This is a genomic window from Paenibacillus sp. YSY-4.3, assembly GCF_054767475.1.
Window position 1 is genome coordinate 173,014 of sequence record NZ_BAABMC010000007.1, and the last position, 57,671, is coordinate 230,684.

General features: G+C 50.2%; 52 protein-coding genes (2 of these 52 only partly in view). 6 read left to right on the forward strand and 46 right to left on the reverse strand.

The genetic code is table 11. From position 1 onward, the window contains the following. The 11 genes from ACYUJT_RS20465 to metH form a co-directional block, all read right to left on the reverse strand. Positions 1-258: the 5' portion of a hypothetical protein gene (locus ACYUJT_RS20465; RefSeq protein WP_460325723.1), read on the reverse strand. 435 nt of this gene lie to the left of the window's left edge; only the first 258 of its 693 coding nucleotides appear in the window; the start codon lies at positions 256-258; the stop codon falls past the left edge of the window. Between the two features lie 23 nt (positions 259-281). Continuing rightward, positions 282-1,172 (reverse strand): SAF domain-containing protein, encoded by an 891-nt coding sequence (locus ACYUJT_RS20470; RefSeq protein ID WP_460325725.1) that lies wholly within the window; start codon positions 1,170-1,172, stop codon positions 282-284. Next, positions 1,173-2,675: a serine/threonine protein kinase gene (locus tag ACYUJT_RS20475; RefSeq protein WP_460325727.1), complete on the reverse strand. Its 1,503-nt coding sequence runs from the start codon at positions 2,673-2,675 to the stop codon at positions 1,173-1,175. A 180-nt stretch (positions 2,676-2,855) separates the two neighbouring features. Continuing rightward, the gene (locus ACYUJT_RS20480; RefSeq protein ID WP_460325825.1) at positions 2,856-3,896 is read right to left on the reverse strand and encodes an SAM-dependent methyltransferase; all 1,041 of its coding nucleotides are present in this window, start codon (positions 3,894-3,896) and stop codon (positions 2,856-2,858) included. A gap of 97 nt (positions 3,897-3,993) precedes the next feature. Continuing rightward, positions 3,994-4,344 carry a cyclic-phosphate processing receiver domain-containing protein gene (locus tag ACYUJT_RS20485; RefSeq protein ID WP_460325827.1) on the reverse strand — a complete coding sequence of 117 codons (351 nt, stop codon included), beginning with the start codon at positions 4,342-4,344 and terminating at the stop codon, positions 3,994-3,996. A gap of 41 nt (positions 4,345-4,385) precedes the next feature. Further along, positions 4,386-5,237: a deoxyribonuclease IV gene (locus ACYUJT_RS20490; protein WP_460325729.1), complete on the reverse strand. Its 852-nt coding sequence runs from the start codon at positions 5,235-5,237 to the stop codon at positions 4,386-4,388. Next, positions 5,227-6,045 carry an Fpg/Nei family DNA glycosylase gene (locus ACYUJT_RS20495; protein WP_460325829.1) on the reverse strand — a complete coding sequence of 273 codons (819 nt, stop codon included), beginning with the start codon at positions 6,043-6,045 and terminating at the stop codon, positions 5,227-5,229. Before ACYUJT_RS20495 ends, ACYUJT_RS20490 begins: the two co-directional genes overlap by 11 nt. A gap of 25 nt (positions 6,046-6,070) precedes the next feature. Further along, the gene (locus tag ACYUJT_RS20500; protein WP_460325731.1) at positions 6,071-6,883 is read right to left on the reverse strand and encodes a TIGR01457 family HAD-type hydrolase; all 813 of its coding nucleotides are present in this window, start codon (positions 6,881-6,883) and stop codon (positions 6,071-6,073) included. After that, entirely contained in the window at positions 6,880-7,965 is a 1,086-nt protein-coding gene (locus tag ACYUJT_RS20505; protein WP_460325733.1) for a Gfo/Idh/MocA family protein, read from the reverse strand. The genes ACYUJT_RS20500 and ACYUJT_RS20505 overlap by 4 nt, the downstream gene beginning before the upstream one ends. Positions 7,966-8,165: 200 nt before the next feature. Beyond that, entirely contained in the window at positions 8,166-9,101 is a 936-nt protein-coding gene (gene rnz / locus ACYUJT_RS20510; protein WP_460325735.1) for a ribonuclease Z, read from the reverse strand. Positions 9,102-9,187: 86 nt separating this feature from the next. Continuing rightward, positions 9,188-12,628, reverse strand: a complete 3,441-nt coding sequence (metH, locus tag ACYUJT_RS20515; protein ID WP_460325737.1) for a methionine synthase — start codon at positions 12,626-12,628, stop codon at positions 9,188-9,190. A 205-nt stretch (positions 12,629-12,833) separates the two neighbouring features. Here metH and ACYUJT_RS20520 point away from each other — a divergent pair, with 205 nt between their 5' ends. Further along, the gene (locus ACYUJT_RS20520) at positions 12,834-13,376 is read left to right on the forward strand and encodes an acireductone dioxygenase (protein WP_460325739.1); all 543 of its coding nucleotides are present in this window, start codon (positions 12,834-12,836) and stop codon (positions 13,374-13,376) included. An 88-nt stretch (positions 13,377-13,464) separates the two neighbouring features. On the opposite strand, the gene ACYUJT_RS20525 is transcribed toward ACYUJT_RS20520, so the two are convergent. The 5 genes from ACYUJT_RS20525 to ACYUJT_RS20545 all read right to left on the reverse strand — a co-directional run bounded on the left by ACYUJT_RS20525 (position 13,465) and on the right by ACYUJT_RS20545 (position 16,802). Further along, positions 13,465-14,256, reverse strand: a complete 792-nt coding sequence (locus tag ACYUJT_RS20525; protein WP_460325741.1) for an HAD family hydrolase — start codon at positions 14,254-14,256, stop codon at positions 13,465-13,467. Positions 14,257-14,288: 32 nt separating this feature from the next. Beyond that, on the reverse strand, positions 14,289-14,822 hold the full coding sequence (locus ACYUJT_RS20530; protein WP_460325743.1) for a hypothetical protein: 534 nt from the start codon (positions 14,820-14,822) through the stop codon (positions 14,289-14,291). Between the two features lie 20 nt (positions 14,823-14,842). Next, entirely contained in the window at positions 14,843-15,835 is a 993-nt protein-coding gene (locus tag ACYUJT_RS20535; RefSeq protein WP_460325745.1) for an aldo/keto reductase, read from the reverse strand. Between the two features lie 49 nt (positions 15,836-15,884). After that, positions 15,885-16,058 (reverse strand): DUF896 domain-containing protein, encoded by a 174-nt coding sequence (locus ACYUJT_RS20540; RefSeq protein WP_074048641.1) that lies wholly within the window; start codon positions 16,056-16,058, stop codon positions 15,885-15,887. A 63-nt stretch (positions 16,059-16,121) separates the two neighbouring features. After that, a complete protein-coding gene (locus ACYUJT_RS20545) occupies positions 16,122-16,802 on the reverse strand; it encodes a DUF4183 domain-containing protein (RefSeq protein WP_460325748.1) in 681 nt (226 codons plus the stop codon). Positions 16,803-17,181: 379 nt separating this feature from the next. On the opposite strand from ACYUJT_RS20545, the gene ACYUJT_RS20550 reads away from it, so the two are divergent. Beyond that, the gene (locus tag ACYUJT_RS20550) at positions 17,182-17,598 is read left to right on the forward strand and encodes a DUF4183 domain-containing protein (protein ID WP_460325831.1); all 417 of its coding nucleotides are present in this window, start codon (positions 17,182-17,184) and stop codon (positions 17,596-17,598) included. 83 nt (positions 17,599-17,681) lie between these two features. Here ACYUJT_RS20550 and ACYUJT_RS20555 read toward each other — a convergent pair whose 3' ends face one another. Next, positions 17,682-18,083: a LysM peptidoglycan-binding domain-containing protein gene (locus ACYUJT_RS20555; protein WP_460325750.1), complete on the reverse strand. Its 402-nt coding sequence runs from the start codon at positions 18,081-18,083 to the stop codon at positions 17,682-17,684. Positions 18,084-18,336: 253 nt separating this feature from the next. Here ACYUJT_RS20555 and lexA point away from each other — a divergent pair, with 253 nt between their 5' ends. After that, the gene (gene lexA / locus ACYUJT_RS20560; protein WP_460325752.1) at positions 18,337-18,963 is read left to right on the forward strand and encodes a transcriptional repressor LexA; all 627 of its coding nucleotides are present in this window, start codon (positions 18,337-18,339) and stop codon (positions 18,961-18,963) included. Between the two features lie 55 nt (positions 18,964-19,018). Here lexA and ACYUJT_RS20565 read toward each other — a convergent pair whose 3' ends face one another. The 13 genes from ACYUJT_RS20565 to ACYUJT_RS20625 all read right to left on the reverse strand — a co-directional run bounded on the left by ACYUJT_RS20565 (position 19,019) and on the right by ACYUJT_RS20625 (position 36,198). Beyond that, on the reverse strand, positions 19,019-19,831 hold the full coding sequence (locus tag ACYUJT_RS20565; protein WP_460325754.1) for an alpha/beta fold hydrolase: 813 nt from the start codon (positions 19,829-19,831) through the stop codon (positions 19,019-19,021). Positions 19,832-19,902: 71 nt separating this feature from the next. Next, complete coding sequence (locus ACYUJT_RS20570; protein WP_460325756.1) at positions 19,903-20,211, reverse strand: hypothetical protein; 309 nt, start codon at positions 20,209-20,211, stop codon at positions 19,903-19,905. Between the two features lie 221 nt (positions 20,212-20,432). Beyond that, positions 20,433-21,332 carry a YitT family protein gene (locus ACYUJT_RS20575; protein WP_460325758.1) on the reverse strand — a complete coding sequence of 300 codons (900 nt, stop codon included), beginning with the start codon at positions 21,330-21,332 and terminating at the stop codon, positions 20,433-20,435. Between the two features lie 151 nt (positions 21,333-21,483). Beyond that, positions 21,484-22,671, reverse strand: a complete 1,188-nt coding sequence (locus ACYUJT_RS20580) for a sugar ABC transporter permease (protein WP_460325760.1) — start codon at positions 22,669-22,671, stop codon at positions 21,484-21,486. A gap of 2 nt (positions 22,672-22,673) precedes the next feature. Then, on the reverse strand, positions 22,674-24,185 hold the full coding sequence (locus tag ACYUJT_RS20585) for a xylose ABC transporter ATP-binding protein (RefSeq protein ID WP_460325762.1): 1,512 nt from the start codon (positions 24,183-24,185) through the stop codon (positions 22,674-22,676). 123 nt (positions 24,186-24,308) lie between these two features. Next, complete coding sequence (xylF, locus tag ACYUJT_RS20590) at positions 24,309-25,433, reverse strand: D-xylose ABC transporter substrate-binding protein (protein WP_460325764.1); 1,125 nt, start codon at positions 25,431-25,433, stop codon at positions 24,309-24,311. Between the two features lie 183 nt (positions 25,434-25,616). Further along, the gene (locus tag ACYUJT_RS20595; protein ID WP_460325766.1) at positions 25,617-27,197 is read right to left on the reverse strand and encodes a helix-turn-helix domain-containing protein; all 1,581 of its coding nucleotides are present in this window, start codon (positions 27,195-27,197) and stop codon (positions 25,617-25,619) included. 442 nt (positions 27,198-27,639) lie between these two features. Further along, positions 27,640-31,572 (reverse strand): S8 family peptidase, encoded by a 3,933-nt coding sequence (locus tag ACYUJT_RS20600; protein WP_460325768.1) that lies wholly within the window; start codon positions 31,570-31,572, stop codon positions 27,640-27,642. Beyond that, positions 31,569-32,033 carry a hypothetical protein gene (locus ACYUJT_RS20605; RefSeq protein ID WP_460325770.1) on the reverse strand — a complete coding sequence of 155 codons (465 nt, stop codon included), beginning with the start codon at positions 32,031-32,033 and terminating at the stop codon, positions 31,569-31,571. The genes ACYUJT_RS20600 and ACYUJT_RS20605 overlap by 4 nt, the downstream gene beginning before the upstream one ends. 105 nt (positions 32,034-32,138) lie before the next feature. Next, a complete protein-coding gene (locus ACYUJT_RS20610; RefSeq protein WP_460325772.1) occupies positions 32,139-32,549 on the reverse strand; it encodes a hypothetical protein in 411 nt (136 codons plus the stop codon). A 148-nt stretch (positions 32,550-32,697) separates the two neighbouring features. Continuing rightward, on the reverse strand, positions 32,698-33,432 hold the full coding sequence (locus ACYUJT_RS20615) for a helix-turn-helix transcriptional regulator (RefSeq protein ID WP_460325774.1): 735 nt from the start codon (positions 33,430-33,432) through the stop codon (positions 32,698-32,700). Positions 33,433-33,781: 349 nt separating this feature from the next. Continuing rightward, on the reverse strand, positions 33,782-35,218 hold the full coding sequence (locus tag ACYUJT_RS20620) for a sensor histidine kinase (RefSeq protein ID WP_460325776.1): 1,437 nt from the start codon (positions 35,216-35,218) through the stop codon (positions 33,782-33,784). After that, positions 35,215-36,198 (reverse strand): sugar-binding protein, encoded by a 984-nt coding sequence (locus tag ACYUJT_RS20625; protein WP_460325778.1) that lies wholly within the window; start codon positions 36,196-36,198, stop codon positions 35,215-35,217. The genes ACYUJT_RS20620 and ACYUJT_RS20625 overlap by 4 nt, the downstream gene beginning before the upstream one ends. Before the next feature lie 287 nt (positions 36,199-36,485). Between ACYUJT_RS20625 and ACYUJT_RS20630 the strand changes: the two genes are divergently transcribed. The 3 genes from ACYUJT_RS20630 to ACYUJT_RS20640 all read left to right on the forward strand — a co-directional run bounded on the left by ACYUJT_RS20630 (position 36,486) and on the right by ACYUJT_RS20640 (position 37,908). After that, a complete protein-coding gene (locus ACYUJT_RS20630; protein ID WP_283924769.1) occupies positions 36,486-36,746 on the forward strand; it encodes a hypothetical protein in 261 nt (86 codons plus the stop codon). Between the two features lie 29 nt (positions 36,747-36,775). Then, positions 36,776-37,135 carry a hypothetical protein gene (locus ACYUJT_RS20635; RefSeq protein ID WP_460325781.1) on the forward strand — a complete coding sequence of 120 codons (360 nt, stop codon included), beginning with the start codon at positions 36,776-36,778 and terminating at the stop codon, positions 37,133-37,135. Between the two features lie 389 nt (positions 37,136-37,524). After that, on the forward strand, positions 37,525-37,908 hold the full coding sequence (locus tag ACYUJT_RS20640) for a DUF1259 domain-containing protein (RefSeq protein WP_460325783.1): 384 nt from the start codon (positions 37,525-37,527) through the stop codon (positions 37,906-37,908). Positions 37,909-38,488: 580 nt separating this feature from the next. On the opposite strand, the gene ACYUJT_RS20645 is transcribed toward ACYUJT_RS20640, so the two are convergent. The 16 genes from ACYUJT_RS20645 to mutS form a co-directional block, all read right to left on the reverse strand. After that, positions 38,489-38,803, reverse strand: a complete 315-nt coding sequence (locus ACYUJT_RS20645; protein ID WP_460325785.1) for a protease inhibitor I42 family protein — start codon at positions 38,801-38,803, stop codon at positions 38,489-38,491. Positions 38,804-38,825: 22 nt separating this feature from the next. After that, positions 38,826-39,683, reverse strand: coding sequence for a C1 family peptidase (locus ACYUJT_RS20650; RefSeq protein WP_460325786.1), 858 nt, complete (start codon positions 39,681-39,683; stop codon positions 38,826-38,828). A gap of 203 nt (positions 39,684-39,886) precedes the next feature. Then, positions 39,887-41,095, reverse strand: a complete 1,209-nt coding sequence (locus ACYUJT_RS20655) for a fibronectin type III domain-containing protein (protein ID WP_460325787.1) — start codon at positions 41,093-41,095, stop codon at positions 39,887-39,889. A 465-nt stretch (positions 41,096-41,560) separates the two neighbouring features. Further along, positions 41,561-42,889, reverse strand: coding sequence for a type I glutamate--ammonia ligase (gene glnA / locus ACYUJT_RS20660; protein WP_460325788.1), 1,329 nt, complete (start codon positions 42,887-42,889; stop codon positions 41,561-41,563). 23 nt (positions 42,890-42,912) lie between these two features. Further along, positions 42,913-43,323 carry a MerR family transcriptional regulator gene (locus ACYUJT_RS20665; RefSeq protein WP_460325790.1) on the reverse strand — a complete coding sequence of 137 codons (411 nt, stop codon included), beginning with the start codon at positions 43,321-43,323 and terminating at the stop codon, positions 42,913-42,915. 80 nt (positions 43,324-43,403) lie between these two features. Further along, positions 43,404-44,657, reverse strand: a complete 1,254-nt coding sequence (locus ACYUJT_RS20670; protein ID WP_460325792.1) for a methionine gamma-lyase family protein — start codon at positions 44,655-44,657, stop codon at positions 43,404-43,406. Between the two features lie 48 nt (positions 44,658-44,705). Continuing rightward, on the reverse strand, positions 44,706-46,013 hold the full coding sequence (hflX, locus tag ACYUJT_RS20675; protein WP_460325794.1) for a GTPase HflX: 1,308 nt from the start codon (positions 46,011-46,013) through the stop codon (positions 44,706-44,708). Between the two features lie 13 nt (positions 46,014-46,026). Then, positions 46,027-47,019: an AAA family ATPase gene (locus ACYUJT_RS20680; RefSeq protein WP_460325796.1), complete on the reverse strand. Its 993-nt coding sequence runs from the start codon at positions 47,017-47,019 to the stop codon at positions 46,027-46,029. 81 nt (positions 47,020-47,100) lie between these two features. Further along, the gene (locus tag ACYUJT_RS20685; protein ID WP_460325798.1) at positions 47,101-47,781 is read right to left on the reverse strand and encodes a YdcF family protein; all 681 of its coding nucleotides are present in this window, start codon (positions 47,779-47,781) and stop codon (positions 47,101-47,103) included. A gap of 1 nt (position 47,782) precedes the next feature. After that, positions 47,783-48,343 (reverse strand): ribonuclease FAU-1 family protein, encoded by a 561-nt coding sequence (locus ACYUJT_RS20690; protein ID WP_460325800.1) that lies wholly within the window; start codon positions 48,341-48,343, stop codon positions 47,783-47,785. 173 nt (positions 48,344-48,516) lie between these two features. Continuing rightward, the gene (locus ACYUJT_RS20695) at positions 48,517-51,150 is read right to left on the reverse strand and encodes a transglycosylase domain-containing protein (RefSeq protein WP_460325802.1); all 2,634 of its coding nucleotides are present in this window, start codon (positions 51,148-51,150) and stop codon (positions 48,517-48,519) included. A gap of 129 nt (positions 51,151-51,279) precedes the next feature. Next, positions 51,280-51,519 (reverse strand): RNA chaperone Hfq, encoded by a 240-nt coding sequence (gene hfq, locus ACYUJT_RS20700; protein ID WP_213592129.1) that lies wholly within the window; start codon positions 51,517-51,519, stop codon positions 51,280-51,282. A 24-nt stretch (positions 51,520-51,543) separates the two neighbouring features. Continuing rightward, positions 51,544-52,518 carry a tRNA (adenosine(37)-N6)-dimethylallyltransferase MiaA gene (gene miaA / locus ACYUJT_RS20705; protein ID WP_460325805.1) on the reverse strand — a complete coding sequence of 325 codons (975 nt, stop codon included), beginning with the start codon at positions 52,516-52,518 and terminating at the stop codon, positions 51,544-51,546. Next, positions 52,515-53,288: a class I SAM-dependent methyltransferase gene (locus ACYUJT_RS20710; protein WP_460325807.1), complete on the reverse strand. Its 774-nt coding sequence runs from the start codon at positions 53,286-53,288 to the stop codon at positions 52,515-52,517. Before ACYUJT_RS20710 ends, miaA begins: the two co-directional genes overlap by 4 nt. Positions 53,289-53,302: 14 nt before the next feature. After that, on the reverse strand, positions 53,303-55,411 hold the full coding sequence (gene mutL, locus ACYUJT_RS20715; RefSeq protein WP_460325833.1) for a DNA mismatch repair endonuclease MutL: 2,109 nt from the start codon (positions 55,409-55,411) through the stop codon (positions 53,303-53,305). Positions 55,412-55,967: 556 nt separating this feature from the next. Continuing rightward, positions 55,968-57,671 carry the 3' portion of a DNA mismatch repair protein MutS gene (mutS, locus tag ACYUJT_RS20720; RefSeq protein WP_460325809.1) on the reverse strand. The gene runs 1,242 nt beyond the window's last position, so 1,704 of the gene's 2,946 nt are visible here — the last part of the coding sequence; the start codon falls outside the window, past its right edge; the stop codon is at positions 55,968-55,970.

Here is a 57,671-nt window from a genome sequence, read left to right on the forward strand (position 1 = left end):
AACATCGTACAGGCAGTAATCATATGCTTCGAAGCGCTCCGCCTCATCCATTTCCGACCCAACACGAACAACATCAAACCCGTTAAATTCAGTAATTTTTTCTTCTCCCCCTGTGATTCCCCCGATCACATACCGGTATTTCCCTCGATCAGTTGCATCGATCAACAGAACGCGACATCCCGATGAAGCCAACACCTTGCATATATAAAGCAGCAAATCTCGTTTATCCACAGCCCCGGTAAATATCCACCGTTCCACTAAAATCAGCTCCTTATCGCGTATTAGGGATCTATCTCGAAACTGTCGCTGTAAGACGCCGCCTGTGCGTTTCGATCAGCTTGGCGTCCGGCGAACTCCGCCGCATTCTGGGGCGACATGACGGACAAATCAGCTTCTAATAATTGCCGTGTGGAATGGGATAAAGCATGCTCGGCCCGCGAAACAATATTGGGATCTTTCTTAATCAGCTCCAATACGGCCTTGTTGGCCGGGTAGGTTGGGATTGCCTTCGCCTGAAGTTGTGGCTCTACGTAAGCAAGCGCGTATATCGAAGCTTTATGCAAATATGCATCAACGATCGCGCTGGAAAGAGACAATATTTCCACTTCATTTAGCGTTACCGTCACCGAGCCTCCGTTCAATTGCTCAATCTTCTTCTTGGACAGCAGAATATAATCTTGTCCGGTCGGGAATTGAATGCGCACGTCAACGACATCATTGTTCTGAAGCATAGCCGGAAGCTGGACAAAACCCATTTCCCTCCAGCGCAAATCATGAGGCGTAGGCTCGTCCGCGTACAATAAACCAGGCGTTAGCAGCGTCTGAGACGCTAAAGCGATTTTGGTATTTTTGCCAATGATCTCCTCCTTTGACTTCATAAAATTTGCGGGTACGCTGTCTGCCGGAAGCTCCACTCTCCTTAAATCCTCAGAACGGATAGGATGTCCCGCGGAAATATCCCGGGCAAGCATCCATCCGGAAACCGATCGGCGCTCCTTCTCCGCCATGAGCTCCTGAATTTTGTTTTCATATTCCTGAACAAGGTTAGTCCTCATGTGATGTACCTGCCTTGCTTGATATATGGCGTAACCAGCAAACAGGATACCGACTACCCCCGCGCCTGCTAAACTTGCAATCATCAACTGTTTCGTCCGCTGTCTCAGTCTGGACATCTAGCTGCCGCCTCCTTTCCAACGTTTTCTCCTAAAGCTAAAGCCCATCCCTTCAATCCGGGAACTTTTTGCTGCCTGGGGATAGCATATATTCATCACTTCGCCCACAAGCGCCTGATCTGGTTCAAAGGGATCGCTTTCCTCAGCAATCTCATATACCCGATCGGTGCCTAAATGCTTGCGGAGCCGGCGCAGTGCACCCCGTCCCCCTAAAGGGACGAAGCAAACCCATTTGCGCCGGACCGCTTCGCCGACCCGGAATCCGATGTTTACCGCCTCCTCCTCCCGCCATTCAGCTCCGGAAACAACGAGGATCGGTAAATCAGCTCGAGCGAATTCCTCAATCAGCTCCTTCCTGCCCGCGGAACCAAGATCGCAGACCACAAATTCATATCCGTCAGCAAGCAGCTCGATCCACTCAGCCCGTGCCAGATGACGGACATAGTCGACCGCATGAATTCGAAACCGCCGCGGTACGGAAGAATGACCTGCCCTCGTCTTCATCCGGCCCGTAACGGCCAGGGCAAGTTGCGTAAAAGCCCCTGCTCTCGCCTCCATCTCAACGATAGCCACGCGCTTGGAAAAACGGGATAACGCATGAGCGACCATTATAGCTGTATGCGTAACCCCAATCCCGGGACTCGCCCCCATAATTGCAATTACGGTGCAGCGGTTTCCTCGCCCAGCCTCCTTATGTTCTTGCTCCCCAGCAATTATCGTTAACGCCCGGCTTGTCGCTATCGCCGATTGGTACCTGTCCTGAGGCTCGACCTGCAGCAGGCGCTGCAGAACCGGAAGCAACCGCTCATAACCATTACTCTGAATTACGCTTGCCGCCTCCTTGGACCAAACGCTGTGGATCCCGTTGGTTCCGAGATAAAGCAGCACCGCTCCCAAGGAATATAAATCCGTCCGGCAATCGCTTTGTCTGCCCCCATACTGCTCCGGCGCAGCAAAACCGACCGAACCGATTAACACGGTATCCTCCGCCTGATCTTCCTTGTATTTCCGGGCAATGCCAAAATCAATAAACCTGACTTCCCCGCTCTGATCCACCAGCAGATTAGCAGGCTTTAGATCCCGGTGGATGATCGGCGGCTCTTGGCTGTGCAAATAATGGAGACCTTCGCAGATTTGCAGTCCGAAGGATATTAAAGATTGCAGACTCAACTCACTGCCTTGCCTCTCCGCATAGCGGTCTAGATGCTCTCCCTCCACATAGTCCATAATCATATACAAGTGTCCAGTTTCGAATGGTCTGCAGATGTCTATAATCCTCGGTAGTCTGTGATGATCCAAAGCGATTAACAGCGCAGCCTCCTCTTCCAATGAAATATCGAAATGCGGCGCCGCAGCGACTTCTTTCATCGCCCAAGCCTTGCCAGGCAGCTTTAAGTCAGATACTAAATAGACTCGGCTCATGCCGCCTGCTCCAATCAAGCGTTCGATTCTATACCTGCCAGCAATGATTTCGCCGGCAGCCAGCACCTCGACCAACGGCAAGCGGAAACCTCCTTCCACGCACAAAAAAAGGGAACGCATCCATGTTTGATGCCCCGGCCGGACCGGAGCAAAATCATGGGATACTTTCCCTTTGTTGGCTATTGTATAATTTTGGAATCAGTATACGTGATCGAACAGCGTTTTGTAAAGCTCTTTTTGCCGCTAATTTAATTAATGCTATTAATACTTAATCATGTATAACGTAATTTCGTCCCGATTGTGAAACAGTTGTTTCGCCCTTTGCACCTGCAGGCGTGACTCCTGAAACGTGCCAATCACCTCTTGAATAAGTGCCATCGGCTTCTTGCTCAGCAGCTTCACCGTAACGATGGCCGTTCCGCCGGGGGCCAGCGCATACAGCAGTTCGCTAACTAGCTTCGCCGTCAGCTTCGGGCTCCAGCTCATATCGCAGACCAGCAAATCGAACTGATGCTCCCGAAGCTTTACCTCGCCTGCATTTTTTCTAAGTATGGTTAGATTCAGAGCATTTAGTAGCGATGGGTGCATTTTGGCCGGATCCACCGCCGTCACGCTAAGCCCTCGCTCTAGCAGAAACGATGTCCAACCCCCAGGAGCGGCGCCTATATCCAGCGCCTCGCGAAAAGCTGCAAAGTTTATCCCGAAGACAAGCTCCGCCTCAAGCAGCTTGAATTTTGCACGGGATATTTGCCCCTCCTCTCGTTGAAAGCGCACAGCGCCGCCGTTCCAGTCGGAAATGTTGTCAGACGGCCGTGATACTCCTGCATAGATGAACTCTTTCCCTACGAACACTGATAGAATGTATTCGGCATCGCGAACGACGAAATCTGCGCTTAACCCGCTTAATTTACTTTGGATTAGATCTTTCAACTCTGATACCGAACCGCTCCAAAGCGAATGCTCTGATTTTCTAGGTTGTACGGCAATTCTTGCCGCATTTCTCAGCTGCGGATCGGATAGCGCAAATTCCGCCAGTTTCTCCATTCCTTTCGTAAACTCATCTTGCTCAAGCCCATTCCACTCCCAATCGATATGGAATATATGCCGCAGAAAAACAGGCGGCTGAGTCGAAATCGCATCGATCACACGCTCTGCCGGTTCCTGCAGTTTCACGCGCAGCACTTCTCCTGGCATCACGACCGTACTCTTTACCGCACCGAATAATCTGCGAAGCTCCTCTTGCGCATACGGCGCAAAACCGTGATTAGCCGTGCAGATCCAGTGGCTCTCCACGCCTATCATATCGCCTGATCCGCTTATTGCAATATCTTGACTACTCAACTCGCAAAACCCCCAGAAGTAATGGCCATGCCCCAGCACGGCCTCTATTTAAACTTATCTATTTGCGGGCGCTTCCTCTGGTCACGTTCTCGATTTCATCCAGGCGTTCAAATGGAATCGGTCCATTATGCAGAATTACGCTCTCCGGCTTATTCTGGTACAAAATTTCATACATGCTTTTTTTCCCGGCCATGCTTGATGTGTGCAAGAAGATCTCTCTAGGATATAATCCTTCCCGCGCGATGGCCGAAGCTACCTCGGCCCCCGTCTTCTCACCCGGCCCCATATCAAAATCCAGCGACAGGATGTCGACTTCAGATATTCGCAGTAGCGCTATGCATTCATCGACGGTCCTTACCAACGTAAACCCTAAGGGACAACGCCGCAAATCATCCATATACACATGAATCAATGTTCTTCGTCCTTTCCCGCAGAATTTCAGCTCCAGGCTTACACCCACTGCCTCACCCGTTCCATATCTTCTCTATAGGTTCCGTCTTCGCCTTTCTCACTCTCAAAAATACATGGTATTCCCCGTACCTCATCCAGCTGAAGCAGTTTGCGAAAGCCTCCCTCGCCAATATAACCCTCGCCAACCCGGGCGTGCCGGTCTTTACGTGAATGTGCCGGATATTTCGAATCATTAAGATGAATTACGGTTAACCCATTCCAATAATCCAATTCGCCCGCTTTGCGAGCGAAGACATTGTCATCTTCCCCGACCCACATTCCAGAAGCGAAGGCATGGCAGGTGTCAAGGCAATAGCCAATGCGATCCGGCGATTGGCACAGCTTACGGATCTGAACCAGCTCCTCCAAGGTCATCCCCATGTCTCCATGATCACCGGCCTGATTCTCAATGAGCAGTTTAGCTTTGCCATTCCAGCCGGAAAGCACCTTATTTATACATTGTATAATATTTTGATAACCTTGTAAGGGGTTTCCAGTCTTAAATGTGCCAAAATGAACAATAATTCCCAGAGAACCACAAGCCTCAGCAATTTCTAGATCATTCCGCAGCGAATGGACGGTTTTTTCAAACTGTTCAGGAGCTGCATGCATATCCACCGCCAAATTGCTTGGATAAGGAGTATGGGCCACGGACAGTATTCCATGCTGTTCGCAGAGCTTACGGCAACGCTCAGCATCCTGGCGGTCAAAATCTTTAACCGCTAAGCTTCTAGGGTTTTTTGGAAAATACTGAAACGCCCCTGCACCGGACGAAACCGCGGTTTGTGCAGCACCCGCATACCCTCCGCGGATGCTGAGATGTCCGCCTACGATTGGCTGCTTAGCGATCATGCTGGCAGCCCGGGCTGTAGAAAACCTTTTTGCCGGCGATTTCGGTCTTTACGATTTCGTCCCCGCAGCGGTAGCACTTTTCCCCTTCCCGGTCGTACACTTGGCACAGATCATTAAAACCGCCCGTGAGCTTATCATCCTTCGTCAACGGCAGCTCCATATAGCCCCCGGCTTCGGTAGCGTGGATCAGAACGTCGCGGACCGCTTGATACAGCACGGACAGATCATCCTCGCTCATATTCTGCAGCTTGGCAGATGGCCGGAGCCCGGCCGCATACGCGATCTCATCGGCATAGCAGTTGCCGATCCCTGCTACGACTTCCTGATTCACGAGCGCTGTCTTCAAACTGCCCCGGCGCTTGCTAAAAATCGCTTTGAACTTAGCTTCATTCATTTTCCGGTCGAGCAGTTCCGGTCCCAAATCCCCAAGCAGTTCCTCCGCTTCCTTAGCGGTATGCAGATGCAAGTAACCGAGTCTAAGACCGATAAAGTACAGCACCATACCGCCTTCGAACGAGATCTCGACTTGCGTGTTGCGGCTCGGATGATCCTCCGGAGAGCCCAGGTACAAAAGCCCGCCAAGCATCAAATGCAGCAAGAGACGGCGGCCATTGTCCAAATGAAACAGCAGATGCTTGCCCCGCCGTTCAATAAATATAATTTGTCTGCCCAGCAAAGCCTCCGTAAAAGCTTCAGGCTCCAAATTTACCGACTTCTCCCGGTTGATTGTGATTTTTGTTATAGGCAAATCCAAAATATGATTGGATAGTTGAATTCGATAATTATCCATTTCCGGCAGTTCCGGCATTGTCATCTTTCCCTTCTCTATCTCATTAAACCTTTCTCGTGGATTCCAACGAGCTGACGACCAAAAATTGGACATCGATCAAGCTCTCGCATATATGATCCGGCTCCACACCGGTTTTCGCTTTGAGCTCGGATAAATTGTCGCGGTTCGTCACCCCGGTCAACGCCAGAATGGTGCCGCAGTCTGCATGGGCTCCGGCTGAGATGTCCGTATACATATTATCACCAATTACCGCGGTCTCATCAGAACGCACGCCTAAACGGTCCATAGCATGCTTCATCAAAATTCTCGAGGGCTTCCCGATGGTAATCGGATTTACTCCAGAAGCCGCCACGATTGCCGCAGAAATCGTCCCTGCGCCAGGCATCAGCCCATCCTGTCCCGGCAGTAGTAAATCCGGGTTAGTTAGCACGTATTGCGCCCCGCCCGCAATCCATCTAGCAGCCTGGGCCAGCTTCTCATAGGAAAAAGAACGGTCGATACCCTGCACAACATATTCAGGCTGATCCGAATCGATAGTCAATCCAGCCAGCTTCAACGCCTCGATCAATCCATGCTCGCCAATCGGCGCTACTCTCGCCCCGGGCTGCAGGTCTGCGATATACTCCGCGGCAGCCACTGCCGACGTGCATACATCCTCCGCCTCGGCCGGAATGCCCATTTGGCGCAAATGCTCGGCAACGTCATCGGGTGTACGCGAGGAGTTATTGGTTACAAATAAATACGGAATTGAATGATGTTTCATAGCATTAATTAGTTGGTCGGCCCCGGGAATCATACTATTTCCATGATACATCGTGCCATCCAGATCAATCAGATAAGCTTTCCATTTCGTCAACGGTCCCACTCCTTCTTCCGCACTTGATCAACGTATTTCTCTACACGCAGCGCGTCGGCAAGCGTAGGTGCCAGCTCTGCGAATTCATCATCTCCGGTAAGTCTCAGCATGAAATGATGCAGCGCGGCAAAATGAGAATCGACGAATACGCCCATCGTAGCCTTGGCGTCAGGAAGCAGTTTGAGGCTGGCAGGCTCAGGCATGTGCGTCAATGCCCCTCGGAGCAGGTGAACCTGGGGAAAGACGTCTTTTTCCAAATCCATAACGATGCTTCCCTCGGTACCGACGATTTGAACCGCAAAGGCATCGCTTCCCCATGCTATGCGCGACACCTCCACCATACCACGGACACCCGTAACCGTCTCGAAGTTCATAAACGCCCAATCATCGACTTGAATAGCCACTTTGCGCCCGCTCCCGGACTCAGTGCGTCGTTCATTCACGAAAGTCTCGGTCGTGCCGCCAATTCGCGCCAAATCGCCAAACCAATGGCAAATCAGATCAAGCGCATGCACTCCAATATCGGTAATAGCTCCGCCGCCGGACAGTTCGCTGCTGACCCGCCAGCTAAAGGGACGTTCCTGATCCAGATAGCCGGAGCGCAGATAAGATATTTTACACTGCAGCACCTGGCCGATGCTCTGCCGCCGCAGAAGTTCGGCTGTCCGCTGGACTGCCGGATGGTAACGGAACATGAGCGCGACCTGTGCAGTTAAAGGCTCGGGATATTCATCCGCTGCTTGCGCGGATTCATTATAATTATCGGCAATCGGCTTCTCGCAATAAAGTGCCTTGCCTGCCTTGCCGGCAGCACGAATACTCTCAGGATGTAGTGCATTTGGGGTACATACGCTGACCGCAGCCACCGATTCCCGGCTAACAGCTTCCATGATGTTGTCCGTAATGTGTTCAAAACCCATGGCAAGAGCTTGTTCTTTATGTAAATCCGGCTGTCTCGTCACTAATGTGTCCAGCACCGGTACAAATGGAGTTTTTTTAAGAACAGGCAGTGTCCGCAGTGCAACGATATGTGTCTTGGCGATTGTACCAAAGCCATGCAGTACAAAAGGAATTTTTTTCAACTGTCACCCTCCCGTAACGTTTGCTTCTATTTATTCTACATAGAAAAACAAAGCAGAGGCAAATTTTCCGCCCATTTAACCTCATCCAGCAAATTAGAGCCGCATCAAGTCGAATGGCATCGAAGCGGGGTCGTACCTTCGCCATGTCCTTAGCAAACTTTGAAGCGGCCTGTCATTTCCTGCGCTTTCCCGGAAAATATTTATGAACCTGATGTCCGTTCTATCCCGTACAATACATGCTCTCTGGCAATTTCGGCGTCCGGAAATATTTCCTGCGCCTCCCGTTCAAGCTGCATAATTTGATCCTCGTATTTATAACGTGAGCTTAGGTGCGTCAGGAATAAGCGCTTGGCGCCCGATTCACGGGCGGCTTCCGCGGCTTGGCGGGCTGTACTATGGAAATAAGTATGCGCCGTCTCCTTCATCTCATGAAGGAACGTCGACTCGTGTACCAGGACATCGGCATTTCGTGCTAGAGGCAGCACGGAATCGCACGGACGGGTATCTCCTAGAATCGTGACGATTCTTCCTTTCTTCGGCTTGCCCTGCACCTGAGCGGCATGAAGAATCCGTCCGTCCGGGGATTCCACGCTCTCGCCGCGCTTTAACTTGCCATAGAGCGGACCTGGACGAATGCCATAGCTCTCCAGTACAGCGGTGTCGAGCTTGCCCGGCAAATCCTTCTCCGTCACCCGATATCCGTAGCTGGCTACCCGGTGCTCCAGCAGGGAGGCTTCAACACGAAATAATTCATCCTCGAACAGAACTCCACCGTCATGCTCAACAATATCCAGGATGTAGCTGATATGCGACTCACTCAGCTCCAGGCTGGTATGAATATATTGCCTAAGCCCTCGCGGACCGTAAATCGTCAAAGGGTCCTCGCCGCCTTGATAAGCGCGGCTGGAGATGAGCCCCGGCAGACCGAATAAATGGTCCCCGTGCAGATGCGTGATGAAAATCTTCTCCAGCTTGCTGAGTTTGAGAGGAGAACGAAGAATTTGATGCTGCGTTCCTTCTCCGCAATCGAACAGCCAGAAGGACCGGCGCTCTTCAAGCATGCGAAGGGCGACCGAGGTCACATTACGCTCCAAAGAAGGAACGCCTGCATTAGTTCCCAAAAAGTAAAGCTCCATTCTTCTCTCTCCTTCAATCTATAGATGTAGTTGCTTATTCTATGGTCAAAACCCTCCGGGGTACGGAGGGTTTTGCGAAATGTTCACTAGGCTTTGTCAACGTTGAAATACTGCGCCTGCGGATGAGCAAATACCATGGCGGATACCGATGCTTCTGGCTCCATCATAAAGCCTTCCGTCAGCTCGACTCCAATATCCTCCGGCTTCATCAGCTTGAATAGAGGACCTTGATATTCCAGGTCAGGACATGCCGGATAACCGAACGATACCCGAATACCTTGGTAACGGGCACCAAGACGCTGCTTCATCGTCATATCCTGAGGGTCAGGGAAGCCCCACGAGTCGCGCATCATATGGTGTACCCGTTCAGCGAGACCTTCGGCAACTTCCAAGGCAACGGACTGCAGTGCATGGGAGCGGAGGTAATCGCCCCGCTCCTTCAGCTTCTCGGAACGATCCCGGATGCCTTGCCCGGCGCTGACGACGAGGAAGCCTACGTAATCCATGATGCCGCTATCGACGGACTTCAGGAAGTCGGACAGACAGAGGTACGGCTCAACGCGCTGACGCGGGAAGTCGAATCTCTGCAGCACCTTCGAATGATCCTGCGGATCATAAATTATGATCTCATTGCCGGACGATTGTGCCGGGAAGAATTGGTACATCGCCTGCGCCTGAATGATACCGTCTGTAACGGCTTCATACAGAATTTGATCGACGGTTTCCTTCAACTGGACCGCTTTCGGATCTTCTTTAGCTAATAGCTGCTCTACGGAGCCGCGCAGTCCCAGGTGATGCCCCAGCAGCATTTGCATATTAATATAAGGAATGATATGGCTTATCGGATAATTGCGCAGGATATGGCGCTCCAAATCCGGCGGCGTAAATACCGGGGCATCGGTCGAGATGTTGGATCTTTCGACGCGAGTCAGCTGCGGCAGCTCCTTCACCGCCACGGCTACGCTGCCCTCCGCCTCCTGCTCTGCCTCCATTTCCAAGCGCATTTCTTCTCTTTTGACCGGGTCCATAAGTTTGTTCGCTAAATCAAGGCCATCCATCGCATCTTTAGCATAAATGACCATGCCGTCGTACTCCGGACGAATCCGCGTCTTCGTGAATTTGCGCGTCAACGCCGCTCCACCGACGAGAATCGGCACCTCAATCCCTGCATTGCGCAAGTCCTGAGCAGTTAATACCATTTGCTGAGCGGACTTCACAAGCAGTCCGGACAGGCCGATCGCATCCGGCTTCTCTTCGCGATAAGCTTCAATAATACGCTCCGGTGGTACTTTTATACCCAAATTAATGATTTGGTAACCATTGTTGGATAAAATGATCTCGACCAGGTTCTTGCCGATGTCATGCACGTCTCCCTTTACGGTAGCGAGCAGGATTTTGCCCTTGACCGAGGACTCGTTCTTCTCCATGAACGGCTCCAAGAAGGCGACAGAGGCCTTCATGACCTCAGCGCTTTGCAGTACCTCTGCAACGATCAGCTCATTGTTGTTGAACAGACGGCCGACCTCTTCCATGCCCGCCATCAGCGGCCCATTGATGACCTGCAGCGGACTGTATTTCTTCAATGCTTCCTCCAGATCTGGAATCAGCCCTTCCTTGCTGCCTTCCACGACGTAATTGCCAAGACGCTCTTCCAGCGTCAAATTGTCGGCCTTGGCTTTCTTCTCAACCTTCTTGTCCCGGAAAGCGGCCACAAAAGCGGCCAGCGTCTCGTCGCTCGTGTTGTAAATCAACTCCTCCGCCAATTTCCGGTCTTCCTCAGAAATCGAAGCGTAACGTTCAAGCTTCTCCGTATTGACGATCGCATAATCGAGACCGGCTTTCGTACAGTGGTACAAGTAAACGGAGTTGAGCACCTCGCGGCCGGCATCTGGCAAACCAAAGGATATGTTGCTCAGACCAAGGATCGTCTTCGCTCTCGGGAATTTCTCCTTGATCATGCGGATACCTTCGATTGTCTCCACGGCAGAACCGATGTACTGAGGATCTCCCGAGCCTACCGGGAACATGTTCGGGTCAAAAATAATATCTTCCGGCTGCATGCCGTATTTATTCACAAGCAAATCGTAAGAGCGCGAAGCGACTTCCATCTTTGCTTCGCGGGATACGGCCTGTCCGCGCTCGTCAATGAGAATGCAGACGACAGCCGCGCCATACCGGTGAATGAGCGGAACGATCTGCTGGAACTTCGTCTCGCCGTCTTCAAGGTTAATGGAGTTAATTATCGCTTTACCTTGGGAATATTTAAGCGCCAGCTCAATAATATGATCATAAGTGGAATCGATCATGATCGGCGCCTTGATCTTCTTCGTGACCATCGGATAAAAATTCTTCACGGCATAAGCCTCGTCGATATCCGTATCCTGCAGGTTAATATCGATGACCATCGCCCCGCCCTTCACCTGGGAACGGGCAATTTCCGAAGCCTCATCGAACTTCTCTTCCTTGATGAGGCGCTTGAACTTACGAGATCCGGAGATATTCGTCCGTTCGCCGATCATGATCGGCCGATTGTCTTCCTCAAGATACACAGTCTCTACTCCGGACACGGCCGCAGGATGCTTGCCGTTCATCTCCCTTGGAGCATACTGGCTCATCGTCTCCACAAGCGCGGCGATATGATCCGGCGTCGTTCCGCAGCAGCCCCCGGCAATATTCAGCCAGCCCTGCTCCGCGAAGGCGCCCATCTTCATCGCCAGCGAATCCGGCGATTCGTGATATTTGCCGTTCTCATCGGGCAGTCCGGCGTTCGGATAGCAGCTCACCCCGACGCCCGACATATCGGACAGAGTACGGATATGATCCCGCATGAACTCCGGTCCTGTAGCACAGTTGAGTCCGAAGGAAATCGGCTTCAAATGCTCCAGCGAAATATAGAAGGCTTCGATGTTCTGCCCGGCCAACGTCGTGCCCATCGGCTCAATCGTGCCCGAAATCATGAGCGGCAGCTTCTTGCCTGCTGCTTCGTAGGCGCGAGAAATGCCGATGCTTCCCGCCTTCACGTTCAGCGTATCCTGCGACGTCTCGAGCAGCAGAGCATCTACGCCAGCCTCGACGAGCGCAAGCGCCTCCTCCTCATAACTGGCGATCAGTTCGTCGAAGGTAACCCCTCCCGTAACCGACAGCGTCTTCGTCGTCGGCCCGAGTGCTCCTACTACGTATCTCGGATGTTCGGGCGTGCTGTACTTCTCGGCAGCGGCGATTGCGAGGCGAGCGGCCTCCAAATTGATTTCGCGGGCTTTATCTTGTATATCATATTCGGCCAGTACAACAGACGTCGCACCGAACGTATTTGTTGATATTAAATCTGCTCCGGCTTCCAAGTACTTCTCGTGAATCCCCTGGATCACATCAGGACGGGTGAGCACGAGCATTTCATTACAGCCGTCCAGCTCTTCGCCGCCGAAATCGGCCGGCGATAAATCCTCCTGTTGAATCATCGTACCCATGGCACCGTCGAGGATCAATATTCGTTCTTTCATTCTGGACTCAATGCTAGGCTTACTCATGATCTATATCCCTCCCACAAAACATTAACATTTAGTTTAACAGAACAAAGCGCTAAAGAAAAGGTTCAAACCAATTTACTTGAGTGGGCAAACCCTTTTACGGACTAAGTCCGCACAGCTTAGCCCCAATTGAATTTTAGTGTCGACAATCCGGGGACGAATCGGATATAATGCAATCATATCTATAAGAAAGCGGGGTAATCCCATGGCGGAAATCAGAATAAGAAACACGAACGAAATTATTTCTGGAGACGATAATGTTCGGGAATTCCTAAATCAATACGACGTAATATATGAGCATTGGGATGTGAGCAAGTTGGCTGCCGGGCTCCAAAACAATTTCACGTTGTCCGACGACCAAAAAAGCGAAATTCTGAACACTTTTGATGCGGAAATTCAAGATTTGGCCGCACGCCGAGGATACCGGACGTGGGATGTCATCACGCTCAGCGAAGCAACGCCTAACATTGAGGAACTGCTCGCCAAATTCGAACAGGTTCACACGCATACGGAGGACGAAATACGCGTTATCGTTGCTGGCGCTGGAACCTTTATCATTAAAGGCGATGACGAAACAGGCTATTTCGACGTGAACCTTCTGCCTGGAGATCTCATCTCCGTTCCCGAGAATACGGCGCACTTCTTCACCTTGACAGATGAGCGCAAGGTCGTAGCTGTCCGCCTCTTCGTGGAAGAGAACGGCTGGATCGCTCACCCTTATGATGATCCTACATTCAAAAAGGCATAAGCCACTTCTAAAGAACGTAAAAAAAGCTGCTTTCGATCCCATATTTGGGACACCGGAAGCAGCTTTTTCTTATTATTTAAAATAATGGCTAATTTGCAGCAATTATATCATGAAGCTCAGATAAGTGATTAATCTCATAATTCGGAATGATTTCGTCGTTACGCGTATGGCCTACGCGATTGATCCATACTGCCGTCATGCCTACGCCAAGCGAACCAATGATGTCCGTAGTCAGCTTGTCCCCTACCATGATGGCCTCGTTCGCTTCTACACCCAGCCGCTCCAGAGCATGCCGGAATATCGTCGAATCCGGTTTTCCCTTGCCAAACGCGCCGGAAATAATGATTTCGTCAAAGAAAGGCGCAAGCTCCGGAACCCCATCCAGCTTCTCTTGCTGCAGCGCCGGACAGCCGTTAGTCAGCAAGAGCAGCTTGACTTTACCCTTTAGCTCCTTGAGAACCTGAAAAGTCTCCTCGTAAACATGCGGACGGGAGCGGCGCTCCTTACCGAACTGTTCGGCAAGCTCTGCAGCAAGCTCCTCGTTGTCTACGCCTAAAGCAAGCAGACCACGGCGCCACGCTTCCTTGCGATACACCGGAGCCAGCTGCTCCAGTTTGCGGAATTCAGCCTGCTCGCCCGCCGAAAAATGAGCCCATAGCCCTTCGAACGGATTGATCCCGATCATTTTAGTAAACGGAAAAGTCTCATACGATTCATATAGCTCTCTAGCCTCTTTGCGAACGGCCTCCTCCAGCTTCGCCGGATCGATACCGACCGCTGCACGAGCCTTAGAGCAGGTTTCCGAAAAAGCCTCTTTTACGCTACGCTCGTCCCATAGCAAAGTATCATCCAGATCGAAACAAACCGCTTTGATTGTCATTTGTTCTCTTTCCTTTCATCTGCGAAAAATTGTTATTCTTTAACGAAATCGACTTTATGCGTTTTCGCAAAGGTCTCTAGCCGTTCTGCCATAGCTGGCGTATCGAATAAATTGCGCTTGCGGTAGAACACCCAGTTCTGTCCGCCTGCCTTCGGCGTAATCGTGATCTTGTTCGGGGACGCCGAGATTTTGCTAATTTGTCCCGCTTCCAGCATCCGGTCCCGGTTAAACTTGGCCGAGAACAAATAATTTTTATTGACCCGTAAATAGGGTTTGTTGAGAAATAAAGCAATAGCCAAAATGACGTAAAGAACGATCGTTAGCCAAAACATTGTCGTGCTAACTTCTGCACTCCGGCCTGCCAGCGCGACGCCTGCGTACAATCCAGCCAGCAAAATGAGCAGGAGCGGAAGGATGATTTTTCTGCCTTTAAAAATATCCCCGTCTCCCCGTGCTCCAGCCCTGCTTCCCGTGCCGGATCGTCCGCCCTGATTGCCTTGCGAATTCTTTCCTTTCTTGTTTAGTTTCATTTGGTTGCGTTCAACTTTTCTGTCAAATGAAGCCATCGATCTTCCTCCAATATGATTTAAATATTTCTACTAAATTTGTTCAGGAACCGCGCGGGATATTCATCAGGTAACGCGCTTGCTTCATCCAGGCGCTGACGCAGCTCAAGCGGCAATCTCCAGCCGACCGAACCCATATTTTCCTCGAATTGCGCGAATGTACTTGCACCGAAAATCGGAGACGTGATGCATGGCTGCTCCAGTAGCCAATTGAGAGATACCTGCGCCGGGGTTTTGCCCGTTTCTTCAGCTACGGCCAGCACGGCATCCAGAATCGCGAAGTTCTTATCATCCGCGCGGTACTGCCAACTGCTCTCTCCCGACTTGGCGGTTCCCAGGCGGCCTTCGCTCGGCGTTTCGCCCCGGCGGTATTTGCCAGTCAAGAATCCGCCCCCAAGCGGAGCCCAAGGAATGATGCCGACCTTCTCTTCCGCGCATAAGGAGACAAGCTCTCGCTCAGCTTCTCTGCTAACCAGGCTGTACTGCTGCTGCAAAGAAATATAGCGGGAATACCCTCTGAAATCGCTGATGCCCAGACTTTTCATTAGTTGCCACGACAAATAATTCGAACAACCTATGTAACGCACTTTGCCGGAGGTCACCAGATCATCCAACGCTCTAAGTGTCTCTTCGACCGGCGTATCCGCATCCCAGACATGAATTTGATAGAGATCAATGTAGTCCGTGCCCAGCCTTCTCAGGCTTGCCTCCACCCCGTCCATGATCCGTTTGCGCGAGGCTCCGAAGCCATTCACGTCTGGCGATGTGCGCATCCGAACCTTGGTCGCAAGGATAACCTCCGAACGGCGGTCTTTAATGTACTTGCCAACGATCTCCTCAGAGCGTCCTTCGGTATACACATCAGCCGTATCGATAAAATTACCGCCCTGATCCAGAAAGGAAGCGATCATGCGGGCCGATTCCGCTTCGTCGGTCTGTCCGCCGAATGTCATGCTTCCCAAACATAACCGTGATACCGCTAATCCGCTTTTGCCAAGATATGCGTATTCCATAGATGAGAGCCTCCTTATTCATATGTAAAGCCGGACCAAATGGCCGGCCTTATTTATCCACCACTTCGATTGATTCCAGCTGCTGGCGGAAATTTCTTCTTATGTTCTGAAGATATGTCTCCCGGAGCTGGGCGCGTTCCAGCATTTCATCCTCCGTAAGCCCTTCAGCCTTGTTCTTGCGCGCCAATTCATTAATGCGCCGTACCATTGCATCTATATCCATAATATCCTCCTGCACATAAATTCATGAATTCCCTTTTAACATTGACATGACTGATACAGGTTGTCAAGATACCAAACCCTGCGAAGCCGCTACCTGCATACGGGCCACAAACGCAACGTTTTCGATGATAATTGGTGCCCCGGCCAACACGATATCTCCTTCAAGAATAAGTGTTAAATCCGCTGTAGTCAAACGGTACAAACTGCGCTCCTGCATGACCCCATTAATGTATAAATTAGAATATCCGTTAATGCCTATCCCTTTGAACTCCGAAACCGAAACACCGTCATCGTCGGTAAACTCGGCTGCCGAAATATGAACGGTACCCGTTAGGCCCTCCGGAGGAAAGTAAAAATAACGAAAAGCGCTCGGCAGGATCGTAATTCCAGAAACTTCGCCTGCAGGACCTTGTGGACCTTGTGGACCTTGTGGACCCGGTACGCCAGGAGAGCCTGGTGAACCAGGCGGGCCAGGAGGACCTTGACGTCCTTGAGAACCTGATGCACCTCGTTCGCCATGAGGGCCCTGCGCTCCTGCTGGACCCGCTTCGCCCGGTGAGCCCTGTAATCCAGAATCTCCCTGCGGGCCACGCGCTCCCACTGCACCATCTTTTCCTGGCGGACCTGGCGCGCCAATCCCACCCGCTGGCCCTGCTTGACATGGCGAGCAGGATGCCCCCTGTTCTCCTTGCAGCCCCTGCCCGATGATCCACTGGATGATCCTTCTACGTTGCCGTGGACACAATCGCTGATTTCTCCGTATGGAACGCTGTCGGCATTTTTTCTTCTTTCTTATTAAAGTTTTTCGTCTTTTATTGCAACCTTGTCTGATTGATTCCTTCATTCCAGCATTTCTATTAGTCGCTTTGCCATTCTTTTGATGCTTGGCCGCAGCAGTAGACATTATGAACACCTTCCGCGTTTGATAATTATATATCATATGTCTCTTTACATTCAGAGGAATAGACTTCTATCCACCCCATAACGTTTGAGGCCATATTTTTGCGCAGGCGTTAATAGCCGTTTCAACGTGTCGCAAACTTTCATTCTATATAATGGATCGAAAGCAGGTAGCTTCGTTTGATAACCACTTTCGCCGAGTCATGAAAAAAGGAGGTGATCACATGCCTGTCATTAAACCGGTATTTACAGCTACTGCCTCCGCGCCGGTAGCCTCTGGGGGAGCAATCACTACGACCATTAATCCCGTTACGACTCGCTACTTCGCTGCCATTACTGCCGGCATGATCGGAGCCACCGATACGACGATTCCCGCAGACAGCTTTACGAACGACGACGATACTCCTATTACTGATCTGCCAACGATTACAGCGGCTAACGATTATTTCAACGTCTATATCAACGGAGTCCTGCAGCAAAACTCCCTATCTACGCTTACAACAGCAAGCTTAGTGCTTGCCACTACAGATCTCCTGGTCGGAACGCCGGTAACATTGGAGGTCGCCAGCTTTGCCGGAGCTGCATCTGATTTAACGACTCCGCCGACCATTTCTGCGCCTGACATTACAATTAACACTTAACGAACACAAAGAAGGAACCGCAAATTAGACTGCGGCTCCTTCTTTGACTTCATGCATATATCCAGAACATTTATACATATGAATCACTTCGTAGGCAGGACAAGAATATCGCCAGGTTGGATATTGCTTCCGGCCAAATCATTCGCCCGCATAATCGAAGTAACATATATCCTCGTATCCATATTACCAGGCTTATGAGCTGCGGCAATCTTCCATAGAGAATCCCCCTGCCTGACAACAACTGATTCCAACTCTGCAAATTCATGCTCAGCTGATGAGGCTGCTACCGTAACCATTCCCGCCCAAGCAATAACCACGAACAGAATAAACACTAACACCTTAAACAAGGTAATTCCAGCAAGTATATTCGAAATGGAGTAAGCAATTGCTTCATTCAATCTGGCTGCACCCTTACGCAGGGCTCCCACATTGCGCGTATTCGCCTTACGATCATAAATGCTTTGATAGGTACTGTATCTCAACATAATATTATCACTCCAAACAAATGTTCTTATTATTTGAAATCATAATAACACGAACGTTTGTTTGATTCAATAGTTTTTTAGAACAATTGTTCCCCTATTTTTCGACACCGATAATTCAACACGCTGAGATGCATATCCCAATAGCAATACCCGCATTCCAATTCAGCCATTCCATATTTAGAACTTATGTTTGTGCGAACGGAAGTTCTATGTTATAATTTTTCCAAACGTTACTAAATGGGGTTGATGGATTATGTCGAAGGTTTCTAGCCGTCAGCAAGCTATTCTTGAATTTATACGCTCCGAAGTAAGATTGAAAGGTTACCCGCCTTCCGTGCGTGAAATCGGCGAAGCAGTCGGACTAGCTTCCAGTTCAACGGTACACGGCCATTTGGATCGGCTAGAGAAGAAAGGCTTTATCCGGCGTGATCCAACGAAGCCAAGAGCGATCGAATTGCTGGGGCAAGACGAGGCGGAGGGCATCGGCCAGTTTGCCCATTCCGTGGCCCGTGTGCCCGTCATCGGTAAAGTCACTGCCGGCGTTCCTATAACGGCGACCGAGAACATCGAGGATTATTTCCCGCTTCCGCAGCATTATGCCGGAGAAGGCGAGATCTTCATGTTATCCGTTGTCGGCAACAGCATGATCGAAGCGGGAATCCATAGCGGAGACTATGTTATTGTGCGGAAGCAGCAAACGGCCAATAACGGAGAAATCGTTGTTGCGATGACAGAGGATGACGAGGCGACGGTCAAGACATTCTACAAGGAAAAGGATCATATTCGCCTTCAGCCCGAGAATGCGACGATGGAGCCGCTTCGTTTGAAACATGTGACGATCTTGGGCAAAGTAGTCGGCCTATTCCGGGATCTGCACTAGAGTGAAATCAAAGAAAGAGCTACCTTGTCGGTAGGCTCTTTCTTTTTATATATTTTTAAACTCTTAGAAAACGAATATATGCTTCATTAAATGCCTCAAGCTCATCGTAGAACACACCATGCCCGCTCCTTTCAAACCGGTAAAGCTCGGATTGGGGGATTCCCCGGTGCAAAGCCTCTGCAGAAGCAAAAGGGACGATTTGGTCCTGCGCACCATTAAATAATCCTGTCGGAACAACGATGCGGTTGAGGTCCGGTCGCAAATCTTCATCCCGCAACGAGACTAGCCCTTGAATCGTCCCATGGCCGGAAGCAGCCAATCCCATATCTTGAAACCAATCCCGGAATGCAGGAGTAATTTTGCTGAAAAAGAACTTCTCCACAAATTCAGCCAGCATCTGCGGACGATTCGAATAAGTCTGTTGAATAAGCGCATTAATATCATGGACAGGCAATCCGTAAGGATAATTAGGCGATTGGGAGAAGCGAGGGGCAGCCGCCGAAATTAACGCCAGTTTGCATACCCCATACCCTGCATAACGCGCCATGTAGCGAATAGCAATCGCTCCACCGATGGAGAAGCCTGTGAGGATAAAGCGGTTTATACCGAGCGCCGCAACAACGGCACGAACATCGGCGGCCAGCCTATCGTAATTATAGCCTGCCCACGGGCGGTCCGATTTGCCGAAGCCGCGCAAATCGATCCCGATGCAGCGATATCCGTATTTCGGAAGGATGTTCCACTGGTATTCAAACATTTTATGATTGACCGGCCAGCCATGGATAAACAGAATCGGCATGCTGCCAGGGCCAGGATCCACATCTTCCACAAATATTTTAACCCCTTGCTCCACCTCGATATAATACATTGCAGTTACTCCCCTTCCAGCCGCGTTAATTAATTGAACGCATACTAGAAGGTATGCAGCAAATTGATGCATTATATCGGATACAACTCCTGCTTACCCCCGATTTCCTTCCTGCAATCTTTACACAATCCGGCAACATGGCCAAAATCATTCGAATAGAACACCAGCTTCTTCGCCTGGTTGCACCGGGAACATTTCTGATTGCGTGAAGCGGCGATGTCCGAATTCTCATTGGAGGCTCGCTTCTTGGATAAGTAGATGACATTGCTCTTTTGCGCCGAAGTCCTCCTCTTCTTTAAAATCGCAGCCGCTACTCCAAGGGCAGTCAAAATGAGAACAAGCAATATTAAACCAATCATTACAATAACCCATAATTCCATGGAACCTCTCCCCTCAGATCTTCAATTTATATGTATCGTCGCTATTCCTGCTCTAATACAGATGTTGTCTTAGATCTTAACGGAGATATACAGCCGCTGTAAACAGCAATAAGCCCTGGAGCATAAGCCCCAGAGCCGCTTGGTTGACCTCGATGCGTCAACGCAGAATACCCCATGCCCGCTCCCTCTAGAGTAGCATGGCTGCACCCTCCCTTAACGCATCAATGCGCTTTTTCATCCGCAAAGCTGCCGCCTGTTACATCAGACACCGTTTCGACCGCAATGAAGGCCTTAGGGTCAATTTCACGAACGACCGTCTTCAGCATGGACAATTCCAGCCGGCTGACTACGCAGTAAATGACCTGGGTTTCTTCCTTGCTAATCCCGCCTCTCGCATACAGGTAGGTTGTGCTTCTTCCAAGACTATTCATAATGGCTTCGGCCACTTCTTCGTACTGCTTGGTGATAATCGTAACCGATTTCGATTCATCGAGACCCTGTACGATAACATCCATGACCTTGGAGGCGATATAATATGTGAAAATCGAATACATCGCCGAATCCCAGCCGAGCAGGAAGCCGGCTACGATAAAAATAACGATGTTGATAATGAGGATGATCTGACCTACGGAAACATTGACTTTTTTCGAGATTAAGATAGCTACGATTTCCGCCCCATCTGTCGTACCCCCTAGCCTTAACACTAAGCCAACGCCCAGACCGAGTAACAACGCGCCAAATAGAACTGCCAGCAATTTGTCATTCGTAAAAGCCTCCACTTGATGCAAGTAACCCGTTGTTAAGGAAAGTACTGCGATACCGTACAGCGAAGCGAACGCGAACTTCTTCCCAACCTGTCTATAGCCAACAAATATAAAAGGCAGGTTGATCGCGAAGAGGAAAATCCCCAATGGAATTTCCGTAATATTCGTGAGCATAAGCGAGATCCCTGTGATTCCGCCATCAATAATCGCATTCGGTACAAGGAACAGCTCCAGCGCAACTCCGGCTATGATTGCCCCGATGGTGATAAAGAAAATTTTTGAAATAAGTTCTACTGGTTTACTTAAATTCTCCTTTCTTCTGCTTGTCTTTCCGATACTTGGCTTGGTTTCTGCCATCTTTTCAACCCTTTCAGTAAAATTTACATATAAATAATTTAATGAAATTATAAAAGAAAATCAAATGGAGTGATAAAAGACCCCAGATCCCTCCTCACAGGAGAAACCCAAGGTCTTGTCAATCAGCATATTCAATTAGCCTCAATACGGTTTATTTCACGCCCTTGCGGCGGTTAGAAATATCCAGCCAGACGGCGAAGACGAGGATGGAGCCTTTAACGACATACTGCCAGAACGATTCTAGTCCCATCAGCGACATGCCATTGTCCAACGAGGTCATAACCAGAGCGCCGATCAGCGCACCGATGACGGTACCCGCACCACCCATCAGCGAGGTGCCGCCGATGACACAAGCAGCAATGGCGTCCATCTCGGCCATCGTACCCGCGGTAATCGTCGCCGATGCTAGACGGGACGTTAATACGATAGCTGCGATCGAGCTGAGCAAACCGCTGAGCAGGAAGATCAGCATCGTTTTGCGATGGATGTTAATCCCCGATAAGCGGGCCGCCTCCTTGTTTCCGCCAATCGCGTAAATATGGCGTCCAAACGTCGTCTTCGTGGACAGGAAATAAAAGATGACGGCAAGCGCGATGACGAAGATAATTGGAAACGGAATGCCTTTGTAGTTGTTCATGATCAGCACAAAGGAAATAATTATCAAAGAGACCACGGCTACTTTAATAATGTCCACGCCAAGCGGGGCTACCTCAAAGCCATACTTCTGCCGGGAACGACGCTTTCTTATGGCACTCCACACGAACAATCCAATAGCGATAGCTGCGATAATAATTCCGAACCCTTTGGCAAAATACGCATTGCCCAGCATCGCCAGCACTGGATCGGATACGGGGATCGTCATCGATTCCGTAACACCCATCAGTACACCGCGAAACACCATCATCCCGCCCAGCGTAACGATAAAAGCGGGAATCATTTTATAGGCAACGAGCCAGCCTTGCACCATCCCTAGCACAGCACCGGCTGCCAATGTTCCAACGATGACAATGATCGGCGGAAGCCCCATCCAGTTGCTCAGAATGGCGGCAATCCCGCCCGTCAGACCTACGATCGAGCCGACCGACAGGTCGATATGACCCGCGACGATAACAAGCACCATTCCGATGGCCAAAATCGAGGTTACTGACATTTGCGTAAACAAGTTAGAAAGATTGCGTGCGGTCAAAAACGTAGGATCCAGTATCCCGAACAGTATCCAAATTAGTACGAGCGCTCCAACCATCGTATAAGCTCGTACATCCATTTTGCCGAATAGGCTGCCCCAGAGCGACGTTTTCGCTGCGGGAGCTTCTTGCTTTTGAAATTCATTTTGTAGCATAGTTATTTCCCTCCCGTTGCGGCTTGCATAATATTTTCTTGCGTCGCTTCGCGCCAATCGAACTCGCGTACGAATTCCCCTTCACTCATAACCAGAATCCGGTCGCTCATGCCCAGCACCTCCGGAAGCTCCGAGGAAATCATAATAATGGCTACGCCCTGCTCAACAAGCTGATTCATCAAATGATATATTTCGTACTTCGCTCCAACGTCAATCCCCCGAGTCGGCTCATCCATGATGAGGATTTTCGGGTCGGACATCAACCATTTGCCGATGACGACCTTCTGTTGATTCCCCCCGGAGAGCGTGCCTACGGCCGTTTCGAGCGAAGCTGTTTTCGTCTTTAAATCCTGCACATACCGAAGTCCCCATCTAATCTCTTCATTTTCGTTGATGACTCCAAGCTTCGAGACTTTGCTCATCGTAGCCATCGTCGTATTCGTCTTCACGTCCATATTCATTACGAGTCCCTGACGCTTGCGATCTTCGCTAACTAATGCAAAACCCGCCTCGATCGCATCGGTTACCGACCGAATACGAACAGTCTTGCCTTCAATCAGCACCTCACCTGCCGAACGCCCATCATAAGCGCCAAACAAACTGCTCACCAGCTCGGTGCGTCCTGCTCCCATCAATCCGGCTATCCCTAAAATTTCTCCCTTGCGTAAAGTGAAATTTACATCCTCGATCACTTTCTGATCCCGTTTTTCGGGATGCCATACATTATAGTTCTTTACTTCAAGCACAGTCTCTCCAGGCGTATGCTCTACCCTTGGGTAGCGCTCCGTCAGTTCGCGGCCCACCATAAGCGACACGACATGGTCATCATTCGTTTCATGGCGATCCAGCGTCGTTACCGTCTGCCCATCGCGCAGCACCGTAATCGAATCCGCCAGCTCGAACACTTCCGGCATTTTATGCGAAATATAAATGCAGGAAACCCCTTCGCTGCGAAGTTGATTTAGAATATTCATCAAAATGGCGACTTCACTTTCGGTCAATGCCGCCGTCGGTTCATCCAAAATCAAAATTTGCGTATGCTTGGACAGCGCTTTGGCGATCTCCACAAGCTGCTGCTGGCCGATGCCCAGGCTGCCGATTTTCGTGTTGGGCGAAATGTTCAGGCCCACTCTTTTCAGCCACAAGGCAGCATTGTGATACAGCTCATCCCAGCGGATGACCCCGTGCCTTTGCGGCTCCGCCCCGAGAAAAATATTTTCGCCCACGGTCATGTCCTTCACGAGCGCCAGCTCTTGATGGATAATCGTAATGCCCGCTTTCTCCGCATCCGCAATATTGTGAAACTCCTTCTTCTCTCCGCCGATGAGCAGATCGCCGCTGTAGGTTCCCGCCGGATACAGACCGCTCAGCACTTTCATAAGCGTTGACTTGCCCGCCCCGTTCTCGCCGCACAAGGCATGAATTTCGCCCTTCTGTAACTTGAAGTTCACCTGATCCAGCGCCTTAACGCCCGGAAACTCCTTGCTGATGTTCACCATTTCTAACACGTACATAGGCTTCTATCTCCTTCTAACGCCGAGTTATCGTAAAGGGACGGGACAGCCGAAGCTGCTTTCAGTTGCAGCACGAGCTTCAACTGCCCCGCAAATCCCTTGCCAGATTCACTTAGCTAAAGCTTACTGCTGCGGCCATTGATCTTTAGGAACATTCTTGTAGACATCCTCCAGCTTGTGGAAACCGTCCTCGATCAAAATAGAGAGCTCATCCTTGCTGACCGGAATCGGATCAAGCAATACGGATGGAACATCGAATTTGCCGTTGTATACAGCCGTGTCCGTAGCAATGTCTTCGCCTTTCGCTGCTGCCACAGCCATTTCTGCCGCCTTCGTGGCGATCGATTTAATCGGCTTATACACCGTCATTTGCTGCGTGCCTTCCGCGATCCGCTGTACCGCAGCCAAATCCGCATCCTGACCGGATACCGGGATTTTGCCGGCCATGCCTTGTGCGGTCAAAGCCTGAATCGCTCCGCCTGCCGTACCGTCATTCGCCGCTACAACGCCTTGCACGTCGTTCTTCACAGAGGTCAGCGCATTCTCCATGTTCTTCAGAGCCTCTTCCGGCTTCCAGTCTTTGGAGAACTGATCATACACGATTTTGATGTCGCCTTTCTCTTCCAGCGGCTTCAAAATGTTCATCGCGCCCGTCTTGAACATATGCGCATTGTTATCCGTATCGGCTCCGCCGATGTAGACGATGTTGCCTTTTGGCGCTTGGTCGATGACGGCCTGAGCCTGGAGCTCCCCGACCCGGACGTTGTCAAAAGAAATGTAGTAATCCACTTCGGCATTATTGATCAGACGATCGTACGCGATGACCTTGATGCCTTCTTTATGCGCCTTCTCTACGATCGGCGCGGTCGCTTCCGCATTGTGCGCGATGACGACGAGTACGTCGACGCCCTGAGAAATTAGCTGCTCCGCCTGGCTAAGCTGTGTAGCATCATCGCCGTTCGCCGCCAGCACCTTCACATCTCCGCCGAGCTCCTTGACCTTGGCCGAGAAAATATCCCGGTCCTTCTGCCAACGCTCCTCCTTAAGTGTGTCCATCGACAGCCCAATGACGATCTTGCCGTCGTCTTTGCCTGCGGCCGTATTTCCTGTTCCTGCGTTATTCTTCGTATTGGCGCTGCCATCCGACACCACACCGCAGCCTGCAAGAGAGGATGCCAACAAAACTGCAGCTAAGCTTAACCGTAACAAATGACCGTATTTTCTCACTCTTTCTTCGCCCCTTTTCATCGAATATAATGTTTGATTGCGCTTACATTTAAATCTTAGCACCGGACTTGAAGCAGTGGACGGACGATTACCTGCACTTGTTTGCTCTCCACCTTCAATGGATTGCGCCCTGATGTAATGATTTTCATGGATAGCGCTTTCATAGCACGATTTTGCTGAACATAACAAAAAAGTCCTTGTCGTTTAACAAGGACTTGGTTTCTCCAGTTGCTGGCGATACTCGGTAGGCGTCATTCCCAGCGTTTTCTTAAAAACTCGACTGAAATAATTCGGGTCATTGTAACCGACCTCAAAACAAATTTCCTTCAAACTGAGACGCTGTTCTCCAATCAGCCTCTTGGCCTCCTCCATGCGCAGCCGCGTCACATAATCAATGAAGTTTTCACCCGTGTGCTGCTTGAACAGTTTGCTGAAATAATATGGGCTAAGATTGACGTATTCGGCACTCTGCTCCATGGAGAGGTCCTCTTTGTAATTCTGGCCGATGTAGAGCAGCGCACGTTGAAGCACATGGGAACGGCCGCGTTCTTTTTCTTCCTTTAGGCCATCGATAAACGTATCCAGCCACAGCTGCGCGCCTTGTCTTAGCGTTTCCCGGTCCTCTATAGCGCTTAACGAACTGATTAATTCTGCCCCATCGCCAGCTTGTGTCCCCCGGCTTAAATACAAGAGCAGTCCGATTACTTCTCCCCGCAAGCGCGGCAATTGGGCGGGCTCGCTCCGTACCAGCCGTTCCCAGAACAGGGCAAACCGATTCGCCGCCTCCTGCTTATCCTGCCGCAGCAGCGCATCCAGCAGCTTCTTCTCTTCGTCGAGCGTAATGATCCTCTGTCCCGAGCTCTGAGCAATATCGTCATAATGCCGGACGCTGACGAGATCATGGTCATCCGCGCATACACGGACAGCTTCCCGATATGACCGGCCCATCCCGTCCCAGCCTTCGCGGATTGATCCAATACCGACGGACAAAGTGAGATGGAATCGTTCCTCGATAAGGCTCTTTACGCGTTCGCCCCACTCGAGCGATTTCACGCGCTGCGTGTAACCCGGTTGACCGGGAGGCAAAGGGATGAACAACGCCATCTGATGTCCGACCACAGGGCTGACGAGACAGGATAGGTTCGGCTTGGCGAAATGCTTGACGGCTTCGTAGACTTCTTTTTTGACGAGTTGAAATCCTTCCCAATCCTTGGCGGCATGCCGGGCAAAAGACAGCACCGTCGCATACCCCTTCTGCCACTGCAAATTCAATAAATGGGCAAGCTGCTCTACCTCGACCTCCTGCACGCATTCCAGCATCAGCATGAGCGACAGCTCATTCTCCGCCAGCGGCAGCAGCTGAGACAGCTTCTCCTGCATTTCCAACCGTTCATCCCGCTCGCGCCTCGCTTCTTCCGTCTCCGCGATCAGCGTCTTCAGCACCTGAAGCACCTCCTCCCGCTTGGCCGGTTTGAGCAAATAATCCCGGACCCCTAAAGCCAGACTCTCCTTGGCATAGGTGAAGTAATCATGGGCTGTAATCATCACGATCCTCGTCGCCGGATACTTCGCAAGTATTTCCCGTACCGCCTCCAGCCCTTGAATGCCAGGCATCTTGATATCCATGAAAATAAAATCCGGCCGTGCCTCCTCCGCAAGCTGAATGGCCCGTCTGCCGTTCTCCGCATGAAGAAACGTGAAGGTATCCGGCAGCATATGCCGGATCATCAGTTCCAGCCCCTCGCGCTCAAGAGCTTCATCATCCGCGATAAGCAAGGTGTACATGGCTATCCCCCTCATATAGAAATCAAGTTCTGTTCAATTGTAATGATAATCCTATCCGATCTGGCTGATTTACTACAGCCAAATAATTCAGCGAAAAGTAGCGATGATACCTACCACGCCGATTTCAGGATGCTCCGCACCTTTATGACTATCCTACCCGCAACTGTAAGCGCTGGCAACGGAAAATTGTAGCGCTACCATTTGCTCCGGCTTCGTACCAGTTAATAAATGTCTGTATGGAAAGGTTATCTATTCTTGTGCTTACAGCGCCATGGAATTCCTCGATTAATAAATCTTATTATGTGAATCCAGTTCGCTACGCATTTTATATCAAAAAAAAAATAGCCCGTAACAATAGGTTCTCTCCTATATTAGGGGCTGTTGAAATATATTCGATTTACTATCGCCTTCTTAGAGTGAGCACAACATTAGCACAACATGATCATTGGTTCAGCCGAACAGTTGTCTCCGTGCTTAATAAAACTGGCCCCTCCACAGACCATACCAGATTGTATCTTCCTTTCCTGAGCCCGTCCGGAAGCTTAAGCTTGAATTCCTCCCACGTACCCTGTTGTTCAGCTACAAGACGACCATCCTGCCACAAGCGAAGAATCGGGCGAATATGCTGTTCTCCAAGCTTGCGAAAAGCTGCATGCGTCATATCTTCAGCAATGACCAGTTCCGGTCCGGTCAATGGATCCACGGACAAAAACACCGGATCTTTCACTGCATTCCAGTTCTCATAGGTCACCTGCAGCAAGCCTATCAGTCGATTTCCGAAGCTGTCCTTCACCTGCACCTTCCCATTCATTTCTTGGCCTTTACTGTTCTGTGCAGATAGACGCGCCGCGTAGCTGTGATCGGTGCGAAACTTGATAACGCCCCTGCTCTGCTGAGGCCTGGCATCGAGAACATGCACGAATTTGACCTGTCCGGCCGATTCAACGTCCAGCAGTTGGAATTCCAACTCCCCTTGGCTGACATACAGCTGCTTGCCCGGTTTCGCCGGAAAGAGAAAGTGCTCGCTGAATATCGGATTTATTCTATCCTTAATTCCGATTTGGTCGTCCTCGTCCCGGTATGGAGATTGCCAATCAACCTGGAGCATGGATGAATAATCAGGGTCAGTATGGAGTGTAGTTGTATTTTTATCTATTTTAATGTCACGCTTGAAATAATACGGCCGCTCACCGCTTCTCTGCACAAGGGTCATCGTATAGCTTCCACTGCCCAGCCAAGCCATGTAAGTACCATCCTGCTCTGCAGCTATGGAGGTCACATTTACGCCATCCTTGGAGAGATCAAAGAACTGGCCTGCCTGCAGCCGGAACGATACGAGACGCATCCCTGACTGGTCCGCTGCAAGATCGATTGTCACTCTGTCGCCAGTTTCCGGCTTTAATATGGATTCGGTATAAAATGGCGTACGATCGCTCGTCAATCCGCGTATTTTCAGCACATAGCTGGCTCTGGGTGAAAGTCCCAGCACTTCGAACACCGCTTCTTTCTCGGCAAATACCATGCCGGAATACAGCTCTTCACCAGTCCTGCTATCGACAACGATCAACTCGCAAAGCAAGCTGTAGAGGCTATCATGTGAAATCACGCTAATAGCCGTTGCCTTGCCTTCGCCTACACGAAGCTCGTACAGCTTCATCTCGCTTGGACCTGAGAAGGGAAGCGGCAGCCGGGAAGCATCTACATATAAAGAATACGTTCCTTTGGGTATATGCGCGGGAACCTTCCAGATGGAGCCGTAATCAAGTTCACTGCGGGATACCTCCCTGCCTTTACGGTCAAGCAGCACAATAGAAGGGTAGATCTCCTCGCCATCCTGATAGATTTCGCTGATGGCTAGCTGTCCTCCTAGCGACAGGGAGTAAGCAATATCAAGTGTTTCGCCTGGACGGACGCTGAATCCACCTTTCACTTTGGGCTCCATAGCTTTACTCAATATAGCCTGCCCGGGTATGACTAAAGAATGATTCTGTCCAGCCTGGATAACCGAATCATGCGGAGCCAGCGAGTATTCCCACTCGCTTCCTTCTGAGAGCTGGGTCAGTTTGACAATAGACACTGCTGCAGAGTACCGGTCCAGCCATAGAGGCTGACTGTCTTGCAGCATAATCGGCTGCTCCAATCCTTCGGCCTTCGATTCCAAATAGAGCTCTGCCTTATCCGCCCAGTTGGGCAGACTATATTTCATCGGCCGGGAGAGGTCAATATCAAACTGTACTTCAATCGGACGCCCTCTCTCATGATCCACACTGATATTCAATTCCCTTCTGGCTACATAACTTCCTTCCAATGATGAATATGCCGCAAATGCTGAATATGCTCCTGTGGGAAGCAGCAGCTTGCCCATACCCTCCTTCCCGGCTTCCAGCCGGTAGGCCAGATCCCACAGCTCCTGCCCATAAGCTATAGGGACGACCGTAAATTTCCCTTCTTTGGCTGCGGCGAGAAAGGAAGAAGCTGTATCCGATGAGGGTTGTGAAAAGGAAATACTCAAGGCAGCGTCGCTTTGCTGGCGGGAATCGAACAGAAGCGGCGCACCCCGGTTTAGAATTTCCTGAACAGCCGTATACTCAAGTCCGTTCCTGTCATCGGAGAATGATGCTTTGACAATATATCGCTCTGTCGCCAGCAGGAGCGCTTCCGGAAAAAAAGCCAAGCCCTGATCATTGGAATACATGCTGAACACGGCTTCAAATGGATCTCCCATCCACGCAGACTTCTCCACTTGCCTTAACAGTTGAATCTTCGCGCCGTGAACCGGGGTTCCCTCGGGATCCAAAACCGTTACCGGAATTCCCATTGCCGTCGTATTACTAATAAGCAGGCTGATGTCCAGCCTTGTACCGACGGGCTCCCCCGTAGCGCTGAAGGCTTGAAGCGACCAGGAGCGCATTCCGTCAGCCCAATTCTCCGTATTCAGAGAAAAGGCGGCAATTCGCTCCGTCTCTCGTACCTGCAGGGCGTCGAGCGGAATCAGCAGTCCTTGCGAATCCGTCATAGCAAGGGAGGTGCCTCCCTTAGGCAGCCTCACTTCAAAATCAACCTTTCCTTTTACCTGCTCCAGCATATTCGGCTTCAGCAGCCGCAGCTGCGGATCGATCCCAGGCTCCTCGGCGAGCGACAATGCAGAATCAATCTGCAGCAAGCCGTGGCCAAAGTATATATCATATCCCGGATCGCCCAAATCCTTCGCCGATTGCTCAAGGGCAGTCCGAATTTCCTGAACGCCCCAATCGGGCCGTGCCAGCTTCATCAAGGCCGCCGCCCCCGATACATAAGGCGCAGCTAACGATGTTCCGTCATGGTATTCAAAGTCTCCAAAAGGCATCGTTGTCAGAATGCGTTCACCGGGTGCTGTCAAATCAATCGGCGTGCCATAATTGCTGAATGCTGCAAAGCTGCCCGTTTCAGTCACTGCCGAAACAGCGATCGTCTCCGGATACATCGCCGGGTAGTAACCGGAGGTATGATCCGCATGATTTCCGGCAGCGGCCACGACGATGATCCCGTGATCGACGGCCTTGCGTACGGCTTCTTGGAGCAAATAACTGTTGCCGTTGCCGCTAAGACTCAAATTAATAACATCGGCCCCGTCTTCGATTGCCTTCTCAATCCCTCTGATCACGGAGAATGTCGACCCGTTTCCATATTGATCCAGCACCTTGATTGGCAGAATTCGTACGGGATATCGGCCAGCAATTCCAGTAACGCCGATATCATTAGCATAGACTGCGTTAATGATCCCGGAAACGGCAGTTCCGTGCCCAAAATCATCCTCTACTTGCTCCGAATCTTCTATAGCATTATAACCCTTGAGAAAACGGCCCTGCAGGTCGGGATGGTCCGTATCAATGCCTGAATCCAGGACGGCTACGATGATCTCCCTCGAATCCGGTACATTCATGCCGCTAATCCTGCTCCATGCCTCCGCAGCCTGAACGGCAATATGCCCCCACTGCTGCTCATATAGCGGATCCCGCCCCTCCTTGAGCTGAACATCCGAAGCAGCCCTGTAAATATAATTAGGTTCGATATAGGTTACGGACGGATCATTCAACAACTCCTCCAGTATTTCCTCCTCCTCATTCGGCTTTACCTCGATCAGCTCAAGCTGGTCCGAATCTTCGTGGCGGAGGGTGAAGCTTTCTTCCGGGACAAGCCGCAGCATAGCAGATGCTTTATAGCTAACCAGCCATTGTCCGGGTACGGCGTGTTCACTCCAATCGGCATTTAACACGGTATTGAGTTCCGATTCACCGGATGCCCCCCATAATTCCTCCGCATTAGCGGCCGGGGGGAACTGGACTAGCAACAGCCCTACAATCCAAATTAAGGCCAAGTATTTTTTCCAGTTCATGTCTGCTTCTCCTTTGCTTCGGCATCCTGCTTTTTGATTTGATCACCAAGCTTTCCAAGTAGAGAGACCAGGCCGTACAAGAATAACGCCAGCAAAATCTCCGTCTGAACATTCCCGATCTCCACACCATCGATCCACTGGTCAATGCTATAGATCATCGTTCCAAAAATAGCAATCAGCAGAATTTCCTGTACTGCCCTAGTTGCCCAACTGAGCCGATCCTTGAACAAATGCCTTCGCAGGCTGTCCAGCATGGTTCCGATCATGCCCAGGATACCGAGTCCCAGCAGCAATAACCCCATAAAAGCAAACGCCGAGCCAATCGAAGCAATTCGAAGCTGGATAAAATCAAAGCTTCTCAGCGAAAAGACTGCAAATACTAGAATAACTAACAGAACAAGGATAATACCCGCCAGCACAAGCCATAATAACAAGCGCTCCTTCATGCTGTTTTTGCTCAAGACAGCAGACACCTCCATCATCAATATGCCTATGTATATACCGCCAAAAACCGTCGGAAGCTGAAACGCAGCATTCGACGGTCCTTGGCATCTACTTCATGATAATTATAGAACGAGGAACACGATCACTTCAGCAATGGAATCTGCAACATCCTTCGGCACTCCTGCTTTTACAAGCAAGTTAACAAATTGGGATTTACTCCACGTCTCCAGCGCTTCCAATGCATCCGCGATTTGTGAGCGGTATTTCAGAACATTGTCTGCGGCTTTTTTGCTGAAAGGCTTAAGAGCGTTTTCCAGTAACCAGCCGCCAGCACGAACCATAGCAGCAATCGTCTTAAGCTTGATTTCAGAATTAACATTTTTCGAAGTGGAAATTGCAGCTGCAGCATAAGCAGCCGGCTTCGCCGCAGCGGCAGGTGTGCTTGCCGACGCAATAGCGGAAGTCGTTGGTACAACAAAAAGAGCGGTTGCTACAGATGCCATGATTACCTTCTTAAACTTTTCATTCATCATAAAATCACTCCTCCAAAATAGTTAATGATTACTGCATTTATAGAATAATTCAATTTTTAAATATATAATATATTTCCTTTTATGTATTTACTTGGGTGTTATAGCGTGGTATATTCTACCATTTAAACAAAAATAGCAATTTAATAGTTTAAATGATTCCAAGCACCTTTAGAATAAAGGAAGCTTTGGAATTAACATTCATTTTGTTGTAGACATTGATCACATTGACTTTCACCGTACCCGGACTCATCTTAAGAAGCAGGCCAATTTGCTTGTAATCATAATCAAGGAACCAGTACCTCATTACTTCTTTCTCTCTCGCTGTTAACTGAAACGGCTCGAATAGCTTATCCACATCCAGTTCGTCATCCGACATATCGCGGAGATCCTGTTCCACAAGGGAAGATATATACTCTAGTAGTTGAATCAACAGCTCGCAGTTAAAGGCCTTATCCGTGGAAATATCGAGAAATCCGGCAATAACCCCCTGCTCCCCTAATATAGGCACACAACAGCAGCTCCATCCTTTGAGTATTTCCAGCGAATGGTCCTCTCCTTTTAGGATGACAGGCCGTCTCAGCTCCTTAGAGGCTGAAATGGCATTTAGCCCCGCATGCTCTAGTGCAAAAGAGGTGCCCGTACAGAGTTCATATTCTCTGACTTTCTCTATCACCTCTTCGGTCCCGCTTGAATACAGCACCATTCCATGAGGATCCGTCAGCAGAAGCAAATAAGAGAATTCCAACGGCAGCATTCTTTGCTTGACAGCGTGAATTAATTGCCCGTTCATTTTAACCGAGCGTTTGATTTCTTGTTCTGTCAGCTTGTGCAGACATTTCAATCCAGATTGAAAACAGAAGCGATTCTTGCGCAGCATATTCATAAAACTACTTTTTTCATGAGGCATTAATTCGAATTTCCTCGTTTTTTCCGATCGGATCGGCAAAAAAATACTAGGCATACTTTCTCCTCCAATCTGAATCGCTATTTCATAGCATTATGGAAATATTGGAAATTTCAATTAAAAATCATCATATCACAACGCTTCACCCATTGGAAACAATGTAAATATTTGTGTGACTTATGTATTATTTTCATTATTTTTGTTCGGAATTTAGTCCTAAATGTTCACATGAACTGGCATACAAAAAAAAAATCCCTAGAGCTCACGGGAGACCGGGCGGCCCCCTATGTGAGGCAGGGATCAAAACATCTTATAATTTAAAGCCAGTCTAAGCCGCCGTACGAAATGGCAGGGTAAAAAGCACAGCAGTACCCGCCCCTTCAGCGCTGTCGATATCGATTAGCTCCTGCCCATCGAAAAATAAATGCAATCTTTTGAACACATTATGCGTGCCAAGTCCAGTGGATTGTCCTTTTCTGCCACCATAACGCGGCGCTTCCTCGCGAATCGATTGGAGCAGCATATTAGCCGTCTCTTCGCTCATTCCGATGCCGTTGTCGCGAATTTCAATTTCCACGCCGTATTCCGTATAGCTGATGCCAAGCTTCAGCATAGCCCCGGCCTCCATCTGCTCTATCCCGTGCACGAACGCATTTTCTAAAATCGGCTGCAAAGTTAGACACGGAATCATACAGTCCAGCGCCCGCTCGTCAATGTCCATCACGAATTCGATCCGGTCGCGAAATCTCGCCTTCTGAATGTTAATATATTCGGTCACATGCTCCACCTCTTCACGCAGCGAGACTGCCTGATCCAGCTTCTGCAAGTTGTACCGCAGCAGGCGCGAGACGGATACGGCGAGATCGCTCGTCCGGGTTGCTCCCTCGATATAAGCGAGCTTGGAAATCGAGTTCAGTGTATTGAACAGAAAATGCGGGTTAATCTGGCTCTGCAGCGTCTTCAGCTCCAGCTCTTTGACGAGACGGTCTTTCTCCAAGCTATTCATATTCTCCGCCATCAGCCGCTGGATGTTATCGATCATGCCGTTAAACGCACGGCAAAGAATGCTGATTTCGTCGTGGCTATCGCTCTCCGGCGCCTTCGTGTCCATCCGCCCCTTCGAGATTTGCTTAGCGGTAGCCACAAGGCGGCGAATCGGCCCCGTAATGCTCTTCGACAGCCACAGGGCGAGCAGGATGCTGAGCGCCGCTACGGTAATAACGAGTAAAATGCCCAGCGTATTCAACCGCTCCGACGTAAACATCATCTCCTGATAGATTGGCTTATACTGCTCGAGCTCAAGATCGACGAGCGCCTGGGCTTCCTCGCGGATGAAACGCTCCGTTCTCTCCGCTTCAATATACTGGCCCGCCATCGTGTCTGAATCCTGATCGTCGATTCTGGCGATCATCCCTTCCGCTTGCTCGATAAACGTATCGATAATATTGCGGTAGTTGACTAGCGGCAGATCGCTGGGACCGATGGTAGCCAGGCTGTCCAGCTCCGCTCGCAGCGTTTTTACGTTGTTGAGATGCTTGATAACCTCTGGCATGCTCTCCGCGTCCATTTGCATAATATAGCGGTTCATCGACCGCATATTTTCCCCGACCTCATAGGATACCTCTTTATATAACAAAATGCGGTTCATCATCAGATGATAGCTTTCCTGCACCGTCTTGCCGCTCTCGAACAAGAAAAAAGAAACCGAACTCAGCAGAATCACCAGCAGCGGGATTACAAGAAACAGTTTCTTGCGGATCGTCATAAGCTCTCTCCTTCCTGCACGTTGCTGCGATCCAGCACCTTGACCTCGGTATAGTATACCGGGAGCAACTGCTCACCCTGAAAATGATCATAAAGCAGCTTCACCGCAGTTCCGCCCATCAAATATGGCTGCTGCGCCACCGTCGCTTGAATCTCTCCACTGCGAATCGCAGCCAGCGTCTCCTTCTGGTTGTCAAAACCGATAATCGTCAGATCATCTCGCTTCAAGCTCTTGGCCGCCTGCAGCATCCCTAACGCATCTGTGGCGCTAGTGCCAACCATGATGCTGATTTCCGGGTGCTCCCGCAGCATCTCGGACGCCTGCTGAATCGCTTCCATATGCGAAATGTTAGAGCTCCGCACATCGACAATCTCCAGTCCACCGTACTGCTCCACGACCTGGTTCAGCCCATCCAGGCGCTGCAACTGGCTCTCGGCAAGATCGCTGCCGATAATGACGCCGATTTTGCCGGATCCGGCCGCCCTTTCGACGACCAAGTGCCCCAAGCTCTCACCTGCGGCCACATTATCTGTGCCCACATAGGCGAGCCGCTTGCTGTCCGGCGCATCCGTATCAATCGTAACGACCGGAATGCCGCGCGCCACCGCTTTATCAATGAGCGGGGTAAATTTCGCCTCGTTCAGCCCCTGCACAATAATCGCATCCGCACGGGCTGCAATTGCTTTTTCCAACAAATTAAGCTGCTCTTCCATGTTGTTGCGGACCGCACCGACAAATTCGATATCAATCCCATACTCCTCCGCAGCTTGCTGAGCCCCCTTCTCTACCATCTCCCAATACGGATGATAGCGTTCCTGCTCGATGAGCACGATATGATATCGCTTCGACCCATTCCCCTCATGCCCCTGCAATTCTTTCACGATGCTGCTCATTTTTCCGGAATGATGCGCGAAGCCGATAAACAGATATATAAGTATGCCAATCAAAACTGCCGAGGCAGCCAGCCATTTTTTGTCCATCCCCATCACCTCAATGACTATCCTACCCGCAAGTGTAAACGCTGGCAATGGGGAGTTGATTACCTTTTTTAATCAGATAAATTTTCCGTTGATCGTTACTGTCCGAAGGATTATAGGGCTGCCCGCAAGACACTGGATTGGCAGGGTTTCATATAATGTGGCCAGATCGGCACGCCTGCTTTGGAGCCTGGGGGCTTTCTCTCGAGATTTCCCAAATTTTTGGATGAATGATTTAATTCCCACAGCGAAATAATACATAAAAATAAAGTAGAGGAGGTTTAATAATTTTGTCTGATAAAGAACTATATGGAACATATCCAAGACAACCAGGTGACTCCGACCCTGAACCAGAGCCTAAAGAACCAACTTCAGGCGGTGGCGCTGGTAACGGCCCAGGCGATGACACTGGTGGAGATAGATTAGATGTAATAAGTAAATTTAGGTCAATTGCAAGGGAAGAACTAAAGCATATGAATTCCTCTGATTTTAGAAAGATTAGTATGAACAATTTTGAAAGAACAATATTAAAAAATGACGAAAATTATTAATTTAATATAAATTTTGAGGAGACTTAGATATGGCGCTAACCTTTAGAATTGTAACAAGCGGAAATCGTGCTGCGATCAGAATGAATACATCAACTGATCCAAGCTTCTTTACGTTTGATGAAGTTGTTAAGTTTGATTCACCTGTAAAAGCTTGCTGGGCGGCAATAAGCTCATTCAATTTTGACTTTCCAAAGATAAAGGAAGCGGATGGTACAAATCGAAATATAACAACTGAATCAATAGGAGTTGGGCTTATCTGTAGAGTCTTAGACGAAGATCCCAATGCTGTATTAGTTCATAACTCAATTTATTTAGAATCCAAAGAAATGCTTGATCATGCTTTAAAACCCAGTGGATCTATTGATTATATTGTTTTTGCAGAAATTTGAATTCCATATCTTAAATTTGTGTTTAGGATAGCCCAGGTTATGTCCCTCTCCTTGATACCTCATCGTGAATTGCTTTTATAGCAGCTAAGATGGGGTTTATTTTATTTTGTTATGGCAGTAATTCTCTGAAACTTGTTGTTCGATCCTCTTCCGCTCCTGGCTGCTGCTTCCGGAGATCTGCCCCCCTGTAGATCGCTCGCTATTGAGTAGGCAAGAATGAGTATTGGAGATGAAATTAGCCCTAATCCTCTAACTTCAGACATGGCTACTCAGTCATAGCAGCCCCCCTTTCCTTCACCTTTAGCACATTTATCGATAAATAGTCACTAGATAGATTCATCCGTCTCACAAACTACATAATTTGTTACATCACGAAAGGAGCTGATCCTATGAAAATCTCAGAAGCCCTTTGTAAACGCCTGGCCAATATCCTTGGCGGAACAGGTATGTCTAATGGCAAAAGCTGCTCAATCATGATTGAAAGAAAATTAAACGCAAAAATCCTTGGAAGAAATTATGAAACCGAACATGAAGTGACGATTCAATCATTACAAAACGGAACGACTCTTAACACTGGGGAAATTACACTACTACAGTCCGAGGTGCAGCGCTTTAATAACGCAGTTCGAAAACGAAATATCAAAGTAACCGCAATTCATAACCATTGGTTATTTGAAAAGCCTAGATTGATCTATCTGCATATTGAATCTGTTGAAAATCCCATCGTGTTTGCCAGAAAATTAAGAGCCGCTTTAAACGTTCTTAAAAAATAGATTCGACTAGTCCAGTCAGAAAATCCCCTAGCTCCAACAGCGCCAGGGGATTCTCAATTCATACAGCCAGTGCGCAGGCATGCGCCCGCAGCTGGGTCCGGGTTGCAGACCGCTCTGACAAATTCGTTATCGAAATCAATACCCCTCCCTTATAATAGCGGAATGTATTTTATACAGCTAGTTAAGCTCTTTTATAATAAATTCATACGCTAAATGCAAAACATGCAGCTAATTTGCCTGATTGGAGCTAATTCGTCGAAATAACTTAAAACTAAATGTAGGTTTTGCAGTTAGTTCCCTCTAACACGGCAAACACCGCTGAATTAACTGCATGAAATACATCTAGTTACCTGACCTGACTATCTATTCATAAATCAGTCAGCTAAGGGGTAAGACTCCATATTTATTGGGGAAATGATCAAGAGCGAAGTCATTTGCGATCCGCTTGGCGAGCATGCCCTTCAGCGCTGCAACGGGGGTGTTATGGCATTGTTCTAATTAATAATTACAAATAGCCCCAACAGTAGGTTTTATTATTACCTATGCTTGAGGCTAATTATTTGTACGCATCCCCTTTATGCTATTCAATATTAACGGTGATTTCAAAGCTTTTTATAGCCTCATCAAGCCAAGGCCTTTGATAATGAAACCTTATCTCACCTTGACCGGTCTCAATGGCTACGAATGTCCAATTTCGAACGCTCGGTGCCCCAATAACAGAGTGGTTGCCAACATATTCTTCCTTTTCAAGACTCATCATATTTCTGACAGGACCGACCTCTTCTAGCCATGTATATCCTGTAGATGCGTTTTCAGGTAAAGAAACTTTTAGCCTTTCACCCTTTTTCAATCGGATAACCTTTCCGTTATCTTTTTCTTCGATGGCTGTAACCATGTATTACCCGACCCGACTTTCTTTAATGATAATTTATTTTTTGCTCTACGCTCCAGTCATCAAGCGTTTTTTCTTCCATAAAATTTTCACCCATTTGTTGCAGTACTTTTTCCTTAGCCTTTACCAACGCCTCGACGTCGTCAATTAAATCCGTTGCGCCATAAGCTTCAAAATGGATATCCGCTTCTGTGTATTGATAAGGCAAATAACCAAAACCCTTGTCTCCCCATCGATCCCCCCAAGAGTTTTTAAATTTGAACATTTGTGTATCGTCGTCGTAGCCAACAACACATAATGCATGGCCACCCAGGATGTTTCCGCTTGGCATTGGTATTTTTCCTGTTTTCCCTACCTCGGGATTTCTCCAGTTGTCATACACGGTAACACCGATTACAAAAGGACCGTTAACAACTAAACTTCTCTTCATTGTATCCAACGATTTGCCCATACTACAATACGACTTCACTTTATAGTAGCTTGCGTTTTCATCAGCCCCCGGCTCAGGTCGACCAATTTGTGCTGGATGATAAGGCCAGTATCTTTCTTCGCAAACCCCTATATGATATAAAATCTCCATGGCAACCCGGATATATGTTCCATTCGCTTCAGGAATACCATCAATCTCCTTACATTTCTGATACAGATATCTCGGTGATAGCTCAATATATTTATTATGCTCCTTTTGTTCCTGGGATTCCTTCATCCCTACAGTACAAGCAAATCCTACACATGTTCCGTCCGGCCCTTGGTCTCTTACAGGGGTGATATTGTCAGCCACAAATTGTCGAGGTATTGAAAACTCCGGCAAAATAGATGACATTAGAATATCCCGCTTATCTAATGGGGATGGAATTAACCCTAATCCTCTAACCTCAGTCATTGCTTCTACTCCTTTTACATTTTATTCAATAATACAAATGGTAGTATTACCAATGATTTGATCATTATTTATGAGTAGTTAAGGTAACAAATTCCGAACAAGTTCCTACCCTCACGACCGCTATAAGCAAACATTCAACAGAGCCAAAAAAATAACCCTGCCAGCCGAAGCCACCAGGGTCCTTACTAATTTTTATATTACTATTAATATGCATCTACTTGAAATGTAAGAATGTTATTAAATATTACATAATCAATCCGAGACTTGAAAGGCCCCTTGTTATTACCATATTTATTAATTCCAAACTTCGAGGGACCTGCACCAGCATCTTTAGCATCGTACCACTTAATAAATGAATTAATATCACTCATAGGCAGATCATATTCCTTCTCCAAACCATTCACCATAGTCACTGTAAGAATAGCTCTATCTCCAGTTGGCTCTGTTGGCTTCGTCGGCTCTGTCGACTCAGTTGGCTTCGTCGGCTCTGTTGGCTCTGTCGACTCTATTGGCTTTGTCGGCTCTGTCGACTCTATTGGCTTTGTCGGCTCTGTTGGCTCTGTTGGCTCTGTTGGCTCTGTTGGCTCTGTTGGCTCTGTTGGCTCTGTTGGCTCTGTTGGCTCTGTTGGCTCTGTTGGCTCAGTGGTTTCTATGTTTGGTGTTGCAGAAGCTTCATTTGACTCAACAAATTCTCTATCTTTTACAATTGAAATAACTTGAAAGTAATACGTCGTTCCGTTAATTAAATTAGGAACTGTGTATGTATTATCTATGTTTGAAACTGTAATTGACTCGGTATATTCTCCGGACTCTTTACCATATTTAATAATATATTGATCTGAGTAAGTCGTAGAAGTCCAATTTAAAGCGACTTGTGAATCTCCAGCTTTAGCAATTAGATCAATGGATTCTGCAATACCGAATGTTAATTCATTAATTGCTGCCCAGGATGATTTCCCATTCGCATCAACTTTTATACCAGAGTATGTGCCTCTAGTAACCGAGATAGGTGGATTAATTGAATTAATCCCTGAAAGAATAAGTGTCGTAGGACCGCCAATCTTAACCCATTCGCCATTCACCTTACCATAAATAGTATACTCTGCAGCCACCGCAGGAGTAGCGGCTGTAGCAAATTGAACGAAATTTAAATCTAACGGTTCTGGGAAGATCAATTCAATACTTGCCCTACTACCAGATGCGTTCCACCTAGTTGTAATATCTCCGTCTATTGCATTTGTAGGATAAAAATTACTATATGAACTGTTTGCTGACGCAAGGGTACCTTCAGGTGCAGCAAAACCCATCATCCCAGCTACAGTTTTTCCGGTACTCGATGCAGCTACAGTTTGACTAAATACAGATAGGGTAAAACACAGGACTAGTAGAAAAGAAAACACTTTTTTATTCATTTAATAAATCTCCTTCACCATTCTTTATTACTTTTAAAAGTAACACAGGGATAATTAACCGTCTAAACATAAAGTTGCATATATAGACATAGTTGTTATATATTATATATTTATTTTATTTCTTTCTGAAAAAATACAAGCCGAAGGATGAGAAACACTAGAACTAAAAATCGCAATAGAGAAACAACATAGGTAAATGTTCGGACTAAAGATGAGAAAATAACAGTTGGATTAACAGAACCCAGAGAGAGTGAAAATTTATTCATAAAATAGGTCGTTTCTATTCCGTTAGATGATATAGATCATAACCTAACCTTGTGGGTAGAAAACTATGCTAAAGACATTCTGTAAAATGAAGAAAGATGGGGGCATTTTGGGGGTGATCCTGAAAGCGAACCAACTTCAACGAATTGCCCCCTAAAATTAAAATCCCCCAGCGCCCGCAGCGCCAGGGGATTCCCTCGATTAATACAACGTCATGTAGTGGTCGCGTTCCCACTCGTGAACCTGAGTGCGATACATGTCCCACTCGATCTCTTTCAGTTCATACAGATGAGTACGAGCGTGCTCACCAAGCGCATCGCAAATGACTTCACTCTTGATCATTTCGTTCAGCGCCTCTTTCAGATCGGAAGGCAGGCTTGGAATACCTTCTTCGATCAGCTCCTCCTCGGACATCACATAGATGTTGCGGTCAACCGGCGCAACAAGCGGCAGCTCGTTTTTGATACCGTCAAGACCAGCTCTCAGCATAACAGCCAGTGCCAGGTATGGGTTGGCTGCAGGATCCGGGTTGCGAACCTCTACGCGTGTGCTCAGTCCGCGCGAAGCCGGAATACGGATCATCGGGCTGCGGTTGCTGGAGGACCAGGCCACGTAGCAAGGCGCTTCGTATCCAGGAACGAGACGTTTGTAGGAGTTAACGGTCGGATTCGTTACCGCTGCAAAAGCACGGGCATGCTTCAAAATACCGGCCATGTAATGGCGAGCATCTTTGCTCAGGCCAAGGCTGTCGCTTTCATCATAGAACGCGTTGACGTTCCCTTTGAACAAGGATTGGTGACAGTGCATACCGGAGCCGCTCACGCCGTACAGCGGTTTAGGCATGAAAGTCGCATGCAAGCCGTGTTGACGGGCAATCGTCTTAACGACGAGCTTGAACGTTTGGATTTGGTCAGCCGCCTTGATGGCATCTGCATATTTAAAGTCAATTTCATGTTGACCTGGAGCAACTTCATGGTGGGATGCTTCAATTTCGAAGCCCATTTCTTCGAGGGTGAGGACGATTTCGCGACGGCAATTCTCCCCGAGATCCGTTGGAGCAAGGTCGAAATAACCGCCTTGGTCATTCAGCTCCATCGTCGGGTTGCCTTTTTCATCGGTTTTGAAGAGGAAAAACTCAGGTTCAGGACCTACGTTCATTGCGGTATATCCCATGGCTTCCGCTTCTTTCAACGCGCGTTTTAGAATGTTGCGCGGGTCTCCGGAGAATGGTGTGCCATCCGTCATGTACACATCACAGATAAGCCGTGCTACACGATCCTGGGCAACCCATGGGAAAATAACCCAAGTGTCCAGATCCGGGTACAGATACATATCGGATTCTTCGATACGAACGTATCCTTCAATGGAAGATCCGTCGAACATCATTTTGTTATCAAGCGCTTTTTCCAATTGGCTGACAGGAATTTCTACGTTCTTGATCGTTCCGAGCAAATCAGTAAATTGCAAACGGATAAATCGCACGTTCTCTTCTTTGGCAATGCGTAAAATGTCTTCTTTGGAATAACTCAAGATCTCTCTCTCCTATCGTTTTTCTAGATTTTGAAAAAGCGGGATAACTCTCCTTGGATCAGCGAAACCTGACCCCGCCTGTTCCCAGTTACCAGCTCCTGCTTCAGCCGGCGATAAAGCTCTGAATCCGTCAGTTCCTTCCGTTTCTCTTCGGTATCCTCCGTCATGACCGTCGTCTCCGGAGATTCCTTGATTACTGGCGCCATAACCTGTTTAATACCCGCTATATTGGCGCCCCGCTCAATCAATTTCTTAATCTCCAGCAATCGCTCCACATCATTGTACGAGAAAAGACGCTGGTTCCCTGAAGTACGGGCCGGCATAATCAACTGATGCTGCTCATAATAGCGAATCTGCCGAGCCGTCAAATCGGTAAGCTGCATGACGATACCGATCGGAAACAAAGCCATGTTTCTGCGAATTTCCTCACTCACCGCTCTCAACCTTCCGCATATATTTCACAAAAAATATACTATGTCAGATAACCTGACATGTCAACAAGCATGTTAGGTATTCACAACAAATTTCGGTCCTTCATCGTTTGTAGAGCCGTCAGTAGACCGAATTTTACGTGCGAATAAGTCAACCCGCCCTGCATATAAGCGATATAAGGCTCGCGAACAGGCGCATCCGCCGACAATTCCAAGCTTCCTCCCTGAATGAAGGTACCTGCAGCCATAATGACCGGATGCTCGTAACCCGGCATATCCCACGCCTCCGGCACGACATATCCGTCCACCGCGGCGGCTCGTTGAATCCCCTGTACGAACGCAATCAGATGCTCAGGCCCGCTGAAGGAGATGGCCTGAATTAAATCAGTACGGGTATCGTTCCAGCTCGGGCGGCTCTCAAAACCGGCGCGCTCGAACACAGCCGCTGCGAGAATGCTGCCCTTGATGGCCTGTCCCACTGTCGTGGGCGCGAGGAACAGCCCCTGATAGATGCCTCTCGTCGTCCCTAGCATTGCCCCTACTTCCGCGCCGATGCCCGGCGCTGTCAAACGATAGGCAGCGAGCTCCACCAATTTCGCGCGGCCGCAAATATAGCCTCCTGTCTCCGCCAAGCCGCCGCCTGGATTTTTAATTAAAGACCCGGCCATTAGGTCGACCCCAACCTGCGTGGGCTCCAGCTCCTCGGCGAATTCGCCGTAGCAGTTATCGACGAAGACGATGCAATCCGGCTTGATTTCCTTCACCTGGCGAACCATTTCGCCAATCTGGGCTACTGTAAAGGAATTGCGCCAGTCATAGCCGCGAGATCTTTGGATTCCGATCACTTTAGTGCGTTCGTTCACCTTCGCGCGTACGCTCTCCCAATCTATCTCTCCGTTCTCTAGTAAAGCCACCTCGTCATAGCCAATGCCAAAATCCTGCAGTGACCCTGTTCCATCGCCGGGATGGCCAATCACTTTATGCAGCGTGTCATACGGCGTGCCCGAGATGTAGAGCAGTTCATCACCAGGCCGCAGCACGCCAAAAAGCGCCGTGGCAATCGTATGCGTGCCCGACGCAAAATGCGGACGTACCAATGCAGCCTCGGCGCCGAACACATCGGCATACACAAGATCAAGCACTTCACGCCCGCGATCATTATAACCGTAACCGGTGGATCCGGCGAAATGATAGTCGCTGACCTGATGCCGCTGGAACGCCTCAATCACCTTCCATTGATTTCGGTCAACAATACGGTCAATCACCTTAAATTGCTCGGCTACCTGCTGCTCCGCATCTTCCAGCCATGTTACGATTTCTTCTGCAAATACTGCCATAATGTCAAAACTCTCCTCTACCCATGCTATCTAATTTAATCATTGCTGCTATTGATTATGCTGTGCGCCATGCTCCAATTTAAAAGGCAACAGAGCCGAGCCATACTTCTCATAATCCTTCTGGTTAAGGATGACACGGTAAACAATGACATCCTCCTCTATGCTCCTGTCAATCACGTTGCCTACGCGATATAGCAGTGAAGCCAATTCCCCGCGCTGCGCCGGAATGCGGAAAGTAAATGTCCCTCCGTACAAATGCTGCTGCACCGCTTCCTGGATGCGCAGCAAATCACCTTCATCGAGTGCGCTGACTTTGAGGTATCCCTTTCCGGACGGAAGCATCTCCAGACGTTCTGGGGAGCACATATCCTTCTTGTTGAACAGCACAATCTGCGGCGTGCTTCCCGCGCCGAGCTGCTCCAGAATTCGCTGCACGATGTCCATCTGATCATCCCGCATCGGCGACGAGGCATCGACCACATGCAATATGAGATCCGCTTCGTTCGCTTCCTCCAGCGTGGCGCGGAAGGCGGCGACCAAGTCATGCGGCAAATTCTGAATAAAACCGACCGTATCGGTAATGATGACCTCTTTGCCGCTTGGCAGCTCCAGCGAGCGGGTTGTTGGATCAAGCGTGGCGAACAGCTGATTCTCGATGTATACTTCCGCTGCGGTCAGCGCTTTGAGCAGCGTTGATTTGCCGGCATTCGTGTAGCCCACCAGCGCCAAATGAACGACGCCCGTCTCCTTGCGCCGTTCCCGGTGCAGCTTGCGGTGGCGGGTCACTTCATTCAATTGCCGCTTCAGCTCCCCGATGCGCCGCCGGATATGGCGCCGATCCGTCTCCAGCTTGCTCTCACCCGGCCCGCGGGTTCCTATGCCGCCACCTAGCCTGGACAAATTTTTGCCGTGGCCGGACAAGCGCGGCAGCAAATAGGTGAGCTGAGCCAGCTCCACCTGAATAATCCCTTCCCGTGTCTTTGCGCGCTGAGCAAAAATATCCAAAATCAGCTGCGTCCGGTCGATGATCTTTACATCGAGAATATCCTCAAGATTCCTTACCTGAGCCCCCGAGAGCTCCTGATCGAAGATGACGGTATTCACGTCATAATCCTGGATCGCCTCATGCAGCTCATCGACCTTCCCCTTGCCGATAAACCATTTCGGGTCCGGCTTATCCCGGTTTTGGACGAGAGTATCCGCCACCTCGACGCCTGCGGTCAAGGCCAGCTGCACGAGCTCATCCATGGAATAGGCGGGATCGATCCCGCCTCTCTTCACATCCTGCGTTGTCAGGCTGACCAGAATCGCCCGGTCAGGTATTTCCGTATTCGTCTCATACAGCGAATTCGTCATCCATCTTTGCTCCTTATAGGCGCCGTTCTTCCTTCAGATCCAGCTTCAAATCCTCCTGCCGCAGCGTCATTAATTCCAGCTTGCCGGGCGATCCGCCGCTGTACTGCGTCAACAGGCGAACCGCTTGGCTGCGAATCGAACGTTCAATGACGTTGCGGACGTATCTGGCATTGCTAAAGGCATGCTCGCCCTCACACTTTTCCCGCAGCAAATGCTGCTTTAATTTGAGTATCGCCTGCGGCATCAGAATATAGTCCCGCTCCTTGGCCATGCCTTCCGAAATTTGAATCAGCTGATCGACGGTATAATCCGGAAAATCGATCACGATCGGGAAGCGCGAGGGCATGCCCGGATTGCATTGCAAAAAAAAGTCCATTTCATCCGAGTAACCGGCCAGGATAAGTATAAACTGGTTTTTATTATCCTCCATCGATTTCACCAGCGTGTCGATCGCTTCCTTGCCGAAATCCTTCTCGCCGCCTCGCGCAAGACTGTACGCTTCATCGATGAACAGAATGCCGCCCAGCGCTCTCTTGACCAGGTCTCGTGTTTTCTGCGCTGTGTGGCCGATGTACTCCCCCACGAGGTCAGCACGCTCTACCTCGATCAAATGGCCTTTGCTGAGCACGCCAAGCCGCTGGAACATCTTCGCGACGATTCTGGCGACCGTGGTCTTGCCTGTGCCCGGATTTCCCTTGAACACCATATGATAGACTTGAGGGTTCGACAATAACCCCGCTTCAGAACGCATATCCGTAATTTGCAGCAGCGCATATATTTCATACATTAAGTCTTTAATGTGATTAAGCCCTATAAGTTGATCTAATTCCTTCTGTATTTCTGCGAATGCACCTTGCTGAGGGATCACTTTGGCCGTTGACTGCAGCTCCGGCTCGGATAGGCTTTGCGTAACGACGGGGGGCTCGGGATTTCGGAGAATTACGTTGATCTGTCTGGAAGGCCTCTCTTCGGAAGATCCGCTTCTGGCCACAACATGCCCTGGCATCGTAGAATCACCTCTTCGTATAAGGGGTAGGATCACTCTCTTCTTCCAGTGTATTCTCTCTCCCGAACCATTATTAGAAGACTATAAATCCAGACCCAGCGCAAGGCCGGCCTGAACCATCTTCCATTTCGTATACGCAAGCACTTCGCGAAGCGTGTTCGGAATCGGCTTCAGCACCTTCGATTTTGTCAGAGACAGCTTCGGATGCTGATAATTCAAGGCATTGGCGATTTCAAGGGAACGGTTCCCGTGAAATGTATGGGTCATGATAAGCGCGGAGCTGAGCCCGTGCTCCTTCATTATTTCTTGACTGAATTTCAAGTTCTCATACGTGCTCGTTGCCTTGTTCTCTAGCAACATAACCTCTCGCGGCACGCCATGCTCCGCCAAATAATTGGCCATGCCTTCAGCCTCGGTATATTTGTAGCCTTCCCGATCCAAGCCTCCCGTGAGCAGAAACATCTTGAACTTGCCGGCCTCATACTCCGCCAGGCTATGGCGAAGCCGCTCCTCGAGTCCTGGGCTCGGCCGGTCTCCCCACATGGAAGCCCCGAGGACAATGCCGACATCCGCCGGCGGCGTATCGATGGTAGCTACAGCAGAGCTGCGTTCCACGCTGCCGATTTGCGCCAGCACATAAAGGAACCAGCAAATGCATATCACGGCAAACACTAATCCCCACCGAAGCAGCCGAATGTATAACGGCCGTGATTTGCGCTTGTCCTGCATGCTTAAGTACGAACTACTCCTAAATCGAATCATCTTAACCTCCTGAACGGAACGGCTCGGAATCCATAAAGCCGCTGTGGAAATGCTCAAGAGACATCTCGAAATACGGAAATTCATGCCGGTTGATCGCATCCAGCACTTCCCTTGCTGTCTCCATCGCATTGTCATAATCCTTCACCGTGATGTGGCCTTTCGTCAGCGCTTCATCCAGCTCATCTTCGTCCATCAGGAATACTTCCCTATTCTTCAGTACAACGATGTCCAAATACAGGTCATCAAACCAGGGAACGCCTTGATCGGTAATGCCTTGATTTTTGCAGACGTCAATGTACCACTCGACAATATCGCCCTTGTCGTCGAACATCGCCGTAACGACGTAGCGTCTTCCCTTCGGATAATATTGGAGCCAGGTATAGCCTTTATCCGCGATACGAAACGTATGGCCCCCGTAAGTCTTCCATAAGGGATCTCGCAGCGCAAAAATGGTGTACAACGTCACGTAGCCTGTAAACCTGTCGCTTTCCACATACTTGGATTTAAATTTACGCTGGGTAATGCGTCGCCAGTTCGCTCGGTCTCCAAATTTTCGCTTCATGGTATAAACCCTTTCAACACAATGTAATCACAGCTTACCATATTTGAAAGAGAGTCACAAAACCGAAATTCAGCAGTTAAGCATTATTAAACGATTTGTACTGCTAGACAAACAGAAAAACACCGACAGTCCTTTAATAAGACTGTCGGTGTTATGATTGCCTCGAACTTGCTTTAACCTCCGGCGTTCATCCCAGCGGCGGGATCCGCGAATGGATCAACTGCGCCGCCGTCTTCAGGCGGAGGCGTAATCGAGTTTCCGCTACCGGGCTCGGCACCGCCTGAGCCGTCAGCTCCTCCAGAGGTGCCGCTTCCGTCTCCGATTCCGCCTTGGCCAGGAGGTGTGCCTGAGCCGCCATTAGCACCGTTACCATGGCCATTTCCATGGCCGTTCCCATGGCCGTTCCCCTGACCATTTCCATTGCCCTGGCCTTGCCCAGGTGTACCTTGACCCTCTCCGCCCTGTCCTGGATCCGGAACACCTCCGTCTTGTCCTTGATCCGGCGGGAATGGAATCTGTTCATCCTCCCCTTGATCGATTTCGTCCATAGTCTCATCACCGGCGAGATCGATGGTTACCTTATTTGATGGACCGCTCTCGGCATCATTCACCGGATCGTACGCGGTAACATAATATTCATAGCTTGTTCCCGGTACGACACTCAAATCCTCGATCGATGTCGTAGCTGCATCCAAATAATACGTATAATCGGATTCCGAGGCTTCCTTGCGGTAAATACGGTAGACAGCCCCTTCCTGCTCAACACCGTTCCAGTTCAAGGATATCGTCTGCGTGTCCTCGCTATAGGAGGCCGTTAGTCCGCTCGGCGCTCCAAGCTGTACCTCCGGCGGCTTCGTCTCCTCCATGTTCTTCGGCACATGGAAGTCTTTGACCGGAATACCTTCCATCGCTTCCTTCATCACGGCCGCGAACAGCGCAGCGGTCTGGCCGCTGCTTCCGTTCAGCAAGTGATCCTTATCCGGGTTGTCGTAACCCATCCAGACCGCTCCCGTCCATTCCGGCGTATAGCCAACGAACCAGACGTCGCGGTTCTTGCTGCTCTTCAGGCTCTTGATGCCATGCTGCGTCGTTCCCGTCTTACCGGCAACTGGACGATTGAGGCGGGCTTTTTTCCCCGTTCCTTCGTTAACGACATCCTGCAGAAGCTGCGTCATCTGATAAGCGGTCTGTTCTTTCAGCACCTGCTTCTGCATCGGCGCATCCGCCTTATGAACCTCTTTGCCGCTATGATCGACAATGGACTTGATCGAATAAGGCTTATTATATTTGCCCTGGTTCGCAAACACACTGAACGCGGAAGCCATCTCCAGCGTATTAGTCCCACGCGTCAACCCGCCGAGCGCAATCGCCAGGTTGCGGTCGTCCTTATCCATGGTAATGCCCATGTCTGTCGCATATTTAACACCCGTTGAGACGCCTACCTCATTCAGCAGCCATACCGCAGGAATGTTGATCGATTTCGTTAATGCGGTTCTAAAGCTAATTGTGTTGGAATATGCCCCTCCTAGGTTGTTAGGACAATAGTTGCCAAAGCACTGCTTCTCGTTGCTGACCATAGAATCCGGAGTAAACTTCCCTGTATCCAGTGCTGGCGCAAAGGATACGATCGGTTTGAACGCTGAACCTGGCTGCCTCCGGCTATCGAGACGGCTGAAGCCCTTCCGCTGGTAATCCCGTCCGCCAAGCAGCGCTACCAGGCTTCCGTTCTCATGGTTCATGATGACCATCGAGGCCTGAACCTGCTGGTCATCCTTGCTTTTCTCGAAGAAATCATCGTTCTCAAACGCCTTCTCCAGCGCTTTCTGCGCCTGCATATCCATCGTCGTGTAGATTTTATAACCACCGCGGTTAAGCTGGTCTTCGGTCATGCCCCACTTGTCCTCCGCTTCATCTAGGACATAATCCTTGAAGGCTTCGAAGCTTTGGCCTTTTGTCGGAGGCACATAATCGTATACGACTGCTTTGGCATGCTCCATCTCGGCCTGCGTAATATAGCCCTGCTCATACATCAGTTGGAGAACGACTGCCCGGCGCTGCATCGACAGCTCCGGGTTGCGGAGCGGATTGTATTTGGATGGTCCCTTCGGCATCGCTGCCAAGGTGGCCATCTCCCACAATTCCAGTTCGTCCAGGTTGCTCTTGCCAAAATAGCGGATCGATGCAGCTTTAATGCCATACACGGTGCCGCCAAAGTTAATCCGGTTCAGGTACAAGGTGATGATCTCATCCTTAGTATTGTTGCGCTCAAGCGCCATGGCGATCGATAGTTCCGTCGCTTTCCGGAAAAACGTCTTGTCGAAGTCCAGGAAAATATTTTTTGCCAGCTGCTGGGTAATCGTACTTCCGCCCTCGACCAGCTTGCGAGCAACGACGTCCTTGACCGCCGCACGGCCTATGGCCCAAAGGTCGACGCCGTTGTGCTCGTGGAATCGCTTGTCCTCCGTCGCAATGAATGCGTCCTTCAGCAATTTTGGAATTTGCTCGGACGTGACCGGCTCGCTTTTTTCCAAGGACAATTCGCCCATTAGGTTACCGTTGCGGTCGTATACTTTCGACGTCTCATAAACCGTCAGCTTTTCTCTGTTCTCGGCCAGTATTTTCTCGCCGTTTATTGTAATGTACAGGTAGCCTGCAATGGCGCAAAATATAGCTAGCGCGATCGTAAAAAACGAAGTCCACAATACCCGTTTAGCCGTTAGCTTCTTCTTTTTCTTGGCTTTTGGCTTCGCAGCCTTCGGATCCGGCTTACTGCTTCTTTCCAATCTGGAAGGTCTCTTTGTAGACATGGTTATCTCTGACTCCCTTCTTGCCAGTCTCGCATTTGTACGGAAAGAAAAGAACAACCTTGTGTCAGGTTGCTCCGCTCTATTTCCTATACCATTAAACGTAACAGCTTTAAAAAAGTTTCAACCGGCCTAAGCTTCGCCTTGATTTTCTTGCATCAGCGATACGTTGCGCTGCGGCTGAAACGTCGAAATCGCATGCTTGTACACCATTTGCTGGCGTCCGTCGCTATCGATGACGATGGTGAAGTTATCAAACGCTCTAATCGTTCCTCTAATCTGAAAACCGTTAGTTAAGAAGACGGTAACAGGGATGCTCTCTTTACGCAATTGGTTCAAGAACGTATCTTGGATATTAATGGACTTATTCATTAGCCGTACCCCCAATAGAAATCATTAGTGTTTTGAATTATATTCAAGATCAGTGGGAAACTTTCCTGCTATTATAGCATGAGCGGCTTTTAAATTCCCGGAAAAATTTTGGCCGTCTCCCACATCGATCCACGAAATGTCCTTCATCCGCCGAAACCAAGAGAGCTGGCGCTTGGCAAACCGCCGGGTATCCCTCTTTAATTTCTCTATCGCTTCGTGAAGGGGCACACCATCCTGAAGATGTTCAACAATCTCCTTATAGCCGAGTCCCTGCATGGATATCAAATCCCGGTTATATCCTTTCTCCAGCAGTCCCTGTACCTCATCTACCAGTCCGTTAGCGATCATTTCGTCGATTCGCTGTTCAATACGGTTATAAAGCATTTGGCGGTCCATTGTCAAACCGATTAAGCACAGATCGTACGGCGACTGCTTCGTTTGGCCCTCTAATTGCGACGATAACGTCTCTCCCGTCAGATGGTAAATCTCTAGCGCCCGCACGACCCGACGTACGTCATTCGGATGCAAACGGGCCGCGGATTCAGGGTCAACCAGAGCTAATTTCCGATGCAGCGCCTCGACCCCTTCTTCCTCGGCCATGCGCTTATGCGCTTCGCGGAACGCCTCATCCATTCCCGCTTCCGTAAATTGGTACTCATAGCAAACCGATTCGACGTATAAACCCGTTCCTCCGACAATAAACGGCAGCCGGCCCCGTTCATGGATTTCCGTAATCAGCTGCTTGCTCCAATCCTGAAACTGGGCGACCGAAAACGGCTCGTCCGGCTCTAGGACATTAATGAGATGATGGGGAATCCCCTGCATTTCATTCGGGGTAATTTTGGCCGTACCGATATCCATACCCCGATATACCTGCATTGAATCGCCAGATATAATTTCGCAGGAGAAAGCCTTGGCAATCTCGATGCTTAGGCTCGTCTTGCCTACGGCCGTCGGCCCGACAAGGACGAGCAGCTTGGGTTTATGCTGCCTGTTCAAAGGGTAATCACTCCGTACGTTATTTTGGACCGGACACGCCCTGAGACGCAAAAGCCCAGTCGTTCGAATTCACCGCTGCCTATTTTCTCCTTCAAGATGACCGCCCTGCGGGCGACGCGGCAGGCCTCAAATATCGCCGACTCCTCCAGGCTGCTGTTATTAGCAAACGCGCGCAGCGGCGAAATGGAGGAGGATTCCAGTACAGGATCACGGAACATCGGGTCGAAATAGACGACATCTGCGCTCTTATCCGGCATTTGCCCAAGCAGGCGAAGATGATGGCCTTGCCTAGGCTCGATACGCCGCAAAGCCTCGTCAAAAGGCTGCAGCCCGGACTCATAATAAGTGAGGCCTTCGCTAAGAAGCGACCAAAGCGGCAGGGAATCCTCCATGGCGATCACCTTACCTTCAGGCCCCGCGCCGAGAGAGAATACGATCGAATCCGAACCAAGCCCTGCCGTGCAATCGACGATCGTGTCGCCCGGTCTGATGCCTGCCGCCTCCAGCATCGTGTCCTTCTCTCCCTTAAACAGCCGCTTCGCCCGCACGAACGACATGCTGGGATGGAAGGCCATCGGCTGTTCGCCTGGCCGGTGCAGCCGCGCTCCGCCTTCGAGAACGACGAGGATATCCTCGCCGGGATACAGCTCAGAAAGCCGTTTTATCGATGCCCGGTTTCTTTGGACATAACGGCAGCCTGCCTTCGCTGCAAGGGCAGCGGCGCGCTCCACGGGAGCCGGCGCATTGTGCTCTCCGGTCGTAATTATCAATAGTCTTCCTCCGATCACATAACTCGCTTGAACAGCTTCTCCAAATCGTAGGTAGAGAAGCTGACGACGATCGGTCTTCCGTGCGGACAAGTATACGGCTGCTTACAAGCCGCTAACCTCTGAATAAGCGTTGTCGCTTCCTCCGGCGTCAGCTTCTGATTCGCCTTGATCGATGCCTTGCAGGAGACAAGAATCGACGATTTCTCCCGCAGCTTCGCCAGGTCGATTTGCCGTTCCTGCAACACCCACTCGGCCATTTCTTCGATAATGGCCGCCTCGTCCCCCGAAGGGAACCAGTATGGATGGGAGACGACGCGGAACGTACCGCCGCCAAAATGCTCCAGAATGACGCCGGCGCTCTCGAACCAGTTCAGCCGTTCCTTGAGCTTCTCGCTTTCCGCCGACGTAAATTCCAGCGTAATCGGAAGAAGCAGATCCTGAGATGCGTCCGCAGGATGACCGAATTTCTCATAGTAATATTCATAATTGACGCGCTCGTGAGCGGCGTGCTGATCGATCAGATACAGCCCCTCCTCATTTTGAGCGATCAGATACGTTCCATGGTGCTGACCGATCAGGGCCAGCTCCGGGAAAGCCGGAAGCTCCGGCGCCGCCTCTGGCGAGCCGTACAGCGCTTCCGGCATGCGGCCGCCCTGAGGGGCGTTGTAACCGCTGCTGCCGTTATAGGCAGCAGCTCCCCCGCGCCCCGCAGGGCGGCCCTGCGGCTGCGGCGATTGCCGCGCAGCCGCGTCGCTCCCCGGCCCGCTATCGCGGCCGGGGGAGGCGCTGGCCCCGCCGCCGTAGGGCGGGGCGGCTTCGCGCAGCGCGGCGGAGCCTGCGGCCGTCTCTTGACGGCCGAGGCTGTACGCGCTGCCAGGGCGCTCGGCGCCGCTGTCGGGGCGTTGGTGGTGGGCTTCACCACCAACGCTGTCACTGCGGCGCCCGGCGCCCGCGCCAGGCGCAGGCTCCGCTGCTGCGGGGCCTGGCGCCGGGGCGTTCCCCGCGGCTTCGCCGTGCGGGGGCAGCCCGGGGCTGGCGGCGTCTATGCGCGCCGCAGGGAAGTGGAACTGCTCTTGAATGACCGAGCGGTTCGTGCCCTTGCCGATGGTCTGCTTCACGACCTGCGGAATCAGCACCTGACCTTGCAGCAGCCGACGGATGCTCTCCTCGACAAAGGCGTTCAGCTCGGTCTCCTTGCTGAATCTTACCTCGAGCTTGGACGGATGCACGTTCACATCGACCAAGGAGGGATGCATCTCCAGCTGCAGAACGACCAGCGGATAACGGTTGATCGGCAGCAGCGTATGATAGGCCCGCAGAATCGCCTGATACAATCCCTGGTTGCGAATATATCTGCCGTTCACGATCGTCGACATGCCGCTGCGGTTCGAACGGGTCAGATCCGGCCGTCCGATGAAGCCGCTAATTTTGTAATCCAGATTGTCCGCGGCAATGGGAACCATGGCCCGCGAAGCATTGATGCCGTAAATCGCGGCGATAACCTGCAGCAGGTCGCCATTGCCTTGCGTTTGCAGCAGTATATTGCCATTATGGCGGAGCGTGATGGCAATCTCGGGATGTGCTAGCGCCTGCCGGTACATGACGTCGGAGATATGACCTAGCTCCGTCTGGATCGTCTTCATGTATTTCAGTCTGGCCGGCGTGTTATAGAACAGCTCCTTGATCGTAATATCTGTTCCTTGTGGTGCCGCTGTTTCCTCGTTCTGCTTCAAGGAACCGCCTTCGATCACGATGACCCGGCCCAGGCCGCTGTCATTGCTGCTCGTCACAAGCTGCACTTTAGCGACAGCCGCGATACTCGGCAGCGCCTCACCGCGGAACCCGAGGCTGCGGATTTGGAACAAATCGCGCCCGGCGAGCAGTTTGCTCGTCGCATGGCGGTAGAACGCCTTTTCGCAATCCTCCGGCTCAATCCCCGAGCCGTTATCCGTGACCCGGATCAGCTGCAGCCCGCCTTCCTCCACCTGAACATCGATTTTGCGCGCTCCTGCATCCACGGCGTTCTCGACCAGCTCCTTGACGACCGAAGAAGGGCGCTCCACCACTTCCCCGGCAGCAATCTGGTTGGCGATATGCTCGTCCAGCACAACAATATGGGCCATCATCACTCACCTCTCCCTGCACTTTTCTGGGATTAATGTATATTTTCCTGTAATTAATGTATTTAAGATGAACTAATAAGCTGCTCCCGGATTTCTTGGATGCTTCCCCTTATCCAGTAAAGTCTAATAGTTCATTCTGTATAATCCGTTGTGCACTAAGACACCGTACCATAAGATGCAAATACCAAACGAAGATGCAAATACCAAACGAAGATGTAAATACCACGGGTCATATTTTAAATGGAATTCATGCCTCTAATTAGGCACTAAACGATTGTTTTAGGGAATTAGATGGGTTTTATACACCTAAATCATAAATCAGGCCCATCATTGGCAGTTTCCCTTTTTCTAACGACATGAAATCCATTTAAATATATGTTCCCTTCCTCGCCGCAGAAATTAACTGCTATAAATCCATTTATAAAAAGTTGAACGCTAAAAATGGATGTGAAGCAAGTACGTAAATTGTTCCTACGATCGCTGTTGCTCCTATTTTCCCTAGGTACATGAGATGGTGTCCCTTGCCTGCATCTATTCTGAGTTCATCTTACATAGATTATAAATTTTTGGCCTTCATCTTCAAATCATTGATCAGCTGCATCGCCTGCAGCGGCGTCATATTCAGCAGATCCGCATTCTTCACCATATTAAGTATGTTGCGCACCTTGGCGTCTTCCTCGGCAGGCTTCGATTTCGCCACCGGCGGCTCATCTCCGAAGATCGAGAGCTGCACGACTTCCGCATTGCCCGGCGTCTCGTGTGGCGCCAAGGCTGACACCTCATTCGGCCCCTCGCTCTCTTCAGCAGCCGTTGACTGATGTGATTCCTGCAGCGATATTCCGTTCCACGCGGCCTCTGCCACGATTTGATTCATAGTTTCCGTCCCTGTTTGATTCAGAACTGAGCCGCCAGCCGATGCCTCGGCACCAGCCACGCCCTCATCTAATACATGAGACGTAGCCGCCGGACCCGGCGAACCCGCATGCGAGAGGCCGCCTAGATGATTAGCCGATTGTACGGTGACTCCTGATGCTAGTCCATCTTCAGCGACTGCTAACTGCTGGACGGCCTGTCCGCTTCGGCGCTCAGCGCCCCCGGAAGCGACCTCGGCTGCCGCCTGCTCGAAGCCCTGCAGCAATCCATAGGCACGTTCGATGATTCCACCCGGTAAACCGGCCAATCTGGCACAGTAGATGCCATAGCTTGAATCCGCTGCACCCGGAATGAGCTTCCGCAAGAAGTGCACCTTGTCCCCGCTCTCCTGTACGGCCATAGAGTAATTGCTGAGGCCGGACAAGCTCGTTTCCAAATGAGCCAGCTCATGGAAATGCGTAGATACGAGCGCCTTGCAGCCAATATGATCGTGGACGTATTCAATGACTGCCTGGGCGATGGCCATGCCTTCGCTTGTCGACGTCCCGCGTCCCAGCTCATCGATGATAATCAAGCTGCGCGCGGTTGCTTTCTCCGTCATCACCTGGATGTCGGCCATTTCGACCATGAAGGTGCTTTGCCCGCCGATCAAATCGTCGGCCGCGCCAATGCGTGTAAAGATCCGGTCTATCAGCGGAATTTCCGCCGATGCGGCGGGAACGAAGCTGCCGATTTGCGCCATGATCGAAATCAGCGCCACCTGGCGCATATACGTACTCTTCCCGGCCATGTTCGGCCCGGTAATGAGCAGAATGCTTGCCAGCTCCTGCTGGAGCTTCGTGCTGTTGGAAATGAACGCGGAATCGCTCATCACCGATTCCACGACTGGATGCCGCCCCTGCTCGATGACCATGTCATAGCCATCTGTCAGCACGGGCTTCACGAATCCGCTGTCTGCGGCCACCGCAGCAAGCGAACGGTATACATCGATCACGGCAAGTTGCTCGGCCAGGCGCTGCAGGCGGGTAATTTCCCCGCTAATCCGCTCGCGCAGCTCGGTGAACAAAGCGTATTCCAAGTCGACCATTTTCTCTTCGGCTTCGAGAATCAGCGTCTCCTTCTCTTTCAGCTCCGGTGTAACGAACCGTTCCGCGTTTGCCAGCGTCTGCTTCCGCTCATATCTGCCTTCCGGCAGCAGGGACAAGTTCGATTTCGTCACCTCGATATAATAGCCAAACACTTTGTTGTAGCCAATCTTCAGCGATTTGATACCCGTAGCCTGGCGTTCGGCGGCCTCCAGCTCGGCAATCCAGCGTTTGCCGTTCGTTCCCGCTTCCCGCAGCTCGTCCAAACGCTCATGGTAGCCTTTTTTGATAATGCCGCCGTC

Excerpts from the sequence above, each read along its gene's own strand:
- ACYUJT_RS20685 (WP_460325798.1), bottom strand. The coding sequence starts at position 47,781 with ATGATTCGATTTAGGAGTAGTTCGTACTTAAGCATGCAGGACAAGCGC.
- ACYUJT_RS20680 (WP_460325796.1), bottom strand. The coding sequence starts at position 47,019 with ATGCCAGGGCATGTTGTGGCCAGAAGCGGATCTTCCGAAGAGAGGCCT.
- ACYUJT_RS20520 (WP_460325739.1), top strand. The coding sequence starts at position 12,834 with ATGGCGGAAATCAGAATAAGAAACACGAACGAAATTATTTCTGGAGAC.
- ACYUJT_RS20580 (WP_460325760.1), bottom strand. The coding sequence starts at position 22,671 with ATGCTACAAAATGAATTTCAAAAGCAAGAAGCTCCCGCAGCGAAAACG.
- hflX (WP_460325794.1), bottom strand. The coding sequence starts at position 46,013 with ATGACGAATTCGCTGTATGAGACGAATACGGAAATACCTGACCGGGCG.
- ACYUJT_RS20570 (WP_460325756.1), bottom strand. The coding sequence starts at position 20,211 with ATGGAATTATGGGTTATTGTAATGATTGGTTTAATATTGCTTGTTCTC.
- ACYUJT_RS20530 (WP_460325743.1), bottom strand. The coding sequence starts at position 14,822 with ATGGCTTCATTTGACAGAAAAGTTGAACGCAACCAAATGAAACTAAAC.
- ACYUJT_RS20470 (WP_460325725.1), bottom strand. The coding sequence starts at position 1,172 with ATGTCCAGACTGAGACAGCGGACGAAACAGTTGATGATTGCAAGTTTA.
- ACYUJT_RS20600 (WP_460325768.1), bottom strand. The coding sequence starts at position 31,572 with ATGAACTGGAAAAAATACTTGGCCTTAATTTGGATTGTAGGGCTGTTG.
- ACYUJT_RS20595 (WP_460325766.1), bottom strand. The coding sequence starts at position 27,197 with ATGTACACCTTGCTTATCGCGGATGATGAAGCTCTTGAGCGCGAGGGG.
- ACYUJT_RS20620 (WP_460325776.1), bottom strand. The coding sequence starts at position 35,218 with ATGACGATCCGCAAGAAACTGTTTCTTGTAATCCCGCTGCTGGTGATT.
- ACYUJT_RS20490 (WP_460325729.1), bottom strand. The coding sequence starts at position 5,237 with ATGATCGCTAAGCAGCCAATCGTAGGCGGACATCTCAGCATCCGCGGA.
- xylF (WP_460325764.1), bottom strand. The coding sequence starts at position 25,433 with ATGAAAAGGGGCGAAGAAAGAGTGAGAAAATACGGTCATTTGTTACGG.
- hfq (WP_213592129.1), bottom strand. The coding sequence starts at position 51,519 with ATGAATAAGTCCATTAATATCCAAGATACGTTCTTGAACCAATTGCGT.
- ACYUJT_RS20615 (WP_460325774.1), bottom strand. The coding sequence starts at position 33,432 with ATGAATATGCTGCGCAAGAATCGCTTCTGTTTTCAATCTGGATTGAAA.
- ACYUJT_RS20610 (WP_460325772.1), bottom strand. The coding sequence starts at position 32,549 with ATGATGAATGAAAAGTTTAAGAAGGTAATCATGGCATCTGTAGCAACC.
- ACYUJT_RS20535 (WP_460325745.1), bottom strand. The coding sequence starts at position 15,835 with ATGGAATACGCATATCTTGGCAAAAGCGGATTAGCGGTATCACGGTTA.
- mutL (WP_460325833.1), bottom strand. The coding sequence starts at position 55,411 with ATGGCCCATATTGTTGTGCTGGACGAGCATATCGCCAACCAGATTGCT.
- ACYUJT_RS20525 (WP_460325741.1), bottom strand. The coding sequence starts at position 14,256 with ATGACAATCAAAGCGGTTTGTTTCGATCTGGATGATACTTTGCTATGG.
- ACYUJT_RS20645 (WP_460325785.1), bottom strand. The coding sequence starts at position 38,803 with ATGGTTACAGCCATCGAAGAAAAAGATAACGGAAAGGTTATCCGATTG.
- ACYUJT_RS20575 (WP_460325758.1), bottom strand. The coding sequence starts at position 21,332 with ATGGCAGAAACCAAGCCAAGTATCGGAAAGACAAGCAGAAGAAAGGAG.
- ACYUJT_RS20650 (WP_460325786.1), bottom strand. The coding sequence starts at position 39,683 with ATGACTGAGGTTAGAGGATTAGGGTTAATTCCATCCCCATTAGATAAG.
- ACYUJT_RS20695 (WP_460325802.1), bottom strand. The coding sequence starts at position 51,150 with ATGTCTACAAAGAGACCTTCCAGATTGGAAAGAAGCAGTAAGCCGGAT.
- ACYUJT_RS20495 (WP_460325829.1), bottom strand. The coding sequence starts at position 6,045 with ATGCCGGAACTGCCGGAAATGGATAATTATCGAATTCAACTATCCAAT.
- ACYUJT_RS20655 (WP_460325787.1), bottom strand. The coding sequence starts at position 41,095 with ATGAATAAAAAAGTGTTTTCTTTTCTACTAGTCCTGTGTTTTACCCTA.
- ACYUJT_RS20585 (WP_460325762.1), bottom strand. The coding sequence starts at position 24,185 with ATGTACGTGTTAGAAATGGTGAACATCAGCAAGGAGTTTCCGGGCGTT.
- ACYUJT_RS20640 (WP_460325783.1), top strand. The coding sequence starts at position 37,525 with ATGAAAATCTCAGAAGCCCTTTGTAAACGCCTGGCCAATATCCTTGGC.
- ACYUJT_RS20670 (WP_460325792.1), bottom strand. The coding sequence starts at position 44,657 with ATGGCAGTATTTGCAGAAGAAATCGTAACATGGCTGGAAGATGCGGAG.
- ACYUJT_RS20540 (WP_074048641.1), bottom strand. The coding sequence starts at position 16,058 with ATGGATATAGATGCAATGGTACGGCGCATTAATGAATTGGCGCGCAAG.
- ACYUJT_RS20690 (WP_460325800.1), bottom strand. The coding sequence starts at position 48,343 with ATGAAGCGAAAATTTGGAGACCGAGCGAACTGGCGACGCATTACCCAG.
- lexA (WP_460325752.1), top strand. The coding sequence starts at position 18,337 with ATGTCGAAGGTTTCTAGCCGTCAGCAAGCTATTCTTGAATTTATACGC.
- ACYUJT_RS20565 (WP_460325754.1), bottom strand. The coding sequence starts at position 19,831 with ATGTATTATATCGAGGTGGAGCAAGGGGTTAAAATATTTGTGGAAGAT.
- ACYUJT_RS20550 (WP_460325831.1), top strand. The coding sequence starts at position 17,182 with ATGCCTGTCATTAAACCGGTATTTACAGCTACTGCCTCCGCGCCGGTA.
- ACYUJT_RS20480 (WP_460325825.1), bottom strand. The coding sequence starts at position 3,896 with ATGATAGGCGTGGAGAGCCACTGGATCTGCACGGCTAATCACGGTTTT.
- ACYUJT_RS20625 (WP_460325778.1), bottom strand. The coding sequence starts at position 36,198 with ATGGACAAAAAATGGCTGGCTGCCTCGGCAGTTTTGATTGGCATACTT.
- rnz (WP_460325735.1), bottom strand. The coding sequence starts at position 9,101 with ATGGAGCTTTACTTTTTGGGAACTAATGCAGGCGTTCCTTCTTTGGAG.
- ACYUJT_RS20635 (WP_460325781.1), top strand. The coding sequence starts at position 36,776 with ATGGCGCTAACCTTTAGAATTGTAACAAGCGGAAATCGTGCTGCGATC.
- metH (WP_460325737.1), bottom strand. The coding sequence starts at position 12,628 with ATGAGTAAGCCTAGCATTGAGTCCAGAATGAAAGAACGAATATTGATC.
- ACYUJT_RS20555 (WP_460325750.1), bottom strand. The coding sequence starts at position 18,083 with ATGTTGAGATACAGTACCTATCAAAGCATTTATGATCGTAAGGCGAAT.